Origin of the sequence: Rhizobium sp. BR 314 (assembly GCF_047445805.1) — a bacterium.
Lineage (GTDB): Bacteria > Pseudomonadota > Alphaproteobacteria > Rhizobiales > Rhizobiaceae > Rhizobium > Rhizobium lusitanum_B.
Genome location: NZ_JARWLA010000003.1, coordinates 115,344 through 173,014, shown reverse-complemented (window position 1 = coordinate 173,014; position 57,671 = coordinate 115,344). Strand labels below are relative to the sequence as shown.

The 57,671-nt window shown below is 60.8% G+C and carries 47 protein-coding genes (1 of these 47 only partly in view); 23 read left to right on the top strand and 24 right to left on the bottom strand.

All coding sequences use genetic code 11. The features are described 5' to 3' along the window. From QD461_RS05690 to QD461_RS05675, 4 genes are all read left to right on the top strand, one after another. Positions 1-1,072: the 3' portion of a lipopolysaccharide biosynthesis protein gene (locus QD461_RS05690; protein WP_414086840.1), read on the top strand. 443 nt of this gene lie to the left of the window's left edge; 1,072 of the gene's 1,515 nt are visible here — the last part of the coding sequence; the start codon falls outside the window, past its left edge; the stop codon is at positions 1,070-1,072. A 10-nt stretch (positions 1,073-1,082) separates the two neighbouring features. Beyond that, on the top strand, positions 1,083-2,873 hold the full coding sequence (locus QD461_RS05685) for an alpha/beta fold hydrolase (protein WP_414086839.1): 1,791 nt from the start codon (positions 1,083-1,085) through the stop codon (positions 2,871-2,873). A gap of 63 nt (positions 2,874-2,936) precedes the next feature. After that, positions 2,937-3,605, top strand: coding sequence for a response regulator (locus QD461_RS05680; protein WP_184704475.1), 669 nt, complete (start codon positions 2,937-2,939; stop codon positions 3,603-3,605). Beyond that, positions 3,595-5,010 carry a sensor histidine kinase gene (locus QD461_RS05675; protein WP_414086838.1) on the top strand — a complete coding sequence of 472 codons (1,416 nt, stop codon included), beginning with the start codon at positions 3,595-3,597 and terminating at the stop codon, positions 5,008-5,010. The genes QD461_RS05680 and QD461_RS05675 overlap by 11 nt, the downstream gene beginning before the upstream one ends. 136 nt (positions 5,011-5,146) lie before the next feature. On the opposite strand, the gene QD461_RS05670 is transcribed toward QD461_RS05675, so the two are convergent. The 4 genes from QD461_RS05670 to QD461_RS05655 form a co-directional block, all read right to left on the bottom strand. Further along, complete coding sequence (locus QD461_RS05670) at positions 5,147-6,028, bottom strand: ABC transporter permease (protein ID WP_414086837.1); 882 nt, start codon at positions 6,026-6,028, stop codon at positions 5,147-5,149. Between the two features lie 13 nt (positions 6,029-6,041). After that, positions 6,042-6,860 (bottom strand): ABC transporter ATP-binding protein, encoded by an 819-nt coding sequence (locus tag QD461_RS05665; protein ID WP_113359050.1) that lies wholly within the window; start codon positions 6,858-6,860, stop codon positions 6,042-6,044. Positions 6,861-6,969: 109 nt separating this feature from the next. Continuing rightward, complete coding sequence (locus QD461_RS05660) at positions 6,970-7,983, bottom strand: ABC transporter substrate-binding protein (protein WP_414086836.1); 1,014 nt, start codon at positions 7,981-7,983, stop codon at positions 6,970-6,972. A gap of 247 nt (positions 7,984-8,230) precedes the next feature. Further along, positions 8,231-9,244, bottom strand: a complete 1,014-nt coding sequence (locus QD461_RS05655; RefSeq protein ID WP_414086835.1) for an ABC transporter substrate-binding protein — start codon at positions 9,242-9,244, stop codon at positions 8,231-8,233. A 290-nt stretch (positions 9,245-9,534) separates the two neighbouring features. Here QD461_RS05655 and QD461_RS05650 point away from each other — a divergent pair, with 290 nt between their 5' ends. The 3 genes from QD461_RS05650 to QD461_RS05640 all read left to right on the top strand — a co-directional run bounded on the left by QD461_RS05650 (position 9,535) and on the right by QD461_RS05640 (position 11,037). Then, the gene (locus tag QD461_RS05650; RefSeq protein WP_414086833.1) at positions 9,535-9,843 is read left to right on the top strand and encodes a hypothetical protein; all 309 of its coding nucleotides are present in this window, start codon (positions 9,535-9,537) and stop codon (positions 9,841-9,843) included. A gap of 192 nt (positions 9,844-10,035) precedes the next feature. Then, a complete protein-coding gene (locus QD461_RS05645; RefSeq protein ID WP_184704489.1) occupies positions 10,036-10,494 on the top strand; it encodes a helix-turn-helix domain-containing protein in 459 nt (152 codons plus the stop codon). A gap of 300 nt (positions 10,495-10,794) precedes the next feature. After that, positions 10,795-11,037, top strand: a complete 243-nt coding sequence (locus QD461_RS05640) for a hypothetical protein (protein WP_414086832.1) — start codon at positions 10,795-10,797, stop codon at positions 11,035-11,037. A 215-nt stretch (positions 11,038-11,252) separates the two neighbouring features. On the opposite strand, the gene QD461_RS05635 is transcribed toward QD461_RS05640, so the two are convergent. Further along, positions 11,253-11,936 carry a TetR/AcrR family transcriptional regulator gene (locus QD461_RS05635; protein ID WP_414086831.1) on the bottom strand — a complete coding sequence of 228 codons (684 nt, stop codon included), beginning with the start codon at positions 11,934-11,936 and terminating at the stop codon, positions 11,253-11,255. Positions 11,937-12,032: 96 nt separating this feature from the next. On the opposite strand from QD461_RS05635, the gene QD461_RS05630 reads away from it, so the two are divergent. Together QD461_RS05630 and QD461_RS05625 are read left to right on the top strand one after the other, a co-directional pair. Continuing rightward, positions 12,033-13,337 carry an efflux RND transporter periplasmic adaptor subunit gene (locus QD461_RS05630; RefSeq protein ID WP_414086830.1) on the top strand — a complete coding sequence of 435 codons (1,305 nt, stop codon included), beginning with the start codon at positions 12,033-12,035 and terminating at the stop codon, positions 13,335-13,337. Between the two features lie 9 nt (positions 13,338-13,346). Continuing rightward, positions 13,347-16,499, top strand: a complete 3,153-nt coding sequence (locus QD461_RS05625; RefSeq protein WP_414086829.1) for an efflux RND transporter permease subunit — start codon at positions 13,347-13,349, stop codon at positions 16,497-16,499. 242 nt (positions 16,500-16,741) lie between these two features. Here the strand turns inward: QD461_RS05625 and QD461_RS05620 are convergent, their stop codons facing one another. The 4 genes from QD461_RS05620 to QD461_RS05605 all read right to left on the bottom strand — a co-directional run bounded on the left by QD461_RS05620 (position 16,742) and on the right by QD461_RS05605 (position 25,802). After that, on the bottom strand, positions 16,742-19,855 hold the full coding sequence (locus QD461_RS05620; RefSeq protein WP_414086828.1) for an efflux RND transporter permease subunit: 3,114 nt from the start codon (positions 19,853-19,855) through the stop codon (positions 16,742-16,744). Then, a complete protein-coding gene (locus QD461_RS05615) occupies positions 19,852-22,971 on the bottom strand; it encodes a multidrug efflux RND transporter permease subunit (protein WP_414086827.1) in 3,120 nt (1,039 codons plus the stop codon). Before QD461_RS05615 ends, QD461_RS05620 begins: the two co-directional genes overlap by 4 nt. Continuing rightward, positions 22,968-24,479 carry an efflux RND transporter periplasmic adaptor subunit gene (locus QD461_RS05610; RefSeq protein ID WP_414086826.1) on the bottom strand — a complete coding sequence of 504 codons (1,512 nt, stop codon included), beginning with the start codon at positions 24,477-24,479 and terminating at the stop codon, positions 22,968-22,970. Before QD461_RS05610 ends, QD461_RS05615 begins: the two co-directional genes overlap by 4 nt. A 216-nt stretch (positions 24,480-24,695) precedes the next feature. Then, positions 24,696-25,802, bottom strand: a complete 1,107-nt coding sequence (locus tag QD461_RS05605) for an RHE_PE00001 family protein (RefSeq protein ID WP_414086825.1) — start codon at positions 25,800-25,802, stop codon at positions 24,696-24,698. Between the two features lie 174 nt (positions 25,803-25,976). Between QD461_RS05605 and QD461_RS05600 the strand changes: the two genes are divergently transcribed. The 4 genes from QD461_RS05600 to QD461_RS05585 all read left to right on the top strand — a co-directional run bounded on the left by QD461_RS05600 (position 25,977) and on the right by QD461_RS05585 (position 29,771). After that, on the top strand, positions 25,977-28,484 hold the full coding sequence (locus tag QD461_RS05600) for a heavy metal translocating P-type ATPase (RefSeq protein WP_414086824.1): 2,508 nt from the start codon (positions 25,977-25,979) through the stop codon (positions 28,482-28,484). Positions 28,485-28,589: 105 nt separating this feature from the next. Continuing rightward, positions 28,590-28,976: a Cu(I)-responsive transcriptional regulator gene (gene cueR, locus QD461_RS05595; protein ID WP_414086823.1), complete on the top strand. Its 387-nt coding sequence runs from the start codon at positions 28,590-28,592 to the stop codon at positions 28,974-28,976. Between the two features lie 172 nt (positions 28,977-29,148). Continuing rightward, positions 29,149-29,376, top strand: a complete 228-nt coding sequence (locus tag QD461_RS05590; RefSeq protein ID WP_414086822.1) for a type II toxin-antitoxin system VapB family antitoxin — start codon at positions 29,149-29,151, stop codon at positions 29,374-29,376. Beyond that, positions 29,376-29,771: a type II toxin-antitoxin system VapC family toxin gene (locus QD461_RS05585; protein WP_414086821.1), complete on the top strand. Its 396-nt coding sequence runs from the start codon at positions 29,376-29,378 to the stop codon at positions 29,769-29,771. The genes QD461_RS05590 and QD461_RS05585 overlap by 1 nt, the downstream gene beginning before the upstream one ends. A gap of 22 nt (positions 29,772-29,793) precedes the next feature. Here QD461_RS05585 and QD461_RS05580 read toward each other — a convergent pair whose 3' ends face one another. The 3 genes from QD461_RS05580 to QD461_RS05570 form a co-directional block, all read right to left on the bottom strand. Beyond that, positions 29,794-30,096 (bottom strand): hypothetical protein, encoded by a 303-nt coding sequence (locus QD461_RS05580; RefSeq protein ID WP_184704512.1) that lies wholly within the window; start codon positions 30,094-30,096, stop codon positions 29,794-29,796. Between the two features lie 91 nt (positions 30,097-30,187). Next, positions 30,188-31,639 (bottom strand): MFS transporter, encoded by a 1,452-nt coding sequence (locus QD461_RS05575; protein WP_414086819.1) that lies wholly within the window; start codon positions 31,637-31,639, stop codon positions 30,188-30,190. Between the two features lie 191 nt (positions 31,640-31,830). After that, a complete protein-coding gene (locus QD461_RS05570) occupies positions 31,831-32,493 on the bottom strand; it encodes a sulfite oxidase-like oxidoreductase (RefSeq protein WP_414086818.1) in 663 nt (220 codons plus the stop codon). A gap of 139 nt (positions 32,494-32,632) precedes the next feature. Here QD461_RS05570 and QD461_RS05565 point away from each other — a divergent pair, with 139 nt between their 5' ends. Beyond that, positions 32,633-33,187: a hypothetical protein gene (locus QD461_RS05565; protein WP_414086817.1), complete on the top strand. Its 555-nt coding sequence runs from the start codon at positions 32,633-32,635 to the stop codon at positions 33,185-33,187. Here QD461_RS05565 and QD461_RS05560 read toward each other — a convergent pair. Genes QD461_RS05560 through hutI form a run of 4 tightly spaced genes read right to left on the bottom strand, consistent with a single transcriptional unit; the run spans position 33,184 to position 38,251 of the window. Next, positions 33,184-33,762, bottom strand: coding sequence for a HutD family protein (locus tag QD461_RS05560; RefSeq protein WP_414086816.1), 579 nt, complete (start codon positions 33,760-33,762; stop codon positions 33,184-33,186). The two genes, QD461_RS05565 and QD461_RS05560, sit on opposite strands and share 4 nt — an antisense overlap. A 1-nt stretch (position 33,763) precedes the next feature. Further along, on the bottom strand, positions 33,764-35,449 hold the full coding sequence (gene hutU, locus QD461_RS05555) for a urocanate hydratase (protein ID WP_414086815.1): 1,686 nt from the start codon (positions 35,447-35,449) through the stop codon (positions 33,764-33,766). 1 nt (position 35,450) lies between these two features. After that, positions 35,451-36,986, bottom strand: a complete 1,536-nt coding sequence (gene hutH, locus QD461_RS05550) for a histidine ammonia-lyase (RefSeq protein ID WP_414086814.1) — start codon at positions 36,984-36,986, stop codon at positions 35,451-35,453. After that, positions 36,983-38,251 (bottom strand): imidazolonepropionase, encoded by a 1,269-nt coding sequence (gene hutI, locus QD461_RS05545; protein WP_414086813.1) that lies wholly within the window; start codon positions 38,249-38,251, stop codon positions 36,983-36,985. Before hutI ends, hutH begins: the two co-directional genes overlap by 4 nt. Positions 38,252-38,352: 101 nt before the next feature. Here hutI and QD461_RS05540 point away from each other — a divergent pair, with 101 nt between their 5' ends. Both QD461_RS05540 and hutC read left to right on the top strand, forming a co-directional pair. Then, positions 38,353-39,696 (top strand): formimidoylglutamate deiminase, encoded by a 1,344-nt coding sequence (locus QD461_RS05540; RefSeq protein WP_414086812.1) that lies wholly within the window; start codon positions 38,353-38,355, stop codon positions 39,694-39,696. A 79-nt stretch (positions 39,697-39,775) separates the two neighbouring features. Next, positions 39,776-40,495, top strand: coding sequence for a histidine utilization repressor (gene hutC / locus QD461_RS05535; protein WP_414087073.1), 720 nt, complete (start codon positions 39,776-39,778; stop codon positions 40,493-40,495). 130 nt (positions 40,496-40,625) lie between these two features. Here the strand turns inward: hutC and QD461_RS05530 are convergent, their stop codons facing one another. Next, the gene (locus QD461_RS05530) at positions 40,626-40,781 is read right to left on the bottom strand and encodes a hypothetical protein (RefSeq protein ID WP_199095684.1); all 156 of its coding nucleotides are present in this window, start codon (positions 40,779-40,781) and stop codon (positions 40,626-40,628) included. A gap of 319 nt (positions 40,782-41,100) precedes the next feature. On the opposite strand from QD461_RS05530, the gene QD461_RS05525 reads away from it, so the two are divergent. After that, a complete protein-coding gene (locus QD461_RS05525) occupies positions 41,101-41,718 on the top strand; it encodes a hypothetical protein (protein ID WP_414086811.1) in 618 nt (205 codons plus the stop codon). 115 nt (positions 41,719-41,833) lie between these two features. Here QD461_RS05525 and QD461_RS05520 read toward each other — a convergent pair whose 3' ends face one another. Together QD461_RS05520 and QD461_RS05515 are read right to left on the bottom strand one after the other, a co-directional pair. Continuing rightward, complete coding sequence (locus tag QD461_RS05520) at positions 41,834-44,992, bottom strand: efflux RND transporter permease subunit (protein ID WP_414086810.1); 3,159 nt, start codon at positions 44,990-44,992, stop codon at positions 41,834-41,836. Further along, positions 44,992-46,161, bottom strand: coding sequence for an efflux RND transporter periplasmic adaptor subunit (locus tag QD461_RS05515; protein ID WP_414086809.1), 1,170 nt, complete (start codon positions 46,159-46,161; stop codon positions 44,992-44,994). Before QD461_RS05515 ends, QD461_RS05520 begins: the two co-directional genes overlap by 1 nt. Before the next feature lie 197 nt (positions 46,162-46,358). Between QD461_RS05515 and QD461_RS05510 the strand changes: the two genes are divergently transcribed. Further along, positions 46,359-46,985 carry a TetR family transcriptional regulator gene (locus QD461_RS05510; protein WP_414086808.1) on the top strand — a complete coding sequence of 209 codons (627 nt, stop codon included), beginning with the start codon at positions 46,359-46,361 and terminating at the stop codon, positions 46,983-46,985. Here QD461_RS05510 and QD461_RS05505 read toward each other — a convergent pair. Further along, positions 46,982-47,452: an Lrp/AsnC family transcriptional regulator gene (locus QD461_RS05505; RefSeq protein ID WP_414086807.1), complete on the bottom strand. Its 471-nt coding sequence runs from the start codon at positions 47,450-47,452 to the stop codon at positions 46,982-46,984. The genes QD461_RS05510 and QD461_RS05505 overlap by 4 nt on opposite strands. 148 nt (positions 47,453-47,600) lie before the next feature. Here QD461_RS05505 and QD461_RS05500 point away from each other — a divergent pair, with 148 nt between their 5' ends. The 5 genes from QD461_RS05500 to QD461_RS05480 all read left to right on the top strand — a co-directional run bounded on the left by QD461_RS05500 (position 47,601) and on the right by QD461_RS05480 (position 53,393). Continuing rightward, positions 47,601-48,350, top strand: a complete 750-nt coding sequence (locus QD461_RS05500) for a tryptophan 2,3-dioxygenase family protein (RefSeq protein ID WP_414086806.1) — start codon at positions 47,601-47,603, stop codon at positions 48,348-48,350. A gap of 439 nt (positions 48,351-48,789) precedes the next feature. Beyond that, positions 48,790-50,139 (top strand): Nramp family divalent metal transporter, encoded by a 1,350-nt coding sequence (locus tag QD461_RS05495; RefSeq protein ID WP_414087072.1) that lies wholly within the window; start codon positions 48,790-48,792, stop codon positions 50,137-50,139. Between the two features lie 132 nt (positions 50,140-50,271). Continuing rightward, a complete protein-coding gene (locus tag QD461_RS05490; protein ID WP_414086805.1) occupies positions 50,272-52,107 on the top strand; it encodes a M23 family metallopeptidase in 1,836 nt (611 codons plus the stop codon). A 174-nt stretch (positions 52,108-52,281) separates the two neighbouring features. Then, on the top strand, positions 52,282-52,905 hold the full coding sequence (locus QD461_RS05485; protein WP_414086804.1) for a TetR/AcrR family transcriptional regulator: 624 nt from the start codon (positions 52,282-52,284) through the stop codon (positions 52,903-52,905). Positions 52,906-53,015: 110 nt separating this feature from the next. After that, positions 53,016-53,393, top strand: coding sequence for a DUF427 domain-containing protein (locus QD461_RS05480; RefSeq protein ID WP_414087071.1), 378 nt, complete (start codon positions 53,016-53,018; stop codon positions 53,391-53,393). On the opposite strand, the gene QD461_RS05475 is transcribed toward QD461_RS05480, so the two are convergent. The 4 genes from QD461_RS05475 to QD461_RS05460 all read right to left on the bottom strand — a co-directional run bounded on the left by QD461_RS05475 (position 53,390) and on the right by QD461_RS05460 (position 57,635). Then, on the bottom strand, positions 53,390-54,460 hold the full coding sequence (locus tag QD461_RS05475) for an ABC transporter ATP-binding protein (protein ID WP_414086803.1): 1,071 nt from the start codon (positions 54,458-54,460) through the stop codon (positions 53,390-53,392). The two genes, QD461_RS05480 and QD461_RS05475, sit on opposite strands and share 4 nt — an antisense overlap. A 21-nt stretch (positions 54,461-54,481) precedes the next feature. After that, entirely contained in the window at positions 54,482-55,330 is an 849-nt protein-coding gene (locus tag QD461_RS05470; RefSeq protein WP_414086802.1) for a carbohydrate ABC transporter permease, read from the bottom strand. Beyond that, positions 55,323-56,261 (bottom strand): carbohydrate ABC transporter permease, encoded by a 939-nt coding sequence (locus QD461_RS05465; RefSeq protein ID WP_414086801.1) that lies wholly within the window; start codon positions 56,259-56,261, stop codon positions 55,323-55,325. The genes QD461_RS05470 and QD461_RS05465 overlap by 8 nt, the downstream gene beginning before the upstream one ends. Before the next feature lie 72 nt (positions 56,262-56,333). Then, entirely contained in the window at positions 56,334-57,635 is a 1,302-nt protein-coding gene (locus QD461_RS05460; RefSeq protein ID WP_414086800.1) for an ABC transporter substrate-binding protein, read from the bottom strand. Positions 57,636-57,671 lie beyond the last annotated feature (36 nt).

The following is a 57,671-nucleotide window of genomic DNA, read 5'->3' as shown; positions in this document are numbered from 1 at the left end:
GCTCGGCGCGTTTCTGCGCCTCACCCTGATGAGCTCGGGCTTGCAGTTGGTGACCGTACTGATCGGCGCGATCTTCTATGGCGTCAGCGGTGCTCTTGCCGGCTATGCGATCGGCCAGCTGCCGATGTTCTTTGCGACCCTAAGGATCGCCATCGCCCGCAAAAACAGCTGCGGCGTCGGCCTCGCCTCTCTCGTCAGCTCCTCGCTCGTTCTTTCCGTGGAGCTCGTCAACAGCTCGATCTTCCTCAACCGCATCGAACTGCTGTTCCTGCAGCACTACTGGGGCATCGAAGCGGTCGGCTTCTATGCCGTGGGCCTGTCGCTCGCCAATCTGGCGCTGCAGCTGCCGGTGCAGTTGAGCGGCAGCCTGCTGCCCTATTATTCCGAGCAGATGCATGCACGCGCCTCCGACAAGCTGCCAGTGCACGTCTTTGCCGGCGTGGCGCGCAGTCTGGCCTACATCACGCTGCCGATGAGCTTCGGCCTTGCGGCCATAGCACCCGAGCTGGTGGTGACGATCTTCGGCAAGCCCTTCGAGCCGAGCGGCGGCATGGTGGCACTTCTGTCCCTGACCGCGGCGCCCTACGTCGTCATGCAGATCTGCACGCAATATCTCTACTCGCTCGATCGCGTACGCGAGCGCACCATCATCGGCCTCATCGGAAGCGTCGTCATGGTCGTCGGCTGTTTCATCGCCGTACCCTTCTATGGTGGCGAAGGCGCTGCACTCGTCCGCTTCCTCGCCTTTACCGCCATCTGCCTGCTGATGGTGCGGCGCATGGAATTCGAAGGTTCGACGCGCGGCATGATGCTCAACCTCGCCAAGGTGACGATGGCAGCCATTCTCTGCGCCGCTACCGCCTACAGCTTCGTTCAAGCCTTGGCCGGTATTGCAGGGCTGGTGGGCGCCATCATTGCGGGTGCTCTCGCCTATGGTATCGCCCTCAGGCTGTTGAAGGCGGTGCCGGCCGAGGACATCGACGTCCTGCAGAGAGTTGCGGCGCGGCTGCCTGCCCGCACGCATCCGATTGCTGTTCACGCTCTGGCGTTATTGGCGCCGCGTCGAATGTAAGGAGAAAATAATGGCTGGTTGGGGAGCCGCCGAAGATCAACACGAAACGAAAGACATAAGATCGGCTGCAATGCCAGTGACCTTCGCCGGCACGGTCGGGCTGTTTATGGCCGCCGCCAAGCCATCGGCAGGCACGGCGGTATTGTTTCTCAGCCCCTGGGGCTTCGAGGAAATGTGCCTCCGAAAATTCTGGCGGATCCTGGCGGAAGATCTTTCCGATGTCGGTATAGCCAGCCTGCGTTTCGACTATACCGGCACCGGTGACGCACTCGACTTTGCCGACGACGGCGAAGGTCTGACGTCTTGGGAAAAGACGGCACTTGCCGCCGCGGCAAAGTTGAAATCACTTTCCAGCTGCGATCGTCTAATCCTTATCGGCCAGGGCCTTGGCAGCGTCATCGCCAGCCGGCTGGCGGAGCGCACTACCGAAATCGACGGCATCGCCTTTCTCGCACCCGTCACCTCCGGCCGCGCGCATCTGCGCGAACTGACCGTCTGGTCGAAGATGATCGACGAGAGCATGGGTCTTTCGGAAGCGCAGCGCCAGACGGAAGGCGTCACCGTCGCCAGCCTGCGCATGCCCGACACGGTTGCCGACGCCGTCAAGAAGCTCAATTTGATGAACCTTGCCGGGCTCGCAACTCCAAACTGCCTGGTGCTTGCAAGACCCAACCGCCCGGGCGATGCGGACTTTGCCCGCCATGTCGAGACATTGGTCCCGCATGTCGAGCAAGCAATATATGAGGGCTACGACGATCTGGTGTCCAACCCCACCATTGCCGTCATGCCTGCAATCGCTGGCCACAAGGTCGTGAAGTGGGCAAAGTCCATTGCCGGCCAATCCGGCGTCTCTGCGCCGAACGATCCCGAGGTAGCGAGTGCCGCATCGCTCGTCGGCGAAGGCTTTGTCGAAACGCCGCTGCGCTTCGGCAAAGGAAAGCGCCTCTACGGCATTCTCTGCGAGCCTGAGGGCAAACGTAAAGGCGCGACAGCGCTACTCTTGACCACCGCCTATGACAGGCATGCCGGCTGGGGACGGATGTCGGTCACTATGGCGCGGGCACTTGCCCGCGACGGCATTGCCTCGCTGCGCTTCGACACCGCCAATGTCGGCGACAGCCCTCCACTCCCCGATGCACCGGAACAAGTGCTCTATTCAAAGGAGCAGCAACGCGACGTCGCCGAAGCGCTCGACCTCCTGGAAGCACGCAGGCTTCTGCCGGCCTTTGCCATCGGCCGCTGCAGCGGCGGCTATCTCGCCTTCCAGGCAGCGGTGCGCGATACCAGATGCCAAGGCCTCGTGACAGCCAACCCCTACAGTTTCTCCTGGGACGAAAGCCGGTCGGTCGACGAGGCCCTGCGTTTCGCCCCGCGATCGCTTGAAACCTACGGACGGAAATTCCTGCAGCTGGAAACGCTGAAGCGGCTTTTGGGCGGACAGATCGATGCAAAAAGCGCGTTGCGCAACCTTGCGACCGTGCTCAGCCGCCGCGCCATGCGCTCAGGGCGCCGATTGCTCGGCGTCTTGCCTTTCCTTGCCGGCGCTCAAGGCCCGGTCATCAACGGCTTCCGCGCGCTCTCCAAGCGCCGGGTCGACATATCGCTGATCTATAGCGCCCACGACATCGGCCTCGATCATCTCCGCGAGCAGTTCGGCCAGGATGCGGCTGGCCTGAAGCAGTTCCCCGAGATCCGTCTTACTCTCATTGCCGAGGCGGACCACAATCTGACCCCTCCCGATGCACGCAGGATTTATCTGCAGGAGGTGAAGGAGATGGGATTGAGGCTTGGAAAGGCTTGAATCTCGACTGCAATCATCGACCGCAATACTCGCCATCTCAGGCGGTTGCTGTATAGTTGCTCCATGAGGCTCCTGATCGTCGAAGACAATCGCGAACTGGCGTCCTGGCTCAGCAAGGCGCTGCGTCAGGCGCAATATGTCGTCGATATCGCCTATGACGGCGAAGATGCCGAACATATGTTGAAGGTGGCGGCCTATGCCGTCGTCATTCTGGACCTGTCGCTGCCTAAAATGGACGGATTGACGCTGCTGAAGCGCCTGCGCCAGAGCGGCAACAAGGTGCCGGTCATCATCCTGACGGCCAATGCCAGCCTGGACGGCCGGGTCGCCGGCCTCGACAGCGGCGCCGACGACTACCTGGCCAAACCCTTCGAGATTGCCGAGCTCGAGGCGCGCATCCGCGCCGCCGTTCGCCGCGGCCACGATCGCGCCGCACCCGAAATCGCCGTCGGCGACCTGCTGTTCGATGGCGGCACCCGGCAATTCTATCTTGCCGGCGAAGCCCTGTCGCTGACCCCACGTGAACATGCCGTGCTCGAACATCTCGTCATGAAGGCCGGAACGACCGTGACCAAGGCGACGCTCTCGGAAAGCGTCTTTGGCTTTGACGATCTCGCCGATACCAGCGCCATCGAAATCTACGTCCACCGCGTCCGCAAGAAGCTTGAAGGCAGCACCGTGCAGATAGCGACGCTTCGCGGACTGGGCTACCTCCTCCGTCATGCGCAGTGAGGAAACTCCCCCGACGAAAGGCCGCCTGCGCCGAACCATCCGGGCACTGAAGAATAGCCTGCGCGTCCAATTGTTCGCCTGGGTGGTGTTGACGCTGATCGGCGCGATCTGCGTCAACCTCTACCTCAGCTTCCGGACCGCCGATGCGACCGCCAAGCTCGTCACCGATCGCACCCTACTCGCTTCGGCTCGGGTAATCGCAGAGGCCGTACGTGTCGATGCTAGCGGCACCGTGCAGAGCGACATCCCACCCGCCGCATTGGAGATGTTCGATACGGGCTATGGCGACCGCGTCTTCTACCAGGTCGTGACGGCATGGGGGAATCTTGTCGCCGGCTTTCCCGATATGTCGCGGCCAAAGCGCGACATGATCGGCGAGGACAGGACCTTTCGAAGCGACGGCGTCCGCATGCTGATGCTGAGCCATCCTGTGGTCGGCCTCGGTCAGGACGGCACGATTTCCGTCGCCGTTGCCGTGACCCACAACAGCCAATATGCCATGCGCCGCAGATTGTGGCTGTCGGATTTCACAAAGCAGCTCGCGCTTGTGCTGATCGCCGGCCTCGTCACCATTCTCGGCCTGCAGCGCGGCTTGTCGCCGGTGCTGCGGCTGCGGGACGCAGTGCGCGAGCGCGGCCGCCAGCGGCTGGACCCGCTCGAGCCGGACATGGTGCAGAGCGAACTGCGCCCATTGGTGCACGCCCTCAATGACCACATGGAGCGCGTACAGAACCAAATGGCGGCGCAACGTCGCTTCGTTTCCAATGCTGCCCACCAGCTACGCACACCGCTTGCGCTCATCTCGACGCAGGCAAGCGTTGCCGCGCGAGAAACCGACGACCGCAACCGCGACGAGGCGCTGGCCGCATTGCGCTCCAGCACGCGGCATGTCACGCGGCTTGCAAGCCAGCTTCTCACGCTCTCACGCGCCGAGCCAGGCAGCCGCCGGCCGCGAAACGACACTATCGATCTCGCAGACACGGCCCGGCAAGTGTTGCAAACCCTGGCGGAAGAGGCATTGCGCCGGAATATCGATCTGGGGCTGGAAGCCGACGAAACGCCCGTTCGCGTCGAGGGCGACGGCACCATGCTGCGCGAAATGCTGGTCAATCTTGTCGACAACGCCTTGCGCTACACGCAGCCTGACGGCCGAGTCACGGTCGGTGTCGGACGGGAAGACGATACGGCACTGCTATGGGTGGAGGATAATGGACCGGGCATTCCTGAAGCCGAGCGCGGCCAGGTGTTCGAACGCTTCTATCGCATCATGGGCACGGAGCCGGAAGGCAGCGGCCTGGGGCTCGCAATCGTCCGCGAAGTCGTCGATGGCGCCGGCGGATCTGTGACACTCGCCGATGCCGGCGGCGGCGGCTTGTTGGTCAGCGTACGCCTGCCGGCCGTGTGAGAGTGCAGGCCGCGGTGCCGGTGGGATGGTCTCGTCTCCTCGCTTGCGGGGGAAGGAGGCCCCTGTGCCCGCACAGGCAAAAAAGGCCGGGCAAAATGCCCGGCCACTGGCCTTGGGAGGCACCAGAAAGCAGTGCTTAGTGCGTATCGAGGCTCTGCTGCGGACGCCAGCGGGTGATGCGGTTCTCGATGACCGTCATCACATATTCGGCACCGAGCGTGACGACCATCACGAGGATGATCGCGGCATAGAGGCCGGCTGCGTCATAGGTGCCCTTGGCGATCGAGATCAGGTAGCCGATACCGGCCAGCGATCCGACGAATTCGCCGACGATGGCGCCGATGATGGCGAAGGAGAAGGAGATGTGCAGGCTCGCAAAAATCCAGCTCATTGCCGACGGCAGAATGACGTTGCGGGTCACCTGCCAGTTTGAAGCACCAAGAATGCGCGCATTGGCGATCATGTTGCGGTCGGCTTCGCGAACGCCCTGGAAGGCATTGGCGAACACGACGAAGAACACCATGATGAAGGCGAGCGCCACTTTGGACGGCAGGCCGAGACCCATGATCATCACGAAGATCGGCGCGAGAACGACGCGCGGGATCGAGTTGATCGCCTTGATATAGATCGACAGGATATCGGAGGCGAGCTTGTTGCGGCCAAGGGCGACGCCGACGAGAACGCCTGTGACCGAGCCGATGATGAAGCCGATCAGCGCTTCTTCCATGGTGACGCCGAGATGGTACCAGAGCGAGCCGCTTTCGGTGCCTTCGCTGATCCAGTCCCAGAGGCGCAACGCAATACCGTATGGGCTAGAATAGAAGAACGGATCGATCCAGTGCAGGTCGGAAGCGACCTGCCAGAGACCGAGGATGGCGAGCAGAATGCCGATCTGCCAGGCCATGACGACATACTTGCGACGAGCGAGCGCCTTCAGCGCTGCGGCTTCGATTTCCGCGTCCGAAGTACCGGCGCGGAAGATCGGAGCATTGCCTGCTTCGAGAGCTGTGTTTGCCATGATCAATCCTCCCTTATGCCGCTTCCGCGGCACGGCGATAGCTGGTTTCGACTTCTTCGCGCAGGTCGTCCCAGATCGTCTTGCAATAATCGATGAAGTTTTGCTCGTAGCGGATCTCCGAGACGACGCGCGGGCGTGGCAGGTCGATGGTGTAGACCGACTTGACCGTCGCGGGGCCAGCCGTCAGCACATAGACCTTGTCGGCGAGCGCCACCGCTTCTTCGAGATCGTGCGTCACGAAAACAACCGACGCCTGGCGTTCGGCCCAGAGCTTCAGAAGCTCCTCATGCATGACCGTACGGGTCTGCACGTCGAGCGCCGAGAAGGGCTCGTCCATCAGCAGAATTTCCGGCTCGTTGATGAAGGTCTGCGCCAGCGAGACGCGCTTGCGCATGCCGCCCGAGAGCTGATGCGGATAGTGATGCAGGAACTTCGAAAGGCCGACGCGGGCGAGCCAGTCCTTGGCCATCTTCTCGGCCTCGGCCTTCGACTTGCCGCGGAAAAGCGGGCCGGCCATGACGTTTTCGATGACATTCTTCCAAGGGAAGAGCGCATCCGTCTGGAAGGCGAAGCCGACGCGCGGGTCGATGCCATTCACCGGGCCGCCCATCAGGCGAACTTCGCCGGCGCTCGGCTTGGCAAGTCCGGTGACGAGATTGAGCGTCGTCGACTTGCCGCAGCCCGTTGGTCCGACAACGGCGACGAATTCGCCGCGCTCGACGGTCATGTTGAAATCGCGCAGTGCGGTCAACGATTTGCCGGTCGGCGATACGAAACGGCGACTGACATTGATGAGCTCGATCGCCGGGGTGCGGCGTTCATCCTGTTGCATGGTGCTGATCCTGACGCGTGCCTTCAGGGCGTGCACGCAAAGCCCAGTGAACTGCGAAGTCTCTTGAACTGCCGCTTCCAGAACCCGCCGGAAGCGGCGTTATGACTGCTTACTTGACGTTCTTGACGAATTCCGTCGTGTACGTCTTCGACAGATCGATCGTCTTGCCCTTGACGTTCTTGGAGAACTGCGAGAGCACGGCGAGAACGGTCTTCGGACCATCTTCCGGCATCACGCCGTCGGCCGTGAACATTTCCTTGCCGGCGTCGAGAGCCTTGATGTAGCCGTCCTTATCGCCGACATAGAAGTCCTTCGGCATCTTGTCGGCAATTTCGGCTGCCGAATGCGTATGGATAAAGCGCAGCGTCTTCACGAAGGCGTTCGCCAGCTTCTGCACTTCTTCCTTATGCGCGTCGACCCATGCCGCATCCATATAAAGCGAAGCGGCCGGATAGGTACCGCCGAGCGCTTTCTCGGTTCCCTTCAGCGTGCGCAGATCGACGAGGATCTTGGCTTCGCCCGTCTTCAGGAGGCGGGAAATCGTCGGCTCGGTGGTCATGCCTACCTGGATGGCGTCCTGCTGCATGGCGGCGATGAAGGTCTGGCCGGCACCGACCGGAACCGGCGTAACATCGGCAGGGGAGAGACCAGCCTTCGACGCCATGTAGAGCGTCAGGAAGTTGGTGGACGAGCCGAGGCCGGTGACGCCGGCGCGCTTACCCTTCAGATCGGCGAAGGACTTGATATCTGGATACTTGGCCGAAACCAGCTCGACTTCGCCGGGCGCCTGGCTGAACTGCACGACAGACTTGATGAACTTACCTTTGGCCTGCAGGTCGACACAGTGATCGTAGAAGCCGACGACGCCCTGAACGGCGCCAGCCAGCAGCTGGTTTTCGGCGTCGACGCCGGCGGATTCGTTGAGAAGCTCAACCTCGAGGCCTTCGTCCTTGAAGTAGCCGAGGGATTCGGCGAGCTTGGCCGGCAGATAGATCTGCTTTTCGTAACCGCCCACCATGATGGAGATCTTATCGGCAGCATTGGCAGCCGTCGCAGCAAGCGAAGCAGCAGTCATGACGAGGGAAAGGGCTACGGTATGAAAAAAGGTGCGCGATGAACGCATCAATGTCTCCTCCTGTTTAAATCATTGCGCCATGCGACGCTGCAGAAAAGGTGCTTCCTCCACGAAGCTTAGCCAAGCTAACCCAGACTACCTTTCAGCTAGCTTTCAGCTTTCTCCCCCTTCGATGCGACATTACAATTTTATTAACGTGAACGCCGGCGGCACAGTATGTGCCGCCGGCGTTCGTCTTTCACTTCGCGATTTGACGGAAACTCAGCCCCTTCAGGGACTGGAACGGTGCTCCAAACTATTTGGCGTTCTTGACGAATTCCGTCGTGTAGGTCCTCTTCAAGTCGATCGACTTGCCCTGGACGTTCTTGGAAAACTCGGAAAGAACAGCCAGAACGGTTTTCGGACCGTCTTCGGGCATGACGCCATCCGGCGTGAACATTGCCTTGCCGTTTTCGAGCGCCTTCACATAGCCTTCCTTGTCACCGACATAGAAGTCCTTCGGCATTTTATCGGCGATCTCGGCGGCCGAATGGGTGTTGATGAAATGCAGCGTCTTAACGAACGCGTTCGCAAGCTTCTGCGTTTCCTCCTTGTGATCCTTAACCCAAGACTCCTGCATATAAAGAGACGCGGCCGGATAGGTTCCGCCCAGGGCAGCTCGCGTTCCGTCCATCGTCCGCATGTCAATGAGAATTTTGGCCTCGCCTGTCTTCAGGAGACGCGAGACCGTCGGCTCGGTCGTCATGCCGGCCTGGATGGCATCCTGCTGCATGGCGGCGATGAAGGTCTGGCCGGCACCGACCGGAACGGAGGTGAACTCCCCGAGCTTCAGGCCTGCCTTGACGGCCAGATACTGCGTCAGAAAGTTGGTTGAGGAACCGAGGCCGGTCACGCCGAGGTTCTTGCCCTTGAAATCGGCGGCGGCCTTGATCTCCGGATGTTTGGCCGAGACCAGCTCGACTTCGCCGGGCGCTTGGCTGAACTGCACGACCGATTCGACGAACTTGCCCTTGCCTTGAAGGTCGATGCAGTGATCATAGAAGCCAACGACGCCCTGGACGGCACCTGCCAGCATTTCGTTTTCCGCATCGACGCCTGCAGGCTCGTTGAGAAGCTCGACGTTCAGACCTTCATCCTTGAAGTAGCCGAGGCCTTCGGCAAGTTTGGCCGGCAGATAGATCTGCTTCTCGTAGCCACCCACCATGATCGAGATCTTATCGGCGGCATGTGCCGCTGGGGCTGCAAAGGAAGCAGCGGTCATGACGAGGGATAGGGCTACAGTGTTAAAAAGAGTGCGTGATGCACGCATTAATGTCTCCTCCGGTTTGAACGCTCGCGCCATGCGACGCTGCGAAACATGCTTCCTCCACGAAGCTGAGCGAGCTTAAGACAGGCAACCTTTCAGTCGGCTTTCAGTGCGCGATCCCAAGGGACGAGATTGCAGGTTTATTTCCTTGGTTTTGGCGGTGCAAATTTGACCGCTCTCAGCATCGGAGCACCAGAGAGTCGGATCGCTTTACAATGAGAAGCGCTGCCCGATCTTGGCAACTGCTGCGGCGCGACTATCTAAGATCCATGCTTTCGCCGAGGGGCCAATCCATGAGAAGCGCAGCCTTAGCCGTTACTCTATCCGCACTCATGGTCGCCGGGCCGGCATCGGCGATCTCCCGCTATGAGTCGCTGAGCAAAACTTGCGCTGCCATTCAGCAGCTCATCGCCAGCGAACGCGCCGTCATATTGCGCTATCCCGCGAAGGGAGCCTCTCTTGTCCTCTACGATCGCTTTGTCTCCGGCAACGGGCAATGCAGCGTATCCGATTACGCTGCACGCACCTCCGTCCCGACCAGGGACAACCCGCTATGCCCGGTCTACAACTGCAGGGCATCATCCGCCTTCAATCCGCATTGACGCGAATCGGCTTTTCTGCCGTTTATTCGCCTGTCTTGACACAAGGCCTGACTGAAAAAGACTTTTAGTTGAACTCTACCCATATTTAACACACATTTTGCGGGCAGGTTGCTAACATGCCGCTTACTCTACTGTGTCGTAGGTGAGGTGGCGTCCACTGGGGCCCCCTATACTGATCAAGGAGATTGCGCAGTGAGTGCAAAAGTACCGAATCCGATCGATGCCTATGTCGGCTCCCGTGTGCGCACGCGGCGGCTAATGCTTGGCATGAGCCAGGAGCGGCTTGCCGAGCAAATCGGCGTTACCTTTCAACAAGTGCAGAAATACGAGAAGGGCACCAACCGCATCGGTGCCAGCCGGTTGCAGGCGATTGCGGGTGTCCTCGCCATCCCGGTTGCGTTTTTCTTCCAGCAGGATAGCAGCCAGCCACTGAACACGGACGGCCTGGGTACGATCAATGGTCTCGAAGATCTCTCGGAGTTTCTGACGTCCAAGGAGGGCCTGAACCTCAACAAGGCCTTCATGAAGATCACCGATCCAGGTATCCGCCAATCCGTGCTAACGCTGGTCAAGTCGCTGGCGAATGCCTCCGAACCACAGAGCGGTCATGTAGGACGGGCAAGCGATACATCGATCAGCCTTCACAGCTGAAGCTCGGACGACCGAACAGAGTAGAACAAAGGCGCGCATCGGCACCGATGCGCGCCTTTGTTCTTTCAGCTTCGGCGTTCATCCACCATCGTCAATCGCGAAAGGGGTATTTTACTGCCGACCTGGCATCGAACCCTTGCTTTCGCATCTTGCAGATTGCGATCTCTACTTCATCGACAACCAAAAATGGTGTCACGCTTTATGTCACGCGCCAAGTCGTGAAACACTCGTTATGATTTGCTCATATTCTGGATCGGATACGTTCATCCGCCCGGAATTGGGGGCAATAGAGGGTGTAGCATGACAGCAGTATTTCCGATCGGAGCAACGAACCAGGATCCGGAGTCTCTCAAGGAACTGGCATCGATCGCTCGACTTATCACTTACGCGCGTCAGAGCGCGAAAAACCTAAATGCGGAGTTTCCGGTCTGGTGCCTGGATCTGGCGCTCGGGGCAGTGCTGCAGGAAATGTACGCAAATGGCCTGCAGACATCCTTGTTCGAAGAGGGCGCGGACACGGCGAATCTGGCCACGGCGCATTGATTGAGCCACATCAGGCTTTGAGGGAGCATATAGAATGCCGGTATGGTTGGCGCACCCTATCGGCATCTTCCTTGAGGCAAGGGAAATGCATCGGGACCAAAAGACTGAGCATTTCCACGAAAAGTGCTGAGCATTTTTCCGTCCGGAATGTATAAAGAAGCAAAAGAATGAGCGTTCTCGCTGTTCGATGAGGGGTGGAAGTGCTCCGGGACTGCCTACCGGCCATTCGTTCGCGGCTGCACGCCCGCAACGAAAATTGCGATGCACTGACGCAAGTGCCGCAGGCGCGTTTCCCGATCCGGCCAATCGTTGGGGTGGCCGGGTTTGGAAACCATCGCGCCGAAGATCATCGTCATCAGCATACGCGCGCCGCTTAGGACATCGGCAATCTCGATCAAACCGCGCTGGCATTGCTGGTCTAGCCAGTCGGCAAGCATCTGCTGCGACTGTTTTGCCCCATAGGTGTGCAGCAACGTCGCAATCTCCGGATATTGCCGAGACTCGGCTATGGCGAGATGCACGAAAGCTTCCCTCTCGCGCTCCTTGGCTTCGTCGATATCGATCATGAAAATCTGCTCGAGCGCTTCGCCGAGCGGCAGGTTCTCGTCCGGGTCACGCGGCAAGGCCAGCATCGAAGCGCGATGCTCGGCGATGATCGCCATGAAGAGATCCGTCTTGCCGGGAAACAGGCGATAAAGGGTCTGTTTCGAGATCTTGCAGCGCGCAGCGACGAGATCCATCGTCGTACCACCGTAACCAAGTTCATAGAATGTAGCCCGCGCCGCTTTGACGATTTCGGCTCGCCGCGCGTCATCGCTCACCGTTTTGGGACGGCCGCGCGGGCGGCGTGTCGCAGCCTGATCCGCCTTGCCTCCCCGCTGTTTTGTCAGCGCCTCCATCTTAACCCCGACGACTGAATGCGATTGACATTTCAACCAATACAAATATTTTCCGTACGAACTCGTACTGTAAATAAGGCAACAGGAAATAGCAACGTGCGAAAGCTTGCCTCTTCCACCTCTGCATCCGCATCTCCCACGGTATCCGCTCGCCTTCTGTCCACCCGTACGGCGCTGGTCGCCGCAGGGGTTGCAGCCATGACGCTTCTGGCCGGCTGCAACGAACAGAAGGCCGCCCAGAACAACGCACCGGTCGTAAAGATCGACGTCAGCGCTATGGCGCTGCATCCGCAATCCGTCGCCATCACCGCCGAACTGCCCGGCCGCACCAGCGCCTACCTCGTCGCGGAAGTGCGGCCGCAGGTCGGCGGCATCATCCGCAACCGTAATTTCAAGGAGGGCAGCGAGGTCAAGGAGGGCGACGTCCTCTACGAAATAGATCCGGCCTCCTACCAGGCATCCTATGATAGCGCCGCCGCTGCCCTGCAGAAGGCGCAGGGCGCGGTGCCGAGCGCGCAGTCGAAAGTGGACCGTTACAAGAGCCTCACGCAGCAGGACGCAGTCAGCAAGCAGAACTTGGACGATGCCGTTTCGGCTCTGGCTCAGGCAAATGCCGACGTGGCTTCCGCAAAAGCGGCCCTTGAAACGGCACGCATCAATCTCGACTACACCAAGATGCGCGCGCCGATCGGCGGTCGCGTCGATGCCTCCACCGTCACCGTCGGAGCTCTCGTGACCGCCGCCCAGACGACGGCGCTGACCACGATCCGCAAGCTTGATCCGATCAATGTCGACGTCACGCAGTCGAGCACCAATCTGCTTGAGTTCCGCCGCGCGGTTGCCGAAGGCCGGCTGAAAACCAGCGGCGACAACGTCTCGGTGCATCTGACGCTCGAAGACGGCAGCCAGTACAAGGAAACCGGCACGCTCGAATTTGCCGAATCCTCCGTTGCCGAAACGGTCGGCACGATCACCGTGCGCGCCACCTTCCCCAATCCCGATCGCATCCTGCTGCCGGGCATGTACGTGCGCGCCACCATTCAGGAAGGCATTGCCGAAAACAGCTTCCTCGTGCCGCAGCGTGCAGTTTTCCGCAACACCAAGGGTGAGCCGACCGCCATGTTCGTGACCGCAGAAAACAAGGTTCAACAGCGCGTCATCAAGGTGCAGCGCAGCATCGGCAACAGCTGGCTCGTCAACCAGGGCATCAAGGAAGGCGACCGCGTCATCGTCGAAGGCAGCCAGCGCGTCCGCGACGGACAGGAAGTCACCGTCTCTCCCGTCACCATCGACGACGCAACCGGCGAAGTGAAGCAGGCAGCCGCCACGGAAACCAAATCCACGGAGCAGGCCGAATTGGAAAAGACCGATACCAAGGCCGCCTCCGGCGCCCAGAAGTGAGGTTAGACGATGTCTCGTTTTTTCATCGACCGGCCGATCTTTGCCTGGGTCATCGCCATCGTCATCATGCTGGCGGGTGCGCTGTCGATCCTGACGCTGTCGATCTCTCAATATCCGCAGATCGCGCCGACCACGGTCAGCATTAGCGCCACCTACCCGGGCGCTGATGCCGCAACCGTCGAAAACTCGGTGACCAAGGTCATCGAACAGGGCATGACCGGTATCGACAATCTCGATTACATGACGTCGACGTCGACCTCGACGGGTCAGGCCTCGATTTCGGTGACCTTCACCAACAAGGCCGATCCCGACGTCGCGCAGATGCAGGTGCAGAACAAGCTGCAGCTCGTCACAGCGCAGCTGCCGCAGACTGTGCAATCGACGGGTATCGTCGTTTCAAAGTCGACGTCGAACTTCCTCATGGTCGTCGGCTTCGTCTCCACCGACAACAAGCTGAACTCGAACGACCTCGCCGACTATGTTTCCAGCACGCTCAACGATACGCTGAAGCGCATCGACGGCGTCGGCAACACCCAGATCTTCGGTGCGGGCTACGCCATGCGCATCTGGGTGAACCCGGACAAGCTGGCCAAATACCAATTGATGGTGAGCGACGTCACCGCCGCGATCCAGGCGCAGAACTCGCAGGTTTCGGCCGGACAGCTCGGCGCACTACCACAGCGCAAGGGCCAGCAGCTCAACGCAACGGTAACGGCCAAGAGCCGCCTGCAGACGCCGGAACAGTTCGAAAACATCATCCTGAAGAGCCAGCCCGATGGCTCGCTGGTGCGCATGAACGATGTCGCAACCGTCGAGCTCGGGGCCTCGTCCTACACGACGTCGACCACCTACAACGGCCATCCGTCCGCCGGTCTGGCCGTCATGCTTGCCTCGGGCGCCAACGCCATCAGCACAGCCGAGGCGGTCAGATCGACCATTACGAACCTGAGCCAGACCCTGCCACCGAATGTCGAGATCGTCTATCCCTACGATACGACGCCCTTCGTGAAGCTGTCGATCGAGGACGTGGTCAAGACGCTGTTCGAAGCGATCGTGCTCGTCTTCATCGTCATGTTCGTCTTCCTACAGAACATCCGCGCCACGCTGATCCCGACGCTCGCTGTTCCGGTCGTTTTGCTCGGCACTTTCGGCGTGCTTTCGCTCTTCGGATACTCGATCAATACATTGACGATGTTCGGCATGGTGCTAGCCATCGGCCTCCTCGTCGACGACGCCATCGTCGTGGTCGAGAATGTCGAGCGCGTGATGGAGGAAGAGGGATTGTCGCCGCGCGAGGCGACGATCAAGTCGATGCAGGAAATCACCGGTGCGCTAATCGGTATCGCCACGGTCCTTTCGGCCGTGTTCATCCCGATGGCCTTCTTCTCCGGCTCGGTCGGCATCATCTATCGCCAGTTCTCTGTGACGATCGTCTCGGCGATGGTACTGTCCGTGATCGTCGCGTTGATCCTGACCCCTGCGCTTTGCGCCACGCTTCTGAAGAAGCCGAAGCACGGCGCCAAGGAAAGGGGTGTCTTCGGCTGGTTCAACCGCAACTTCGAGCGGGGAACACGAGGCTATCAGCGCACCGTTCACGGCATGATCCGCCTCAGCATCGTCTTCCTGCTTGTGTTCGTACTGATAGGCGGCGCCGTCGCCTATCTGTTCAATCGTCTGCCGAGCTCGTTCCTGCCGGATGAAGACCAGGGTATCCTGCTGACGGCGATCCAACTGCCGCCGGGTGCTACGGAATCGCGGACCTGGGCCGTACTCGATCAGGTGAGAGACTACTACCTCAAGAACGAAAAGGACTATGTCGAAGGCGCATTCGCCGTGGCGGGCTTCGGCTTCAGCGGCCAAGGCCAGAACGTCGGCATCGTCTTCGTCAGATTGAAGGATTTTGATCAGCGCAAGGCGCCGCAGTCGAAGGCGCAGGCCATCGCCGGTCGCGCGATGGGGGCTTTCTCCAAGATCAAAGACGGCAGCGTCTTTGCACTGGCACCACCGGCAATCCCGGGCTTCGGCAGCTCGAGCGGCTTCGATTTCTTCATCAAGGACATCAACGGCGCGGGCCACGCGGCATTGATTGCCGCCCGCAACCAGCTGCTGGGTGCGGCCGCCAAGAATCCAAAGCTCTTCGGCACCCGTCCGAACGGCCAGGAAGATACGCCGCAATATTCGGTCAATATCGACCAGGAAAAAGCGAGCGCGCTGAATATCACCCTATCGAATATCGACTCGACTTTGTCGACCGCCTGGGGTGGTACCTACGTCAACGACTTCATCGACCGCGGCCGCGTCAAGCCCGTCTACGTGCAGGCTGACAAGGACTTCCGCATGCAGCCAGAGGATTTCGGTCGCTGGTATGTGCGCAACACCAGTGGCGACATGGTGCCGTTCTCGGCATTTGCGAGCGGCAACTGGACCTACGGTTCGCCGCGTCTGGAACGCTATAACGGCTCGTCTGCCGTCGAAATCCAGGGCGCTGCGGCTCCGGGTGTTTCGTCGGGCGATGCCATGAACGAGATCGACAAAATCATGGCCAGCCTGCCGCCAGGCTTCAGCCATGAATGGACCAGCCTGTCGGCGCAGGAAAAGCTTTCCGGCAATCAGGCTAGCCAGCTCTATGCCATCTCGATCCTGGTCGTCTTCCTGGCGCTCGCCGCCCTCTACGAAAGCTGGTCGATCCCGCTCGCCGTCATGCTGTCGGTTCCGATCGGCATCTTCGGCGCGCTGCTGGCCGCAACCCTGTTCGGGCAATCGAACGACGTCTACTTCAAGGTCGGTCTGTTGACGACCATCGGTCTGGCGGCCAAGAACGCCATCCTGATCGTCGAATTCGCCATCGAGCAGCAGAACCAGGGTAAGAGCCTAATCGATGCGACCCTGGAAGCGTCCAGACAGCGTCTGCGACCGATTCTGATGACCTCGCTCGCCTTCATCCTCGGTGTTCTGCCGCTGGCGATCGCCAATGGCGCAGGTTCGGGCAGCCAGAACTCGATCGGTATCGGCGTCATGGGCGGCATGATCTCGGCGACGGTGCTCGGCGTGTTCTTCATCCCGCTGCTCTTCGTCTCGGTGCGCCGCATCTTCAAGGGCGGAGTGAAATCGACGGCAACGACACCGCCTGGCGACGCACCAGCCACGGATACCGCACACTAGCGGACGGCCTGCCCGCCTCCCGGCATCGGGAAGCGGGCTTCGATCTCGCCACCGTTCAAGCAAAGGGCTCCTGCGACATCGCAGGAGCCCTTTTCATATCGTGCTGGCCCCGGAGAAAGCAGCTTGCCGCAACATTGTCCGTGCGCCATTCGTGCCACGGCACAGATCTCGGCGTCGGGGCTCCGGAGCATTGTCTTCATCAGCGAACGGGAAAGGCTCGCCGACCTCTCAACAAACCAAGATCAGGTGCTGGAAGGTAAAACGGCTCGCTCTGCGGGCTGCTGCGACTTCGGCGACCATTTTGCGTGAAGTTTAGCGAGCATCAGATAGATGATCGGCGTGGTATAGAGCGTCAATATCTGCGAGACGACCAAGCCGCCGACGATGGTGATACCCAACGGACGGCGCAACTCGGAGCCGGGGCCGGTTGCCACGATGAGAGGAATGGCGCCCATCAACGCCGCCAGCGTCGTCATCAGGATCGGACGGAAGCGCTTCAGACACGCCTGGAAGATCGCCTCCTCGGGCGGCAGGCCAAGCGTTCGCTCGCCCTGCAGAGCGAAGTCCACCATCATGATACCGTTCTTCTTGACGATGCCAATCAGCAGAATGATGCCGATGAAGGCGATGATGGTCAGCTCCGTACCGCTGATGGCAAGCGCCAGCAGCGCGCCGAGGCCGGCGGACGGCAGCGTCGAGATGATCGTCAGCGGATGCGCCAGGCTCTCGTAGAGAATGCCGAGAACAATATAGACCGTCAGCAGCGCTGCCAGAAGCAGGAGCGGCTGGCTGCCTGACGACTGTGTAACGCTCGCAGAATCGCCGGCAAAATCCGCATGTAGCGTGTCCGGCAGATGCATGTCGAGCACCGCCTTCTGGATGGCGTCATTCGCGACCTGCAGCGGCGTGTTGAGCGCCAGATTGTAAGAGATGGTGACGGAGGGGTATTGCCCCTGGTGATTGACCACAAGCGGAGCAAGCGTGCGGTCGATCGAGGCAACGGCGCTGAGGGGCACCTGCTTGCCGCCAGCCGCCGGTACGTAAAGCTTGGAGATATCATGCGGGTCGAGCGCATAGGTCGGATCGGCTTCCAGCACGACGCGGTACTGGTTGCGCTGCGTATAGATTGTCGAGATCTGCCGCTGCGCAAAGGCATTGTTCAGCGCGGCGTCGATGGATTTAATACTCACGCCCAGCTGGGAAGCCATGGTCCGATCGATATTGACGGTCGCCTGCAAGCCATTGGGCTGCCTGTCGGTCGCAACATCGGTCAGGCCCGGAACGCCCTGCAGCCGCTCCATCACCTTCGGGGCCCATTCGACCAGCTCGTCGTAATTGGCACCCCAGACCGTGAACTGATACTGCGACTGCGACTGACGTGCGCCGGCGCGGATGTCGCTCGGCGAGAACAGGAACGTGCTCACCCCCGGCACGGCCATGAGCTGCTTGCGAAGCCGGTCGATGATTTCAGCCGTCGGAGCCCGCTCCGATTCCGGCTTGAGCGAGATGTAGAGCTGCCCGCGGTTGACGGAGCTGGAAAAGCCGCCGCCGCCCACCGATGAGCCAAGGCCGGAGACCGCCGGGTCCTGGGCGACGATATCGGCCGCCTGTTGCTGCAGCTTGACCATAGCCGGATAGGAGATATCTGTCGCAGCCTGGGTTCCGCCCTGAATGAAGCCGGTATCATCTTGCGGGATGAAACCCTTCGGCACCTTGACGTAAAGATAGGCCGACATCACGACGCAGGCGATGATGACAAGCACGGACAGCAGGCGATGATGCAGCACCGCTTTCAGAGTGCGCCCGTAAAAATCGATGATCGCGCCTAACGTGCCCTCGACGAGGCGGCTGAACCGGCCGGGCTTGGCGTCGACATCGTGCGGGCGGAGCCGATGGCCGCAAATCATCGGCGTGAGCGTTAGCGACACCAGCGTCGAGACGAAAATGGTGAAGCCGAGCGTCAACGAGAAAGTCTGGAAAAACCGGCCGACGATTCCCCCCATGAAGAACAGAGGGATGAAGGCGGCAAGCAAGGACAGGCTGATGGAGATCACAGTAAAGCCGATCTGCCGTGCGCCTTCGAGCGCCGCCCGCATCGGCTTCATGCCGGTTTCCAGATTGGCGTAAATATTCTCAATCATGACGATGGCATCGTCGACGACGAAGCCCACCGAAACGGCGAGCGCCATGAGGGAGAGATTGTCGATGGACAATCCGAAAAGCCACATCGCGGCAAGCGTCCCGGCCAGCGACAGCGGCACCGTGACGCCGGCTGCGAAGGTCGGGGTTGCGCGCCGCAGGAAGACGAAGACCACCGCCATGACGAGGCAGATAGTGGCAAGCAACGTCCACTGCATGTCGGTCACGCTGGCGTGGATCGTCGTGGTGCGGTCGGACAGGACAGCGATCTTGACGCCGGCGGGGATGAGCCGCTGCAACTCGGGGATCAGTTGCTTGACGCCGTCGACCGTTGCGATGACGTTCGCATCCGCCTCCTTGGTGATGTTGAGCAGCACCGCTGGCTTGCCATCGAACCAGGCGTCTGAGCGGCTGTTGCGAACGCCGGGCTCGACAGTGGCGATATCGGAAAGCCGGACGGCCGTACCGTCACCACTCTGTATGACGATCCTGCCGTAGGCTTCCGGCGTCCGCAATTGCCCGTTCACGGCAATGGAGAAAGCCCCTCCGTCACCGTCAAGCGAACCGACGGGACCGAGCACGCTGGCGTTGACGATCGCAGTGCGGACGGCATCGAGCGATAGGCCCATGGCCGACAGACGGTCAGGATTGAGCCTTACACGGATAGCGGGCTGATCGGCACCGCTGACCGTAACGCCACCGACGCCATCCACCTGCGATATGCGTTGCACGACGACGGTATCTGCAGCGTCGTAGATGGCACTCGGCGCCACATTGTCCGATGTCAGGGCCAGGATCAGCACGGGAGCTGCGGCCGGGTTGATCTTGCGGAAGGCCGGCAATGTCGGCAGATCGCCCGGCAGGTCCGTCGCTGAGGCGTTCAGTGCCGCCTGCACATCCTGCGCCGCGCCATCGACGCTGCGCGAAAGATCGAATTGCACGATGATGGTGCTCGAGCCGAGGGAGCTGACCGAGGTCAGCTGCGTGACGCCGGCGATGGTTCCGAGATGCCGCTCGAGCGGAGCCGCAACGCTCGCCGCCATGCTGGCCGGATCGGCGCCGGGGCGGCTCGCTGAAACGACGATCGTCGGCAGATCCACGGTCGGCAGGCTGGCCACCGGCAGGAAGCGATAGGCGACGATACCGAGAATCATCAATCCGATCGCCAGAAGCGTCGTCCCGACCGGGCGTTTGACGAACGGCTCGGAGATGTTCATGTCCCGCCACCCGCCATTTCATTCATCTCGGGGCTGGGCATGCCGCTCGTGCGGCCGACGACACGGGCGCGCAGGCGCTCGAAGGCCAGATAGATGACCGGCGTCGTATAGAGTGTCAAAAGCTGCGACAACACGAGACCGCCGATGATGGTGATGCCGAGCGGGATGCGCAGCTCCGCACCCGTACCCTGTGCCAACGCGAGCGGCAGGGCGCCGAAGAGCGCGGCCAGCGTCGTCATCATGATCGGCCGGAAACGGAGGATCGAGGCCTTCAGAATGGCTTCGCGCGGCTCCAGCCCTTCCTTGCGCTCCGCCTCTAGCGCGAAGTCGATCATCATGATCGCATTTTTCTTGACGATACCCATCAGGAGCACGATGCCGATCAGGGCGATGATCGACAGATCCTGCCCGAACAGCATCAGCGCCAGCAGCGCCCCGACCCCGGCCGAAGGCAGCGTCGAAAGGATCGTCACCGGATGCACGGCGCTTTCGTAAAGCAGGCCGAGCACGATATAGATCGTCACTACCGCAGCCAGGATCAGCCAGGGCTCTCCGGCAAGCGACGAGGCAAATTCTTCCGCATCGCCCGAATATTTGCGCTGGATGTTATCGGGCATGCCGATGTCCTGTTCGGCCGCCTTGATTTCCGCGACAGCATCGCTCAGCGACGCGCCCTTGGCGATATCGAAGCTGATCGTCACGGCCGGAAACTGTTCGTCATGGCTGATGACCAGCGGCGCGGTCGTAAACGTCGCGGTCGTGAAGGCATTGAGCGGGACCTGCGTGTCGTTGGCGCCAGCCACGTAGAGCTTGTCGAGCGATTTCGGATCCGATTGGTATTGTGGCGCGGCTTCCAGAATGACGCGATACTGATTGGCCTGTCCGTAAATGGTCGCGATCTGGCGCTGGCCGAAAGCGTCGTTCAGCGTGTCGTTGACGGCCTGCATAGAAACGCCGAGCCGGGAAGCCGTCTCGCGATCGACATCGACGAAAATGCGTCCGCCGCCCATCTCAACCTCGGAGGCGACATCCATGAACTTGGGGCTCTCCTGCAGCCGCTGGGCAAGCTTCTGCGACCAGTCGACCACCGTGTTCGTGTCGGTACCCGTCAGCGTATATTGATAGGGCGCGCGGCTGGCCCTGGTGCTGATCGAGATATCGCGCACGCTCTGGAAGGTGACATGAATACCGGGCATGCCGGCGACCTCGCCGCGCATCCGCTCGATGATCTGATCGGCGGAAACGTTGCGCTGGTCGCGAGGCTTCAGCACCAAGCTGAGATTGCCCGTGTTGAGCGTCAGGTTGCTCGCGCTGGCGCCGATGACGGCAACCACGCCGGTGACATCCGGATCCTTGTGCAGCCGGTCCGTCACCGATGCCTGGATCTGCTTCATGGTCTCGAAGGAGGTTGTCGGCTCCGCCTCGATCACGGCGGTGATCAGGCCGGTATCCTGCGCGGGCAGGAAGCCCTTCGGAATGGCCACGTAGAGCGCTATCGTCGCAGCTAGCGTCACGGCCGTTACTAGCAGCATGAGGGCGCTGCGATCCACGGCCCAGATGAGACTGCGCCGATAGCCTTCGATCATCCAGTCCGTGAAGCGGTCTGCGCCGGCCAGAAGACCGCCCTGCCGCTCCTTGGGCTTGCGCAGAATGCGGGCGCACATCATCGGCGTCAGCGTCAGCGAAACGATGGCCGACACGACCACCGCAATAGTCAGAGTCAGCGCGAATTCGCGGAACATGCGGCCGACGATGCCGGTCATGAACAACAGCGGAATGAACACCGCGACCAGCGAGACAGTCAGCGAAATGATCGTAAACCCGATCTCGCCGGCACCCTTCAACGCCGCCTGCATCGGATTTTCGCCCTCTTCGATATGGCGGGCGATGTTCTCGATCATGACGATGGCGTCGTCGACGACGAAACCAGTGCCGATGGTCAGCGCCATCAGCGAGAGATTGTCGAGGCTGAAACCAACGAACCACATCACGCCGAAGGTCGCGATCAGCGACAGCGGCAGGGCGACGCCGGCAATGAAGGTCGCCGTCATCGTCCGCAGGAAGAGCAGCACCACGAGGATGACGAGGCCGATGCTGATGACCAGCGTCCATTGCACGTCATGGATTGAGGCCCGGATAGTCTCGGTGCGGTCGTTGACGATATCGAGGGAAACGCCGGCCGGCATGGCCTGCTTCAGCTTCGGAATCTGCTTCAGGACATTCTCGACGGTCTGGATGACGTTGGCGCCCGGCTGGCGCATGATATCGAGAATGACGGCCGGCTTTCCCTGATACCAGGCACCAACACGGTTATTCTCGAGCCCTTCCACCACGGTCGCGACATCCTTCAGCTGCACCGGGGCGCCATTGCGATAGGAAATGATGACGGACTTGTAGACGTTCGGGTCGACGATCTGGTCGTTGGCCGCAAGCGTGAAACTCTGCTGCGTGCCGTCGAGCGCGCCCTTGGCGCCGGCGACACTGGCATTGGTGATGGCCGAGCGAATATCCTCCAACGCCAGGCCATAGGAGGCAAGGCGCGGCAGATCGACCTGAATGCGGATGGCGGGCTTGACGCCGCCCTGGATGCTCACATTGCCGACGCCGGAAACCTCGCTCAGGCGCTGCGCCATCATCGTATCGGCAAAGTCGCTGAGTTCGCGGATCGAATAGCTGTCCGAGTGCAGGGCCAGCGTCACGATCGGCGTGTCGGCCGGGTTCACCTTCGAATAAGTCGGCGGATAGGGAAGCGTGCGCGGCAGTGTCGAGCCGGCAGCATTGATGGCCGCCTGCACGTCCTGCGCGGCTCCGTCAATATCGCGCCCGAGATCGAATTGCAGCGTGATCTGGCTAATCCCGAAAGCGCTCGACGACGTCATGGAGGCCAACGACGGAATCTGGCCGAGCGGACGCTCGAGAGGCGCCGTCACCAGGGCCGCCATCGTATCGGGATCAGCTCCCGGAAGCTGCGTCGTCACCTGGATCGTCGGAAAATCCACCTGCGGCAGCGGCGCCACCGGCAGGAAGAGGAAGCCGAGAATGCCGCCCAGGAGAACCGCGACCCCGAGAAGCGAGGTGGCGATGGGCCGGGAGATGAAGAGCGACGAGACGTTCATTGTTGCTGTGTCGAAGATGCGGACGAATTGCCCGGCGCTGAGCTGGCGCTGGCATCCGTTGCCTGGTTGCCGCCGGCCGCAGGCTGAGCATTCCCATCCTGACCATCGCGGCTGGCATTGCCGCCCTTACCGCTATGACCGTTCTTCCCGCCCTGGCCGTTGTGGCGATGATGCTGTTGTTGCTCGCCGCCATTGGCGTTGCCGCCATTGCCCTGACTGCCCTGCGCATCGTTTTCGGCGACAGGCTGACCCTGGTCGCCGGCTGCCGGCGCATTCGGCGCCGTCTGATCCCCACTTGCCGAGATCTGGACTTTAGCTCCGTCTTGAAGTCGCGCGAAACCGGTCGTCACCACCTTGTCGCCCGCAGATACGCCATCGGCGATAACGGCGAGCGTGTCATCCTGCTGCCGCACCTTGACCGACTTCATGGCAACGGTCTGACCGTCCTTGACGATATAGACGAAGGTGCCGTTCGGCCCACGCTGAACGGCACCGCTTGGAATGACGGTAACGCCCTTCAGTGTCTCCACCAGCAGGCGGGCATTGACGAAGGCGCCGGGCCACAGCGCCAACTTCTCATTCGGAAAATTCGCCTTCAGCTTGATCGTGCCTGTCGTGGGATCGACCTGGTTGTCGACGACCGCCAGCGTACCGTTATCGATTATCGTCGTTCCGTCATTGCCCATGGCCTGGACCGCGAGCGTGCCGGCCGCACTTGCCGCGTTGACGCGGGCAAGCTGCTGCTGCGGAATGGAAAACAGCACGGAAATCGGCCTGATCTGCGACAGCGTCACGATCCCTGTCGAATCCGACGAGCTGACGAGGTTACCGACATCGACATTGCGGATACCGGTGCGCCCGTCGATCGGCGCCTTGATCGTCGTATAGTCGAGCGTCGCCTGTGCGCTTTCAATGGCCGCCGCATCAGCCTTTACCTGCGCCGTGTACTGCGCCACCAGCGAGGTTTGCGTGTCGACCTGCTGCTGCGTACCCGAAGCGGTCTTCACCATCAGCTGATAGCGGTTCAGATCGCGCTGGGCTCCCGCAAGCAGAGCCTCATCCTGCGCCTTCTTGGCAAGCGCCTGATCGAGCTGCGCCTTATAGACGGAATCGTCGATACGAGCGATGACATCGCCCTTCTTGATATCCTGGCCTTCGCCAAAATCGATTTCGACGAGTCTGCCGCTGACCTGCGCACGCACCGTTACCGTATTCAGGGCCTTCACCGAGCCGACGCCATTGATATAGACGGGAACGTCGGCTGTTGTGGCATTGGAGGCCAGTACCGGAGCCGGGCCGCTGAATTGTCCCGCGCCGCGCCGTCTGCCGCCGCCTTGTCCCTGACCGCTGCGGCGTTCGCTCTGCGCCTGCTGAGCGGGTGCGGAGGCGTCCTGATAACCCAGCATCCGTTCCACGTTGGCAAGCCAGAGATCACGGGTCGCATAGGCGCCGTATCCCACCGCGCCAATCACCGCCAACGACATTACGACCCGAAATGCACGAGGCATTAGTCCACCTTCCTTCAAAGCGCTCGGCGACCCGCGATCCGCCGCTATTCTATGGCGCGACTCTAGCTTGCATCGTGCCGCTTAGGAATTTGGTATTGCCATTAAATTTTGTCCATTTTTGCGGCGACTTAGCGAAATAAATTGTCACATTACATAAAACCAGGGTTGTAGCCGCAAACGCAGGCTGCCGATGCAAGTTGCTGTTGCCGTTGGGCGTCAGAGCACACCCCAGCCGCGATAACGTCCGCGGCCCGTCATCTCGCGCAGGCCAAGCTCGTTGACCAGATTAAGCGCTCCTCTGGGTGTCACGCCCACATGCCGGGCGATCATCTTTGCCGAAACGATCGGCCGCGACAGCACGATATCGATCACCTCGGGCAGGCTGCTGTTCGATCGCCGGTCCTTGAGGCGCAACTCCATCTGCAGCTTGGCAAGCGAAAGGCGGTCCAGCTCCTTGAGGCCGGAGTCCGCCGTGTGAGCCATCGCTTCCAGAAATGCCGTCAGGCGTGTGATACGATCCGACGCGCGTCGACGATCATGCCGAACGGCCTTCAGACCGACATTTAGGCAGAAAAGATGCGAAGTGACCTTGCCGCGGCTGCGCAAATAGGCGCTGACCAGCAAACCGCCGAGCCAATGTTGCCGCCGTAGCGGCTCGATCCGCTCCCAAGCGTCGAAGAGCACCGCCGCGCCGAGAACGGGCGGCAGGAGATCGGCATCGCGAATGACCGCGCACCAGCTTTCCAGTCGCTCGTCCTCGTCCCAATCCTCGTCATGCACGAGAGCGAGCGGGTCATCGATCGTCTCCGGTCTGGCCTCGGGTGTGCCGCCGCTCAGGATCTTTTCCGATCGGGCAAGGATGGCGTCGATCTCGGCAAAATCGACGCCGAAATCCTCCTCTTCGTCCTGTTCCTGCATGTCGTCCTCGGTAGTCTCCGACAATACCGGACGCCGCGTGACAACATCCTCGACGTCTCCGACATCGCCGCGCAGAACGGCAAGGCCGGCAGCATCCAGCCCCCAGGCGGGATCGGCGTTCCAAAGGCGGCGCCTGACCCGCAGCACCGCATGGGCGATGGTCAATTCATGCGTCGGCGCACGCGCATCCATGCGTGCATCGTGCAGCACGAGATCCTCCACATGCACCAGCTCGCCACCGATCCAAAGCGCCCCGGCCGCGTCGAAGAAATGCCCGCGCTCACGAAAACCTTCCCCGACGACATGCCGCAACACGCGCTCATCCAATCGCGCCAGCATGTCTTCCGCCTTGACTATAGCAGGCAGAAGCGTTGGCAACGAAAGCGCGGTCAGATCGTATCGCATTGGAATCGCATCATTGAATCGGTCTTACGGAACCTATCATCGCCGCACGCTGCAAGATAGAACGAGGCATCTGTGAATTGTGGACGACAATTCCTATTTTAGGCCTTGACCTTCCAGTAACGGGAAGGTTCATAACCTCATCCAACGCTCCCTTTCGGGGCAATGGAGTTTGATATGGCATTGCATGACGAACACGATCATAGCCATCACGGCCACGGTCGCCATCACGAACACGGCGGCCAGCCGCAGGAGATCATAACGCGCGATCCCGTTTGCGGCATGACGGTCGATCCGAATGCCGGCAAGCCGTCGCTGGATTACCAGGGCCGCACCTTTCATTTCTGCTGCAATGGTTGCCGCACGAAGTTCGAAGCGGCGCCTGAGAGCTACCTCACCGCCAAGGATCCGACCTGCGGCATGACGGTCGACCGCGCCACCGCGCGCCATTTCCTGAAACACGAGGGCGAGAAATTCTACTTCTGCTCGGCCGGCTGCAAGACCAAATTCGAGGCCGATCCGTCAGCCTATCTCAACGGCAAAAGGCCAGCGCCGAAAGCCGTGCCGAAGGGCACGCTCTATACCTGCCCCATGCATCCCGAGGTCGTCAGCGACCATCCGGGCGATTGTCCGAAATGCGGGATGGCGCTTGAGCCCATGGGCGTGCCCGCCGCCGACGAAGGGCCGAACCCGGAACTGGTCGACTTCACGCGCCGGCTCTGGATCAGTGCTGCCTTGTCGCTGCCCTTGCTTGTCATCAGCATGGGTCCGATGGTCGGTCTCCCCGTGCGCGAGTGGATCGGCGAACCTATCGCCACCTGGCTCGAGCTCGTGCTGGCGACCCCGGTCGTGCTATGGGCTGCCCTGCCTTTCTTCCGCCGCGCCTGGAACTCGATCGTCAATCGCAGCCCCAACATGTGGACGTTGATCGGCCTCGGCGTTGGCACCGCCTACCTCTATAGCATCGTCGCCACTTTGGCGCCTGGCCTGTTCCCGATGAGCTTCCGCGGGCACGGCGAAAGCGTGCCGGTGTACTTCGAGGCGGCCTCGGTCATCATTGCGCTCGTTTTCGTCGGACAGGTGCTGGAGTTGAAGGCCCGGGAACGCACGGGTTCCGCCATTCGCGCCCTCCTCGATCTGGCGCCGAAGACGGCACGCCGCATCGGCGATGATGGTAGCGAAAACGACGTGCCCGTCGACGAGATCCAGGTTGGAGATCGGCTGCGCGTCCGTCCCGGCGAACGTGTTCCGGTGGACGGTTCCGTCATCGAGGGGCAGTCCACCATCGATGAATCGATGATCACGGGCGAACCCCTGCCGGTCGAAAAGGTAAAGGGCGATGCCGTGACCGGCGGCACGATAAACAAGAACGGCGCACTCATCATGCAGGCGGAGAAGGTCGGCGCCGAAACGACGCTGTCGCGCATCGTCGAACTCGTCGCCAAGGCACAGCGCTCTCGTGCGCCGATCCAGACCATGGTCGATCGCGTCTCCGCCGTTTTCGTGCCTGCCGTCGTCGCGGCTGCGATCGTCGCCTTCGCCGTCTGGGCCTTCGTCGGGCCGGAGCCGCGGCTTGCGCATGCGCTGCTCGCCGCCGTCGCGGTGTTGATCATTGCCTGCCCCTGTGCGCTTGGGCTGGCAACGCCCATGTCCATCATGATCGCCACTGGCCGTGGCGCGCAGGAAGGCGTGCTGGTGCGCGATGCCGAGGCGCTGGAACGCTTCGCCAAGGTCGACACGCTGATCGTCGACAAGACGGGCACGCTCACCGAAGGCAAGCCTAATCTGACCGACACCGCCACCGTCAATGGTGTCGAGCAAGGGCGCCTGCTGTCGCTCGCCGCCAGCCTCGAACGGGGTTCGGAACATCCGCTCGCGGAGGCCATCGTTGCCGGTGCCGAAGAGCGCGGAGCGCATTTCGTCGAAATCTCCAGCTTCTCGGCGGTAACCGGCAAGGGTGTAAGAGGCAATGCCGGCAGTACAGCGATCGCGCTCGGCAACGCCGCGATGATGACTGACCTTGGCGTTTCCACGGATGCGCTGAAGGCCGAGACGGAACGCCTGCGTGGTGAAGGCAAGACCGTGATGTTCGTTGCCATCGACAACAAGCTCGCCGGCCTTGTCGCCGTCGCGGATCGGATCAAGCCGACCACGGCGGCCGCGATCAAGGCACTGCACGAGAGCGGCCTGAAGATCGTTATGGCAACTGGCGACAACGGCAAGACTGCCGCCGCCGTCGCCAAGCAGCTCGGCATTGACGAGGTGCGGGCAGACATGTTGCCGGAAGGCAAGAAGGCGCTGATCGACGAATTGCGGGCCAAGGGTCACATCGTTGCCATGGCCGGCGACGGCGTCAACGACGCTCCCGCACTCGCCTCTGCCGATGTTGGCATAGCCATGGGCACGGGCGCCGACGTCGCCATGGAAAGCGCCGGTATCACGCTGGTGAAGGGTGATCTCAACGGCATCGTCCGGGCACGCCGCCTGTCGGAAGCGACCATTCGCAACATCAGGCAGAACCTCGCCTTCGCCTTCGGCTACAATGCCCTCGGCGTGCCCTTGGCGGCCGGCGTGCTCTACCCCGTCTTCGGCCTGCTTCTGTCGCCGATGATCGCAGCCGCCGCTATGAGCCTGTCCTCGGTGTCGGTCATCGCCAATGCGCTGAGACTACGGTTGGCCAAATAAGAATAGTCCCGGGAGGATCGCAGCGCGGTTCTCCCGGGACTATATGGAAACAAGCACAGGGCACGGCGATTCCTTGAAACGCCGGGCCGCTTGAAGGAGAAGCAGATGAATATCGGTGAAGCATCCGGCCGTTCGGGCCTGCCGGCCAAGACGATCCGCTACTATGAAGATATCGGCCTCATCCGCCCCGATCGCAGCGACAACGGCTATCGCGATTATGGCGCCGACGACGTGCACAAGCTGCGCTTCCTGCATCGCTCGCGCAGCCTCGGCTTCTCGGTGGAGGAATGCCGGCAGCTGCTGGCGCTCTATGAGGACAAGAGCCGTGCCAGCGCCGACGTCAAGGATATGGCAAGCACCAAGCTTGTCGAGATCGACCGCAAGATCCGCGAACTGACGGAGCTGCGACGCACACTGGAGCACCTCGTTCACGCCTGCCACGGCAATGAACGGCCCGACTGTCCGATCCTGGAGGAATTGTCGGAGAGGTGAAGTTGAGCTGTAGAGCTGTTCCGCTATACCCGACTTCCCAGCCGCCCGGGCCAGCCGGGGGCGGGCTAGGACGAGAAGCCCTTATGAAAAGCTCCGGAGTAGACCGCCGCCACAGATTGCCGTTGCGGACAACATGGCCTAAGGATATCGCAACATTGAAAACGGATATCCCATGCCTCTCTACATCAAAGATGATGCCATCGACCGCCTGGCGCGACGCTACCAGGCATTGACGAAAAGCCCGACCAAGACTGAAGCCGTGAGGCTTGCCTTGCAGAAGGCCCTGGATGAAGAGCTGACCAAGCCCGCCCTTGCCGAGGTCGCCGTCGCCTTCTGCCGCAATCTCCGACGGAAGGCCGATGCGAAAAGCGGAAACGACAGTGCAGAGGTGAGCGCCTGATGTTTATCGACGCCTCGGTCCTGTCGGCCATGATGACGAATGAGGATGATGCCCGTGGCTTTGCCAATCGCATGCAATTGGCAACGGCGAGAATGACATCGCCGGCAGAAGCAATGCATGCGGCAATCGGGATCTCAGCAACGCTTGCACTTTCACCCGCGGAGGCGGGAGAAGCCGTACGCACCTTCCTGCAACTCATGAATATTCAGCTGCTTGCCGTACCGCCTCGCGCGGCCTTTATAGCGGCGGAGACATATGAGCGTTACGGCCAAAGCGACCACCCGGCCCGCCTCAGCCTCGATGATTGCATGACTTACGCCTGCGCTCGTTACTATCGCCAGCCGCTATTGTCGAAAAGCGGCCGGTTCGATCAGACCGATATCGAGCTGGCTTGAAGCCGCTCGATCCGGCAAGCCGTTACGGGCAAAGGGACGACGGGCCTGCCGCATATGTCGAGCGCACGCCGACTGCATTCGGAGCAGCAGCGCATTGCAGACGGGACATGGAGTCGCCGGCGCGGATCGGGCCGGTCACCGACGGATCGGTATTGATGCGGCCGTCCGGAAGGATCGCATCCTTCGAATGGTCGACATTGCCGACATCGGTCTGAATTGTCTCAACCTTGAGGTTCTTGTGACGATGCTTGTGCACCTGCTCGGCCATGGCGGCGCTGGACATGCCGATGACGAGAGCGGAGATAGCGAGAGTTTTGAGCAGCATAAGACTGGCTCCTGTAGGAGTTGAGGCCCCACACATATGGGAACTGACAAGTGAATTTACAGCGGCTTGCCTGTCAATATCGTTAAGACTTTTAAGGTTTTGATGACGCTTTCATCTTGTGCCGCGACACCTCGGCGCCAGCATCGTGGGGTAGGCTGACAAAGCGCAACGCGGAGATGGCACCGATAAGGCCAATCACGAGGAAAGCCCAGCGGAAATCGGCCAGCGAAAGCGTTTCCCCACCATGAATCGTGCGCGAGAGATTGAGCACGGCTGCAGCAACCGCAACGCCGAGCAGCAACGATACCTGTTGCAACATGCTTGAGAGGGTGGAGGCAGAACTGCGTTGCGCGGCATGAATATCGGCAAAGCCGAGCGTGTTCAGCGCCGTGAAATTCATCGACCGCGACAGGCCGGCAATAAATAGCAGGCAATATATCAGCAGATCCGGTGTCGACGGCGACAGGAGTCCACAAGCACCGATGCTCGCTGACGAAATCAGGCCGTTGACGACGAGCACGTTGCGGAAGCCGAAAATCCTCAACATCTGCGTCGTGATCGCCTTCATGCCCAGATTGCCGGCGAAATAGAACAGCAGATAGGTACCAGCATCGATCGCCGTGCGGCCGAAACCAACCTGGAAGAGCAGCGGGATCAGGAAGGGCGTGGCGTTGATCGCGACGCGGCTCGCCGAGCCGGCCGAAAGCGTCGACATGGCGAAGGTCTGCACCTTGAAGGCGGAGAGATCGAGCAAGGGCGCATCGACCTTCATGAAGTGCCTTGTGGCGATGGCGGAGAAGACCACGCCGGCGGCAATGAGACCGATGCTCGGTGCCAATCCGGTCGTTCCCTGAACCACGAATTCCAGGCCGGCGAGCAGGAAGGTCAGCCCCACCGCCGATTGCAGGAAGCCTACGAAATCGAGCCGCGCGACCTTCTCCTCGCGCTGATCCGGCACGAAGCGCAGGACGAGGCCGAGACCGATGATGCCGATCGGGATATTGATCAGAAAGTTCCAGTGCCAGCTGAAATAGGTGGTGATGAAGCTGCCGAGCACCGGGCCGATGACTGGCGCCGTCAACGCCGGCCAGGTGATCATCGACATCGCATGGACGAGATCGGATTTGCGCGCGCTTTTCAATACGATGATACGGCCGACAGGCGTCATCAGCGCGCTGCCGACACCTTGGACTGCGCGGGCAATGATGAACTCCGCGAGATTGCCCGAGAGACCGCAAAACAGCGAGGCCACGGTGAAGATCGTGATCGACGCCAGAAACACGCGCCGCGCGCCGTAGCGATCGCCCGCCCAACCGGCCAGCGGCACAAAAGCGGCCATGGTCAGCAGATAGACGGTGATGCCGATGCTCATCGACACCGGCTCGACGCCGAAGGTTTTCGCCATCTGCGGCAGCGATGTGGTGACGATGGTACCGTCCAGGATCTGCATGAAGAAGGAAACGGCAACCACGAAAGCGATGATGCGGGACTGCCGGCCGAAACTTGCTTCGGAAGGCTCTTCTGTGGTCCGGGCAACGGTCATGACATGAAATTTCGGAAAATAGCGTTCAAAGGGCGCCGGTTCGACCGGCAACAATCATAGGATCATTGAATACGCCCATCGCACGGCCTTGCAAAGCCGCAAACCCACGCCAGCGTCGTCAAAATTGACACGGTGACATAAGAGCCGCGATTTTCGGAAAGCTTGCCTCTGTCCGTCATATCCCGTGGATGTCAATCGTCCGAGTAGCGCTGCTCGCGCCATGGGTCGCCATACATATGATAGCCGTTCTTCTCCCAAAAGCCGGCGCGGTCGGCGCCGATGAGCTCGATGCGGCTCAGCCATTTCGCGCTCTTCCAGAAATAAAGATGCGGCACGACGAGCCGCATCGGTCCGCCATGCTCGCGCGTCAGCGGTTGACCCTCCCAAGCGGTGGCGAGAATGGCATCTTCAGCCGCGAAATCCGCAAGCGGCAGGTTGGTGGTATAACCGTCATAACTCGTCAGCAGCACATGCTGCGCCTCGGCCGTCGGCATGACGAGATCGAGGAGATCGCGCGTCGAAACCCCTTCCCAGCGATTGTCGTAGCGCGACCATGTCGTCACGCAATGAATGTCGCTGACATAAGTGCTTTGCTCGAGCGCCTGGAAAGCCGACCAATCGAGACTGAGCCGCTTTTCCACGAAACCAAACACATCGAGCCGCCAGCTGGAGAGGGAAGTCTGTGGCTGCTCGCCAAGATCGAGCACCGGCCAGTTCTTGACGAGATGCTGCCCCGGCGGCAGCCGCTCGGTCTCAGCCCGGCTGATACGCCCGGTAAGAAACTTGCCCTCCGCCGCCCAGCGGCGCTTGGAAGTGGTGAGTTTACTATCGGCGGGGATCTGGTCGTCGCTCATGCGGCTATCCTCTTTGCGGCGGAGAGATAGGATAGCGGAGCCGAGTGGGTGTCAAGTCGATGAGAACACCGGTCCATCGGTCGATGGCATCTCAGCGAGCACAATGTTATGGCTCGGCACACATGCCGAGGGGGCAAACTTGAATAACGATATTACAGCCGTTCGCGAAATCAGATACTCGAAATCCAGCTTCAGAATCGTACTGGTGATCTATTGCTTCCTTGCAGCAGGGCTCGCAGCCATGCTGATTAAGGAAGGCCCGGTGCGCTTCCTTGCAATGATCCTGCTGCCGATGCTGATTTTCTTCATCGCCTTTGCCGTGTACGAATATTTTCGCCGCGACTTTACGACTCCGGTGATAACAATCGGTCCCCAAGGCATCCAGGACATACGGATTGCCATCGGCTTTATTCCTTGGGAGCATATGGATGGCGTAATCTTCGCCACCATGGACCCAAGAACGGCAAAAGCCGCTACGATATTCATCAACGCCGAGAGCAAGAGCAGACTGAGCGACGGCCTGGTCGCAAGAATCTGGAAGAGATCAAAGCGTCCGCGGCCGGTTTTGATACGCCGCGGCCAGTTTGATACGCAGTTCAAGAACATTGCCGTTGCGGTCGATCTCTATTATCGCGCCTACAAACCGAGGGCGAAGAATGCGGAAAACAGTTCCCACCAGCCCATTCCGGCCTAGATGGCCGTGATTTCGATCAGGAAAAATCGCGCCGGTCCAGAAAGCCTTATGCGCCTTCCGCCTGGACCATTCATTACGACGCAATCCTGAGCGGACAGCACGAGACTTTGGTCTCCATCGTCGATGCGAAGATCCTTCTCACCATCACAAAGGAGCAGCGTGCTGCCTTCGGTCAGTTGCAGTTCCATGTGGTCGCTGACAACATTTCGCGTGACCCTGTTCTCACGACGGCCTCGCCGCGTCATGACATTGAGATCTGTAATCGTGCCATCGATCAAAGTCGCCGATGTCGGCGCATCGGCCGCAAAAGACAGCGGCTCGCTCGCCTGCGTCAGGCGTTCGGGGGCGCGCCCCTCGATGAAGAGGGTCATCCCCTCGCCATCGAGAATGGATAGCGTGCGATCGATGCCCGGAAAGACCGAGAACGGCCCATCGGTGGCAACGGTCGCCATGCTGACGCGCCAGTCGAAGTCGGCAAGCCCGGCGCCGTCGGGCGAAACGGCGATTTCCACCGTCTCCCCACCGCCGTTTTTCCAGGGCATGCGCTTGTGATCGCTGGCGCGTAGCAGCTTCATCTCAGTTCCCCAGGATAGCCGGCAGGCGCAGACCCTGCTGCTTGGCCCAATCGAGGGCGATGTCGTAGCCGGCGTCGGCGTGGCGCATGACGCCAGTTGCCGGGTCGTTCCAGAGAACGCGCTCCAGACGGCGGGCCGCATCATCCGTGCCGTCAGCGCAGATGACCATGCCGGAATGCTGGCTGAAGCCCATACCGACGCCGCCGCCGTGATGCAGCGACACCCAGGTGGCGCCGGAGGCGGTGTTGAGCAGTGCGTTCAGCAGCGGCCAGTCGGAAACGGCATCCGAGCCATCCTTCATGGCTTCCGTTTCGCGGTTCGGCGAAGCGACCGAGCCGGAGTCGAGATGGTCGCGGCCGATGACGACAGGAGCCTTCAGCTCGCCGTTCTTGACCATTTCGTTGAAGGCTAGGCCGAGGCGATGACGATCACCGAGACCGACCCAGCAAATGCGTGCCGGCAGGCCCTGGAAGGCGATGCGCTCGCGCGCCATGTCCAGCCAGTTGTGCAGGTGGGTATTGCCGGGGGTGAGCTCCTTCACCTTGGCGTCGGTCTTGTAGATATCTTCCGGATCGCCCGAGAGGGCGGCCCAACGGAAGGGACCGATGCCGCGGCAGAACAGCGGACGGATATAGGCCGGCACGAAGCCCGGGAAAGCGAAGGCATTTTCGAAACCTTCGTCCTTGGCGACCTGGCGGATGTTGTTGCCGTAGTCGAGGGTCGGCACACCGGCGTTCCAGAAGTCGACCATGGCTTCGACATGCACCTTCATCGAGGCACGGGCGGCGGCTTCTACGGCCTTCGGATCGCTTTCGCGCTTGGCCCTGTGCTCGGCCACCGTCCAACCGGCCGGCAGATAGCCGTTCAGAGGATCATGGGCAGACGTCTGATCGGTAACGATATCCGGGCGCGGACCGCCAGCCTTCATGCGCTTTACCAGTTCGGGGAAGATTTCGGCGGCATTGCCGAGCAGGCCCACGGACTTGGCTTCGCCGGCCTTCGTCCATTTGTCGATCAAAGCGAGCGCTTCGTCGAGCGTCTTTGCCTTCTCGTCGACGTAGCGGGTGCGCAGACGGAAATCGATGCGGGTTTCGTCGCTCTCGACGGCGAGGCAGCAGGCGCCGGCCATGACGGCCGCCAACGGCTGTGCGCCGCCCATGCCGCCGAGACCGCCTGTCAGGATCCACTTGCCCTTGAGGTTGCCATTGTAATGCTGGCGCCCGGCTTCGACGAAGGTCTCATAGGTGCCCTGCACGATGCCCTGCGTGCCGATATAGATCCACGAGCCGGCCGTCATCTGGCCGTACATGGCAAGACCCTTCTTATCCAGCTCGTTGAAGTGATCCCAGGTTGCCCAGTGCGGCACGAGGTTGGAGTTGGCGATGAGAACTCGCGGCGCATCCTTATGGGTGCGGAACACGGCGACCGGCTTGCCGGACTGTACCAGCAGCGTCTCGTCTTCGTTGAGTGTCTTCAGCGTCGCGGCGATGCGGTCGAAGTCGTCCCAGGTGCGGGCAGCGCGGCCGATGCCGCCGTACACGACCAGTTCGTTCGGGTTTTCCGCGACATCCGGATCGAGATTGTTCATCAGCATGCGCAGCGGCGCTTCGGTCAGCCAGCTCTTGGCGTTGAGTTCCGGACCGCGAGGCGCGCGGATTTCGCGGATATTATGGCGTGGATTGGTCATTTCACATCTCCAAGGAAGGCAGGATGTCGGTTGAAATCGAGGCATTGAGGGCGCCGGAGCCGACGAGATCGCTGGCGGCCTTGAGGTCGTTTGCCATGTAGCGGTCTACCTCCAGCGAAGGGACGGCGGCGCGGATGGCGGCAATGGCAAGCTTCAGTTCCGGGCTGGTAACCAGCGGCGCGCGCAGTTCCACACCCTGGGCGGCAGTCAGCGCTTCGATGCCGATGATACCGAAGAGATTGTCGGTCATCTGCAGCAGGCGACGCGCACCATGGCAGGCCATGGAGACATGGTCTTCCTGGTTGGCCGAGGTTGGGGTCGAGTCGACGGAGGCCGGATGCGACATCTGCTTGTTCTCGGACATCAGCGCCGCCGAGGTCACTTCGGCAATCATCAGGCCGGAGTTCAGGCCGGGCTTCTTCGCCAGGAATGCCGGCAGGCCGTAGCTGAGCGCCGGGTCGACCAGCAGCGCGATGCGGCGCTGCGCGATCGCGCCGATTTCGCAAACCGCAATCGCGATCTGGTCGGCGGCAAAGGCGACCGGCTCGGCATGGAAGTTGCCGCCGGAAACGACGGAATTGTCCGAAAGCACGAGCGGGTTGTCGGTGACGGCGTTGGCTTCGATTTCGAGCGTGCGGCCGACTGAGCGCAGCAGATCGAGGCAAGCGCCATCCACCTGCGGCTGGCAGCGGATGCAATAGGGATCCTGCACGCGCTCGTCGCCTTCGATATGGCTTTCGCGGATGACGGAACCGGCCAGCAGGCCGCGAAGGGCAGCAGCTGTATCGATCTGGCCCTTATGGCCGCGCAACGTATGAATATCGGGATGGAACGGGGCCGAAGAGCCCATGGCCGCATCCGTCGACATGGCGCCGGTGATGAGAGCTGCCTGCGCCGCACGATGCGCGCGGAAGAGGCCGGCGAGCGCAAGACCGGTCGAAACCTGCGTGCCGTTGATCAGCGCAAGCCCTTCCTTGGCAGCCAATACGACCGGCTTCAGGCCGGCCTTTTCGAGCGCCGCTGCGCCGGAAAGCTGTTCACCGGCATAAAAGGCTTCGCCATGGCCCATCATGACGGCGGTCATATGGGCGAGCGGTGCGAGATCGCCCGAGGCGCCGACCGAACCCTTTTCGGGAATGAGGGGTACGACACCCTTTTCAAGCATGCCTTCGATCAACCGCACCAGCTCCAGCCGCACGCCGGACGCGCCGCGGCCGAGCGAAACCAGCTTCAGCGCCATGATCAGGCGAACGACGTTCTCCGGCAGCGGCTGGCCGATGCCGCAGCAATGCGAGAGGATGAGATTGCGCTGAAGCGTGGCGACGTCGGCGCTGTCAATCTTGATCGACGCCAGTTTGCCGAAGCCAGTGTTGATGCCGTAAACCGGCGCATTGCCGGCGGCGATTTCAGCGATGCGGGCGGCCGCCTTGGCAATGCCGGCATCGAAGGAAACATCGAGCCTCGCCGGCTCGCCGGTCCAGTAGATCGTCGCCAACTGCTGCAGCGATACGGAACCGGGATGGAGAACGATAGTCATCGGTTGAACCTTTTTCCCTTGAAAACATGGGCATGAAGAGGATTGAAGCCGATGCGGTAGACAAGCTCCGCCAGGCTTTCGACATTCCAGATGGCGAAATCGGCCGACTTTCCGGCCTCAAGTGTACCTGTCTTGGACAGCAGGCCAAGGGCGCGCGCGCCTTCACGGGTGGCGCCGGCGATGCATTCTTCGACCGTCAGGCGGAAGAGCGTTGCCGCCATGTTCATGGTCAGCAGCATCGAAGTCAATGGCGACGTGCCGGGATTGCAATCGGTGGCAATGGCAATTGAAACACCCGCCTCGCGGAGCGCCTTGACCGGCGGCTTCTGCTTCTCGTTGATGGCATAGAAGGCGCCTGGCAGCAGTACGGCGACAGTGCCTGCCGCAGCCATTGCCTTGACGCCGTCCTCATCGAGATATTCGATGTGATCGGCTGAAAGCGCGCCATAAGAGGCCGCAAGCTTGGCGCCGCCGAGATTGGAAAGCTGTTCCGCATGCAGTTTCACGGGAATGCCGAGCGATTTGGCAAGATCGAAGACCCGGGCGATTTCGGCCGTCGAGAAGGCAATCCCTTCGCAGAAGCCGTCGACGGCATCGACGAGGCCTTCCGCGTGCGCCTGGCTCAGGCCGGGTAGTACGACATCACTTATATAGTCGCCGTTTCGACCCTTGTATTCGGCCGGCGTGGCATGGGCACCGAGATAGGACGTGACGACACGGACGGGACGGACCGTCTCCAGCTTGCGCGCCGCCTGCAGCATCTTCAATTCGGATGGGATATTCAGGCCGTAGCCCGACTTCACCTCAATGGTGGTGACACCTTCGGAAAGCAGCGTATCGAGGCGCGGCAATGCAACGGCAACCAGTTCATCTACCGAAAGCGCACGCGTCGCATTGACCGAAGAAACGATACCGCCGCCAGCGCGAGCAACCTCTTCATAGCTCGCCCCCTCCAGCCGCATTTCGAATTCGCGGGCGCGATTGCCGCCATAGACGATATGGGTATGGCAATCGACGAGGCCGGGGGTCACCCAGCGGCCTTCAAGATCGACGCTTTCGGCACCGGCAACGTCAGGCAGATCCGCTTCCGGACCGGCAAAGACGATGCCGCCGTCTTTGGTCAGGATCGCACCCTTCTCGATCGTGCCGAGCCGGGCCTCGCCCTCTTTCAAGGTCGCAAGGCGGGCATTGCGCCACACGCGGCTTGCCGCGCCGTTTTCCCTACCGTCGTTGGGGCCATCTTTGGAAAAATTGTTCCCACCCATAAGCTTTACGCCTTTCCTCGTTGGCTCATAATGTATATACATATTAAAAAGGCTGACAAGAGGGATTTTGGACTCTGTGTTCGAAAGGAAAGGGTGAGACCATGACGATACTTCATGCACGCTCGGCACTGCTTGGCGACGGATGGCACGAAAATGTGCGAATTGCCCTCGAAAGCGGTCGCATCACCGACATCGCGACGGGAGTCGCCCCAGAGGCCGGCGACGACAGGCAGGGTATTCTCGTGTCGGCGATGCCGAATCTGCATAGCCACGCCTTCCAGCGCGCCATGGCCGGCCTTGCCGAAGTCCGCGGGCCTGCAAACGACAGCTTCTGGAGCTGGCGCACCGTCATGTATAAGTTCGCGTTGTCGATGACACCGGATCATGTCGAGGCGGTCGCCGCGCAGCTCTATATGGAAATGCTGGAAGCCGGTTTCTCCCGCGTCGGCGAGTTCCACTACCTGCATCATGACAAGGACGGCAGCCACTATGCCAATATCGCCGAACTGGCCGAGCGCATCGGTGCTGCCAGCGCCGAAACCGGCATTGCGTTGACGCTGCTGCCCGTCTTCTACGCCCATTCCGGCTTCGGGGGCGCAGCACCCATCGAAGGCCAGCGCCGTTTCATCAACTCGCTCGAAAGCTTCGAAGCACTGATGGCCGGCTGCCGCACGGTGACGGGCCGCCTGCCCGGCGCCGAACTCGGCATTGCGCCGCATAGCCTAAGGGCAGTGACACCCGAAGAGCTGACAAAGCTCATTCCTATGGCCGGCGACGGGCCGATCCATATCCACGTCGCCGAGCAGGTGAAGGAAGTGGAAGACTGCATTGCCTGGTCTGGCGCGCGGCCGGTGCAATGGCTGCTCGACAGCGCCCCCGTCAACGACCGCTGGTGCCTGATCCACGCGACCCATATGACTGAGGATGAGACCCGGCGCATGGCAAAGAGCGGCGCAATCGCCGGTCTCTGCCCGATCACCGAAGCCAATCTCGGGGACGGCGTCTTCGCAGGGCCTCTCTTCCTCGAGGAAGGCGGCCGTTACGGCATCGGGTCCGATTCCAATATCCTGATCTCCGTCCCGGAAGAGCTGCGGCAGTTGGAATATTCGCAGCGCTTGGCGTTGCGCGCTCGCAACGTCATCGCCACGACAGGCGGTTCGACAGCCCGCAAGCTGTTCGACAGTGCTGTGGTCGGCGGCGGTGCCGCACTGAAAGCGCCGGCCGGCCTTGCCGTCGGCAATTACGCTGACATCGTCTCCCTCGACGCCAACGCCGTGCCCTATCTTTCCGAAGACCGCGTTCTCGATCATTGGACTTTTGCCGGCGGCTTCAAGGTCGATGGCGTATGGGCTTTGGGCAAAAAGCAGGTCGAAGGCGGTCGGCATATCAGAAGAGAGGCAATTTCCGCGCGCTTCCGTCAGGCAATGGCCGAGCTGATCGGTTAAGAAACTGCTTTTCCTGCCGCCGATTGGTCCTTAAATAACTCGCGGAAACCCGATGTCTTACACGGAAAACATGAGCGGCATGGCCACAAGCAAAGAGGCGACCCTGCATCAGCGCATCCTGAGCGATATCGAGGGCCAGATCGTCTCTGGCGCTTGGCCGCCGGGTCATCGCATTCCGTTCGAAATGGCGCTGGCCGAGCAGTATGATTGCTCGCGGATGACGGTGAACAAGGTCCTGACCCAGCTCGCCCGCGCGGGGCTGATCGAGCGGCGCAAGCGCTCGGGCAGCTTCGTTACGCATCCGCACGCACAATCGGCCGTACTGGAGATCCATGACATCAAGTCGGAAATCCAGTCGCTCAACCTGCCCTATTCACACCGATTGGTGAAACTCGCCGAGCGACGCGGCCGCGCGGAGGATGCCCGCCGGCTGCAATTTGCCGGCCCGGTCAACGTGCTGGAGATCAGTTGCATTCACTATGCCGGCGCGCGGCCCTTCTGCCTGGAGGATCGCGTCATCAATCTCGATGCCGTGCCAGACGCCGCCAAGGCCGACTTCGCGACCCTGCCGCCCGGCCCATGGCTGCTCAATCAGGTGCCCTGGAGCACGGCCGAACACCAGATCCGCGCTATCTCGGCAGAGGGCGACGCGGCGGCAAGTCTCGATGTCGCCAAGGGTACGGCCTGTCTGGTGGTCGAACGACGCACCTGGAGTTCAGCAGGTCCGATCACCCATGTTCGCCTCACCTATCCCGGTGATCGCCACAGCCTGGTAGCCCGCTTTACGCCCTCAAGCTGATTGCTTTCAAACTGGCGGCGACATCGCCTAACGCATGCCGAGCAAAAGTGCGCCGCGGTTTTGCGACAACGACAAGCGTGAGATCAGAGACTCGAAGCGGAGGAGCGAAGCCGAAAGATTGCGGCACGCTTTAAGGCCGCTGCTGTCCCGGTTCGGTGTGTATCGGGATGAGGCTTTCGGATTGACGAAGAGGCTGCGCGGGATCGACCAGCAAAATGCTGAGCGCAATCAACACCAATGTCAGAATCAGAATAATCCCAATCAACAGCGGACGAATTGCGATCATTTCGTTCTCCAATCTCCCCAGCCCTGCACCATGGCGCGATAAGGGAATTCGAGACAATCTTCACATACTAACACGAAACATTAACGAGTGTTTTATGTTGTTGAACTTTTCTGCCCAGTCCGAATGTTTTGGGTTCCGAGAATAGGATAGCCGCCTCACGCTTGTTTGAATGGCGCGCCGCGATGGGGACGAATAGGTTTAGACCGCTGGCGACACCAATCGCGCGACTTCGACCGGAAATCCCGCCGGCAAGCTCGATCATCGCAGCCGCCACACCTGAACAATGGCTTGACCCACAATTCATAGAGAGGCAATGCCTATGCATCGCAAACGTCTGATTACGGGCGCGCTGACGCTCACCATCGCAACACTTGCCGCCCTGCAAGGCGCCATTGCCGCGACCGAGCGCGTAAAGGTTCGCGGCACAGTGGAAAGCCTCGACGGCGACACACTCAAGGTCAAATCCAGAGACGGTAAGGACGTCACCGTCGCACTGAAGGCAGGGTGGAGCGTCGGCGGTATCGTTCAGGCCGCCGTCAGCGATGTCAAGCCCGGCGATTTCGTCGGCATCGCCTCGCAGCCGACCGATAGCGGCATCAATGGCGCCATCGAAGTCGTAATCTTTCCGGCCGCGATGAAGGGAATCGGCGAAGGCGACCGTCCCTGGGATTCGAAGCCCAACAGTTCCATGACCAACGCTACCGTCGCCAATGCCGTCACTTCGGTCAACGGTCCGACATTGACGCTCACCTACAAGGGCGGCGAGCGGAAGATCAACATTCCGAACGGCACACCCGTCGTGACGCTGACATCCGCCACGAAAGCTGACCTGAAACCCGGCGCCGGGGTCTTCATCATCGGGGAGCGAACCGACGATTCCAAAGTCTCCGCCGAACGCGTCGCCGTCGGCCTCAACGGCACCACGCCGCCGATGTGATTGGGCTTCCCGGTTCGACAACCTGATCGGCATTCAAATGAAAACAGGCGGACCGCAATGCTGCGATCCGCCTGTTTTTTCTTCATTACTGGACTGGCGAATGTTCAGAACGCCATCACTCCGCCGCCTGCACGTGCGGGCGATGATCGACCACTTCGTCCTCGTCATCCTCTTCCGGCTTTGGCTGTTTCCAGGCAATCAGGCGGTAGAACATTGGGATGAAGAAGGTGGCGATGAAGGTTGCGGCAAGCATCCCGCCGATGACGCCGGTGCCGATGGCATGACGGCTCGCCGAACCCGCGCCGCTGCTGATGGCGAGCGGCACGACGCCGAGAATGAAAGCGAGCGAGGTCATCACGATCGGGCGGAAGCGCAGCCGCGCCGCCTCGAGCGCCGCCTCGGCCGCACCCATGCCTTCCTTGCGTTTCAGCACTGCGAACTCGACGATCAGGATGGCGTTCTTTGCCGCTAGGCCGATCAGCGTCACCATGCCGATCTGGAAGTAGACGTCGTTGGTCAGCCCGCGCAGATAGGTGGCAAGCAGCGCACCGAACAGCGCGAAGGGGATCGCGGTGATGACGGCGAGCGGCAGGCTCCACTTTTCATACTGGGCAGCCAGGATCAGGAACACCATGATGATGCCGAAGACCATCGCCTGCGTTCCCGCGCCGCTGGTCTCCAGTTCCTGATAGGCCGAGCCCGTCCAGGCGATCTGGAATCCTTCCGGCAGGCTTTCGGCCGCCACCTGCTGCATGGCCTTGATCGCATCGCCGGACGTATAGCCCGGCGCCGGGTTGCCCGTGATCTTGGCGGCATTGAAGGCGTTGTAACGCTCGAGCTGGTCCGGCCCGATGACGCGCGACACCTTGATGAGCGTGTCGAGCGGGATCATCTTGCCGCTATCAGACCGCACGAAGACCTGGCGCAGATCCTCCGGCGATTCGCGGAACGGTGCCTCCGACTGCAGGTTCACCTGGTAGTTGCGGCCGTACAGCGTGAAGTCGTTCACGTAGAGACTGCCGAAGGTTGCCTGCATGGCGTCGAAGACCGAGTTGATCGGCACGCCGAGCGCCTTGGCCTTCTCGCGGTCGAGATCGGCACGGAACTGCGGAACGTTGGTGTCGAGCGTCGTGCGCACACCTGCAAGCTCCGGCCGCTTGGAGGCTGCCGCCACCAACTTCTGCGCCTGATCCGAAAGACCCGCAACGCCCTTGCCGCTACGATCCTGAAGATAGACTTCGAAGCCGCCCGTGGTCGAAAGGCCCATGATCGGCGGCGGGTTGAAGGCGAGCACCATGGCATCCTTGATGCCCATGTTGGCGCCGATGATCGGGCCTGCGAGATTGCGGGCATCGAGTTCCGGCGTCTTGCGCTCGCTCCAGTCCTTCAGCGTCACGAAGGCGACGCCAGCGCTGCTTTTCAAGCCACCCGACAGAAGGTCGAAGCCGGAGACCGCAAAGACATTTTCCACGCCTGGCAGCTTCTTGGTGTTGACCAGAGCCTCGTCCATCACGGCCTGCGTGCGCGTCAGCGAAGCAGCCGGCGGCAGGATGGCGATCTGGAACAATGCGCCTTGGTCTTCATCCGGCACCAGCGATCCCGGAAGCGTGTAGAAGAGATAGCCGGTGACGCCAAGCAGGCCGGCAACCAGCACGCAGCCGACGATGACGCGCTTCAGGAAGAAGGCGACACCAGCCGCATAGCCCGCAGTCAACCGGTCGAAAGCTCGGTTGAAGATACGGAACGGCAGGATCGGCTCATGATGACCGGGCTTCAGGATCAGCGCGCAGAGTGCCGGCGTCAGCGTCAGCGCCACGATACCGGACAGGGTCACCGAGATCGCGATGGTGACGGCGAACTGTTTGTACATCTGACCCGCCAGCCCGCCCATGAAGGAGACCGGGATGAACACGGCGCAGAGCACCAGCACGATGGCAATGACCGGGCCAGTGACTTCGCCCATCGCCTTGATTGCCGCCTTTTTCGGCGACAGCTTCTCCGTCGCCATCAGGCGCTCGACGTTTTCGAGCACGACGATGGCGTCATCCACCACGATACCGATCGCCAGCACCAGACCGAACAGCGTCAGGAGGTTGATCGAAAAGCCGAGCAGATACATGCCGGCAAAGGTGCCGACGATGGAGATCGGCACGGCGATGATCGGGATCAGCGTCGCCCGCCAGTTCTGCAGGAAGACGAAGACGACGATGACCACCAGAAGGATCGCCTCGATGAAGGTATGCACCACCTCTTCGATCGACACCTGAATGAACTTCGTCGTGTCGTAGGGAACCTCATAGGCAACGCCATGCGGGAACGACTTTTGCAGCTCGTCGAGGCGCGACTTGAGCGCCGCCATCGTATTCAAGGCGTTGGCGCCCGGCTGCAGGTAGACAGCGATCGGCACTGCGGGTGTGCCGTTGAGGCTGCTCTGTACCGAATAGCTCTTGGTGCCGAGCTCGATGCGCGCCACATCCTTTAGCCTGAGCGTTGCGGCATTGGCTGTCGAGCGAAGGATGATTTCGCCGAAAGCGCCGACGTCGGGCAGGCGCCCTTGCGTCGTCACGGTGTAGGTGAAGGCCTGCGGATTGTTGCTGGGCTGATCGCCGAAACGGCCGGCCGCAAACTGGGAGTTCTGCTCCCGGATTGCGGTCGCGACGTCACTCGGCGTCAGATTGTATTGCGCCAGCTTGTCCGGCCGCAGCCAGATACGCATCGAGTAGTCGACATCGCCGAGAAGGTTGACGTCGCCAATGCCGGGAATGCGCTTGAGGTCGTCGATGACATTCAGAAGCGCATAATTGCCGACATAGGTGCGGTCGTAGCGGCTATCGGTGGAATACATAGCCACGAAGCCGAGGATCGACGTCGAACGCTTTGTGACTACGACGCCCAATCGCGTTACGTCCTGCGGCAGCGTCGAGACTGCACGCTGAACGCGGTTGTTGACGTTGATCGCCGCCTGGTCCGGATCCGTGCCGAGCGCGAAGGTCACAGTGATCTGCATCGCGCCGCTGTTGGAGTTCGTTGACTGCATGTAGAGCATGTTTTCGACGCCGTTGATCTGCTGCTCCAGCGGAGCGGCAACGGTCTGCGCGACCGTCTCGGCGCTGGCGCCGGGATAGGTGGCGGTGACCACCACCTGCGGCGGCGTCAACTCGGGATATTGCGCGATCGGCAGGATCCTCAGGCAGACAGCGCCCGCAAGCAGGATGACGATCGAGATCACCGCCGCGAAAACGGGGCGGTCGATAAAGAATCGGTTGCCTAGCATCAGTTCTGCACCACCTTTTTCGCGTCCTTGGGCGTAGCGTCCGCTGTCGCCTGCACCGGTGCGCCGGGGCGTACCTTGATGATGCCCTCGGTGATCAGCTTGTCGCCAGCCTTGAGGCCTGACAGCACCAGCCAGCTGTTGCCGATTTTCTGGCCGAGCGTTACCGGGTTGATGTGAGCTTTGCCCTCCTGGTCAATCGTATAGACGAACTGGCCTTGCGGGCTCTGCATCAGCGCCACTTCGGGGATGGTGATGGCGTTGTCGAGCGAAACGCCGGTCACCCGCGCACGAACGAACTGGCCGGGCAACAGCCGGCGGCTGGAATTGTCGACCACGGCGCGCGCCTGCAACGTCCCCGTCGACACGTCGATGGTGGAGGAAGTGAAGTCGACGGCGCCGTCATGATCGTAGGTCGTGCCGTCACCGAAAGAAATCTTGACGCCCAGGTTGGGCGCCTCTCCCTTGGCCTTCTTCATGTCGATCAGGCGGCGTACTTCCGCAGCTTCTGAATCCGAGAAGGAGAAGTTGACGTAGACGGGATCGAGCTGCGTGATGCTGGTGAGCAGGCCGCTATCGCCGGTCGTGCCGATCAGGCTGCCTTCGGAAACCTGCTCCAGGCTGGTAATACCGCCAACGGGCGCCGTGACCTTGGTATAGTCGAGATTGAGCTGCGCCGTCTGAACCTGCGCCTGCGCTGCCGCAACCGCGGCTTCCGCCAGCTGACGCGTCGAAATCGCGTCGTCGCGAGCCTTCTGCGTGGCGGCATTCTGTCCGAAGAGATTGATGTTGCGCTTTTCCTCGCGCTGCGCCTGCTCAAGCTGTGCCTGCGCCTGCTGGAGCTGCGCCTTGGTCTGAGCAAGCGTGGCCTGATAGGACGCCGGGTCGATCAGGAACAGCACGTCGCCTGCCTTCACCTCGGCGCCTTCGACAAAGTTCCTTTTCAACAGGATACCGCCGACACGAGCGCGCACATCGACTTGCCTAAAGGCAGAGATGCGGGCAGCATATTCATAGGAGAGCGCCACGGCCTGGGGCTTGACCTCGATAGCCGTCACCTGCGGCGGCGGCATCTGACCGGCTTGCTGCGCGAGGGAGGAAGTTGCGCAGAAAAAGAGCAGTCCGGCGGCAACGAGACCGTTACGCAGAAGGGAGGATTTATACGTCGTCATGGAAAATTCACCGTGAGATTCGACATTTTTATTGCAGCGCAATATACAAACATTCATGAATGATTGTAAATATCAAATCGGCGCCGCTTTTATGGCTCATATCCGGACCCCCTGTGGTTTCGGATATTGAGATGTAAAATCAGACATATGAGTGAGACGATATGCCCCACCGTCTCACAGAAACTTCGAGGAGGAGCATGCGAAGAACAAAAGAAGATGCTGCCAAGACCCGAGAGGAGGTCTTGGCGGCCGCCGCCGACATTTTCTATGAAAACGGCGTCAGCGGCTCCAGCCTCGAAAAGATCGCGCAACGCGCCGGCGTAACCCGCGGTGCGATCTATTGGCATTTCAAGGACAAGGCCGAGGTCCTGACGGCGCTGCACAGCGAAATCCGTCTGCCGCAGGAAACCATCGTCGACTATGCAATCGAGCATGGTCACGACGATCCGCTCGGGCTGATCGAGCAGGGCACGGTCCAGGTTCTGGAGAATCTCGCCAAGGACGAACATCTGCAGCAGGTATTCGCCATCATGATTCTCGGGTGCGAATTCACCAAACATCGCTCCGACGCCGCTCAGAGAATCGTCACTGCCAATCAGCAAATGTTCGGCAAGCTGGAGCGACTGATCGAGATGGCCGACCAAAAAAAGACGCTAGCACCGCTATGGACGCCCGATGCCGCCGCCCGCGCTATTCAGTGTTCCATGAACGGTCTGCTTGCCGAATGGCTTAGGTCGAACAAATCCTTCCCTTTGGTCGATATAGGTGAGCGGCTGATCCGCAGCTTGGTCGGCTCCATGCGGCTGAAAGGCCATAGCAGCTAGCTGCCAGCATGCCGCCTGGCTTCGGCCAGCGAGATGTCCGACTTGATCTCCCGCGTCGACATTGACGTTACGGTGTGCCGTACGCCGGGAAGTCTGTTGAGTTCCTGCCGCAGCAGTCGATCGAGCGCTGCCATGTCGGTAGCCAGGATATGCAGGAGATAGTCAGCCTCGCCCGTCGTCGCGTGGCAGCGCCAGATCAGCGGATGGCGACGCACGGCGGCCTCGAAGACATCGAAGCGCTCGACATCGATCGAGACTTGCACGAAGGCCTCGAGGCCGAAGCCGAGCCGCGACGGATCGAGAAGCGCCCTGTACCCCCGAATTACGCCCGCCTCCTCCAACGCCTTCACCCGCTTCCAGCACGGCGTCTTGCTGAGCCCCACGAGATCGGCAAGCGCCGCAAACGAGATGCGGGCATCGGCCTCCAGCGCGGCAATGATCTTGTGATCGAGCGCATCCAGCTCCATCGTTCTCTCCATTCGCCATAGGGGAGTCAATCGTACTCCCATTCCGCAATTATGAATTACAAATAGGAACAATGTTCAAGGCAAATTGCTTATCCTTGAGAAAAGCAAACATGCTTGTCGGCCAAAGGCCGGAACAAAGGGAACGAAGATGCAGAAGCAAGACTACTACGCCCGCATCGAGGCGCCTGACATGCTCGACTACGGCGTCTATCTGCAATGCGACAAACTCCTCGCCTGTCAGAAGCCGTTGAACGGCATGGTCAACGGCGACGAACTGCAATTCCAGATCGTTCATCAGGTGGAAGAACTCTGGATGAAGCTAATGGCCTATTCGCTGGTCGATGTCATCGGCTTCATGGAAGAGCGCAACACCCATCGCGTCGTGACCCTGATGGGCCGCGTGCACAAGATCATGCGCATGATGACGGCCCAACTCGATCTTCTGGAAACCATGTCGCCGAAGGAATATCAGCAGATCCGCCTGCAGCTCGGAAACGGCAGCGGCCAGGAATCGCCGGGCTTCAAGTTCCTGCTGCGCATGCCGCCCGATCTCTGGAACGCCTTCAAGGCAAATTACCTCGATGCGCCCGGCCTGACGATAACAGATATCTATGATGGCAAGTACGATCATGGCGACAGCTACGTGGTTGCCGAAGCGCTGGTGGAATATGACGAGCTGTTTCAAAAATTCCGCGCCAACCACATGTATCTGATCCAGCGTTCCATCGGGCTCGGTTCGAAATCCCTAAAGGGACGCCCGGTCGAGCTGTTGCAGGCAGGCGCCCGCCACCGCTTTTTCCCCGAGCTCTGGGATATTCGCCACGAAATGACCGATAGTTGGGGCAACCAATACGGCGTGGTGCGCGATTCCATTTCGAAGCACGACGCCGCCGAATAGGTACTGACCGAATATCGCCTTCCGTTGTCTTGCTCGAGATAACGGAAGGCTTCTGTTATATGGCGGCAGCCCCGCCAGCGGCGTCCGCACTATTGGCGTGATGACGTCCTCAGGTGGTACTAGCTCCTGCCAGCCGAGCTTATCGCCGCTCTCAGGCCACCCACTCCTCCCACCCATTCCAACAGTATTCTCCCCTGATCGCAGTCGCGCATCGGGACGTTCACGTGCTCCCATTCACCTCCGGTATCGCCCGACACAATCGAATGCGGAGATCCACGGAGCGCCATCATTCTCATCGGCAGGAAATGCGGCCGGCCCGGTGATTTTTCATCCAAAAAAAGCAAGAACAAAATAATATAGCATATTGCATGACTTTATTATCCTGCGTAACTCTTTAGCCAGTTCACACCTCAATTCTCCCGGAGACGTCATGACACCAATGCAGGAAGCCGCCGCGCAGGAACGCGCATGGAAATTCGCCGATGCCGGGGACAGCGTTCGCCCCAGCCTTCCTGAGGTCAACGCCACGATTAGAGTGCCGCATGGCGGCAGCTGGATACGGCGTCTGCTCGCCTTCATCGGACCGGGCTACATGATCTCCGTCGGCTATATGGATCCCGGCAATTGGGCGACGGACCTCGCGGGCGGCGCGCAGTTCGGCTACACACTTCTTGCCGTCATTATGCTGTCCAACCTGATGGCGATCCTGCTGCAGGCGCTGTCGGCAAGGCTCGGCATCGTCACCGGCCGCGATCTCGCCCAGGCTTGCCGCGATCATTATCCGCGACCGGTCAATCTGGCTCTCTGGTTTGTCTGCGAACTCGCGATCATCGCCTGCGACCTTGCCGAGGTCATCGGCACGGCGATCGCCCTACAACTGCTTTTCGGAATTCCGCTGATCGCCGGCGCGCTCATCACGGCGCTCGACACGTTCCTGCTGCTGCTTTTGATGAACAAGGGCTTTCGCTATCTCGAAGCCTTCGTGATTGCGCTGCTGATCGTCATCGCCAGCTGCTTTGCCGTGCAGATCGCCGCGGCCGCACCGCCGGTCGCCGCCATTCTCGACGGCTTCATCCCTTCTCCTGAGATCGTCGCCAATCCCGCGATGCTCTACATCGCCATGGGCATCATCGGCGCGACCGTCATGCCGCATAACCTCTACCTGCATTCCTCGATCGTGCAGACCCGCGCCTACAAGCGCGACGACGAAGGCCGCCGCGACGCCATCAAATGGGCGACGATCGACAGCACTGTGGCGCTAATGCTGGCGCTGTTCGTCAATGCCGCGATCCTGATCGTTGCGGCCGCAGCCTTCCACAATAGTGGTCACTCTGATGTCGCCGAAATCGACCAGGCCTACGAGCTGCTTTCGCCGCTACTCGGCCTCGGCATCGCCTCCACCCTCTTTGCGATCGCGCTACTCGCATCCGGCCTCAATTCGACCGTAACTGCGACGCTTGCGGGCCAGATTGTGATGGAAGGCTTCCTCCGCCTGCGCATTCCGCACTGGGCAAGACGACTTTTAACGCGCGGTCTTGCAATTATTCCGGTTGTATTTGTGACTGCAATTTATGGTGAAAAAGGCACGGCGAATCTACTCGTTCTCAGCCAGGTCATCTTATCCATGCAACTGCCCTTCGCAGTCATTCCGCTCGTCCAGTTCGTGACGAATCGCGAAAAAATGGGCAGTTTCGTCGCCTCCAGGAGCGTTGCAGTCCTCTCCTGGCTGGTTGCGGCAATCATCCTTGCGCTGAACTTCAAGCTGCTCTACGACACCATCTTCAGTTGACGAATCACTAGGAACGCGCGAATCTGGACCTGTGGACGATCACGGCAATTAACAGACTCGTAATATTTGCCTAGATTTTGCCATCATTTGCCCTAGTTTGGGCCCACCGCAATCTGCAGGGTTCCTCACTTCATGGCCGAAAGTCCATTGCGCGTTCAATTTCCTGCAGAAGCTGCAATTCAGGCGCGGCCTCATCACGATTTTCATATTCCTTTTCTGCCTCGTTCCGCGCATCTGCGCCATCTGATCGCCATCGGTTTGGCGGGCACCGCGTCCTGCGGCCTGCTCGCCACCGTGCTCTATCCGCTCTTGGCGCGTCATGGCATCGAACAGGCGGTGCCCGTGCGCACTGCCCAGCTGGTGCAGTCTCAACCCGCAATGCACAAAAGCACCCGCCTCGCCGCCAAGCAGCGTTTCGATGGCGCGCGCTTCGCGCAGGTGGCGGAGAAGGTCTCGAGCGGCGAAACCCGCATCTTCACCTATCACCGCACGACCCTGGTGTTTAAGTCCGACGACTCCACAAACGCTCGCGCCAGCGCCGGCCCCATTAATGCTTCCTACAGCCAGGAGCGCCCTCGGGAGATTGCCTTCGCTCCGACCACGCTGTCGGATATGCGCCACGGCATCTATCCACAAGCCACGCATTACGACGCGGTGCGCCGCTCACGTTTCCCGGTTCGCGGCGTGCCGCTGAACGTCAGCGTTTCGCGGGCAACGACCGGAGAGCCAGGCCGCGAATTCCGCCGGCTCGTCTCCATGCCGAAGGACAAGCAGGACCTTCAGGATATTCTGGCATCTGCCGGTTTGGGTAGCGATGCCGGCGACGAGCTGCAGCGCGCACTGGAAACCGATGCGATTTCCCCCGGCGACAGCCTGGAACTGCTGCTGGAAAAGAAGAGCCCCGGCGCTCGACCCAAGCTGGTCATGGCTCGCCTGAGCGGCGACAAGACGCCGGAACGGGTCGTTGCCCGCGACGACGCGGACAGCTTCGTTCCGATGGCCAATGACCGGCTGTTTTCGACGCTCTATAGCGAAAGCCAGGCCGACGCGCCGGCATCTTCGGAAATCGCCGCCGTCGATCTCAAGAATATCGACGATAGCGATGAGGCAACGGTCGCCGCGAAGCTCGAGAGAGCGGGGCTGACCAAGGAATGCGCTTCGCAGCTCGTCAAGCTCGCCAAAGCCAAGGGCATTTCCCTTACCAGCATCGAAGACGCGCCTGACAGCGTCGACTTGCTCTTCCGCAAGGCGGAGGATGGCAAGAGCGAATTGATGTTCATCGAATTCCATGCCGATGGCGATACGCATCGCTTCTATCTGCATAAGAACGGTGGCGAAGGCCCGTCGGAATTTTATGACGAAGGCGGCCATTCGATCGCCAAATCGCTGGTGCATCGCCCCGTGCCGAACGGTACGCTCGGCGACGGCTTTGCCTGGCGCGTCCACCCCATTCTCGGCGTGAAGAAATTCCACAACGGCGTAGACTTCCGCGCGCCGATGGGCAGCCCGATCCAGGCCGCTGGCGACGGCATCGTCGAAAAGATCTCCTGGGAAACCGGCTACGGCAAATATGTCCGCATTCGCCACGATGGCGGCTACGAGACCACCTATGCCCATATTTCGGCAACGCCGTCGGATCTGCGCGTCGGTCAGCGCGTCAGCCAGGGCCAGGTCATCGCCTATGTCGGCTCGACAGGCTATTCGACAGGCCCACACCTTTACTACGAACTGCGCGTCAACGGCCGCTATGAAAACCCGCTGACGGCGCAACTGCCGGCCGGCACCAATCTGACCGGCAAGTCGCTCGACAGCCTGCGCTCGCAGGTCAGCCACGTCGAAAACATCATGAGCTATCTCGATGTTCCGGCAGCGCGTAGCGCTCCGTCGCAGCCCTTTGTCAGCTTCGGACAAGGGGCAAGCCTGGGCCCGAGTTTCGGACCGAACCACTTCGGCGCCCCGTCGCGGTAAGGCTGCTTAGAACCTCCATCCATATATGCGCATCCCTCACCCGTGCAGGCGGCAATGGCGCCTTGATACCGAATGCGGTAACACTCCTCCGGTAGGGACAGAGAGAAGGTGCCGTCGCCTGCCATGTGGCGGGTTGCCGGGTGTATTCATGCGGGAGCCCGCAAGGAGCAGAGATTGGCGCGCAAGCCATTGCCGGAACACAAGGATACGGCACCGAACCACAGCCGGCGCCCTCGTGCCGATGCGCGCCGCAACCATGACCGGTTGATCGAGGTTGCCGCTCAGGCCTTTGCTAGCCACGGCACTGCCGCCTCGCTTGAGGATATCGCCCGGCAAGCCGATGTCGGGATCGGGACGCTCTACCGCCATTTCCCCAGCCGGGAACATCTGGTCGAAGCCGTCTATCGTCACGAAGTCGAAGCGCTCTGCGATGCCGCGGAAGAGCTCGCGTCCCGGCTCGCGCCCGATCATGCGCTAGAAGAATGGATGCATCGCTTCGTCGGATACATCGCCACGAAACGCGGCATGGCCGACAGCCTTCGCATCCTCCTCAACAGCAATTCCAAGCTCTTTGCCGATAGCTACGGCAAAGTGCCGGTGGCACTTTCCGGCCTGATTGAGCGGGCCGTGGATGCAGGCTCGATCCGCACCGATGTCGACAGCACCGATGTGCTGCACGCACTCTCGGGCACCTATTCCATGCCCAACTCGCCGGAATGGCACGATCGCGCCCGCCGGCTCGTAGGGCTGTTGATGGACGGGTTGCGCTGGCGGGCGCCGAAGACGGATTCGCACTAGAGCCCTGATAATCGCCGCCAGGCTTCCTATATCCCTTTTCGAACGCAGATTGTTAGGCACCGATGCGGCGTCATCTGCATTTGTCTGACCCTTCACCCAAGAGGCTCATGATGTCGGAAAAGCCCGTCAAGATTCCCGGTCCGGATCATCCCATCACCATCGACCGGAAAGATGCGCATGTCACCGTTTCCGTCGCCGGCAAGGTGATCGCCGATACGCGCAACGCATTATCGCTCAAGGAAGCGTCCTATCCCGCAGTGATCTACATTCCCCGAGAGGATGTCGACCTGACATCGCTGCAGAAGACCAGCCACGAGACCTACTGCCCCTACAAGGGCGAATGCTCTTATTACAGCATCCCGGCCGGCGGCGAGCGCTCGGTGAACGCCATCTGGAGCTATGAAAATCCCTATGCCTCCGTCAGCCAGATCAAGGAATACATGGCCTTCTATCCGGATCGAGTCGACGCCATCGACATCGTTACCTAAAGAGCTAGGCCACTTGAGGCGTCGAAGACGTAAACCTGCTCGGGGCTGACTGAAACATTCAGCGGTTGGCCATAGCGCACCGGCGCTTCGCCATCGACAACGGCCGTCACCTGCTCGCCGGCAAGGTCGAACAACACATGCGTCTGCGCGCCGGTCGGCTCCACAAGCAGCGTCTGGCCGCTGAGCGGCGAACCGCCATTGGCAAGGCTCAGATGCTCGGGCCTCAGACCGATCTTCACGCTCTGGCCCGCCTTTACCTTGCGCTCGTCGGCAATCCGCACCGGCGTACTGTCCTTCAGCCGCACGGTAGGTGCGCCTTCGACGCCTTCCACCACGCCATCGAGGAAATTCATGGCCGGTGAACCGATGAAGCCGGCGACGAAGAGATTGGCCGGCTTGCGGTAGAGCTCGATCGGCGTGCCCTCCTGCTCGATCCGCCCCTGGTTCAGCACGACAATACGGTCGGCAAGCGTCATGGCCTCGATCTGGTCGTGGGTCACATAGATCGAAGTGGTCTGTACCTTCTGATGCAGCGCCTTGATTTCGGAGCGCATCTGCACGCGCAGCTTCGCATCGAGATTGGAGAGCGGCTCGTCGAACAGGAAGACGGCAGGATTGCGCACGATGGCGCGGCCCATGGCGACGCGCTGGCGCTGACCGCCGGAAAGCTGCGCCGGCTTGCGGTCGAGCAGCTTGGTGAGATCGAGCATGCGTGCGGCTTCATTGACCCGCTGCTCGATTGCCTGCTTCGTCTCGCCGGAGAGCTTCAGGTTGAAGCCCATATTCTCCGCGACCGTCATGTGCGGATAGAGCGCGTAGGACTGAAAGACCATGGCGATGTTCCGCTCGCGTGGCGTCATGGCGTTGACCACCTGTCCGCCGATCGACACGTCGCCATCGGTGATTTCCTCCAATCCTGCGATCATGCGCAGCAGCGTGGACTTGCCGCAGCCGGAAGGGCCGACGAGCGCGATGAACTCGCCATCCTCGATCGAAAGCGAGATATCGTGGATGACGGTGAGCGCCCCATAGGCCTTATGGATGTTGTGCAGTTCGACGGATGCCATGCTCTTTTGCTCCAGTAAGGCTCAGGATTTCACGGCGCCGGCGGTGAGGCCGGCAATGATGTGCTTCTGCGCCAGGAAGAAGACGATGATGGTGGGCAGGATGGTGAGCGTGATAAAAGCGAGCACCAACTCCCATTCCGTGCCGAATTCGCCGCTATAGACCATCATGCCGAGCGGCCAGGGATAGATCGAATCCGAATTCAGCATGATCAGCGGCAGAATGTAGCTGTTCCAACTGCCGACGAAGGAGATGATGCTGACGGTCGCGATGATCGGCCGCGAAAGCGGCAACGAGATATGCCAGAAGAAGCGGATATAGCCGCAGCCATCGACAAAGGCGGCCTGGAACAATTCTTCCGGAAGGTTTCGAAAATAATTTCGGAAGAGCAGGATACTCATACCGAGACCGAAAGCCACCTGCGGCAGCACCACGCCCCAATAGGTATTGAGCAAGCCGAGATCGCGGATGCGGATGAAGAGCGGCAGGATGGCGGTGGCCGCCGGAAACATCAGACCGATCAGGAAGTAGTTCAGCAGGAAGTTCGAGCCGAAGAATTTCACATGCGCGAAGGCGAAGGCTGCCATGGCCGAGACCGACAGCGTTAGAAACACGGTGAGTACGGCGATGATCAACGAATTCATCATCTGCCGCCAATAGCGGTCGCCAAAGAGAATGCTGGTGTAATTCTCGAAATGCCACTCGGCCGGCAGGCCGAAGGGATTGGTGCGGAGATCACCGAGCGTCTTGAAGCCACCGAGCGCGGTCGTCAAAAGCGGGATCAGCACGATGGCGGCAATGATGGTCAGCGACACATAGAGATAGATCTTCGTGCCGGTGGTCAGTCGAACGGATGAGGCCATATCAGTCATTGCGCATAAAGATCCGTTTGTAGCCGAAGGCGAGGGTGACGCAGATCACGAACAGCACGACGCCGACGGCGCTGCCGAGGCCGACCTGCATGCGGGTGACGCCGAAATTGTAGAGGAAGGTCACCATCGTCTGGGTTGAGTTGAACGGGCCACCGCCCGTGAGCGGCATGATCATGTCGAAGAGCTGCAGCGATCCGACAACCGCGAAGAAAACGGAGAGACGCAGCGTCGAACCGAGCAGCGGCAGCGTCACGTAGCGGAATTTTTGCCAGCCGGTGGCGCCGTCAATCTCGGCCGCCTCCAGCACGCTCTTGTCCAGCGACTGCATGCCAGCGATGAACAGCATCATGTGAAAGCCGAAATATTTCCAGACGATCACGCCGAGCACGGCGTACATCGCCAGATCCTTGTCGGCGAGCACGTAAGGGGTAGGGGTGCCGAGGAAATGCGCGAGCGCAGCAAACAGGCCATAATCGCCATCATAGACGAAGCGCCAGATGAGGCCTGCCGCCACTTCGGCCAGCACGTAAGGCAGGAAGAAAATCAGCCGGAAAAGCACGACGCCGCGAATACGGTTTGCCAGCATGGTCGCCAGCCAGATGGCAAGCGGCACCTGGATGGCGATCGACACCAGAATGATCAGCGCATTGTTCTTTAGCGACGTCAGGAAGGCATCGTTCTTGAAGAGAACCTGGAAATTGCGCAGGCCTACAAACTCCGTCGGCAGGCCGTAGCCGTTCCAGCGATAAAGGCTGTACCAGGCGGCTTCCCCCATCGGTAGGATGACGAAGATGGTGAAAAGCAGAACGGCCGGCGGTAGGAACAGCAGGATAACCGGCATACGGCCGCGCGCGGCCGGCGATTTTCGCTTTGCAGCGGGCCTTGCTCTTGCGACGGAGGGGATAGCGGTCGTAGCGCTGACATCGGTCATGGGCGGTCTCGACGATTGCAGTTCAAAGAAAAACCGGCGCCGGCACAAGGGAGTGGCCGGCGCCGGATGCCGCTAGAGCTGGTCCTGTTCGAAGGCGTCCTGGACCTGCTGTGCGCCATCCTTCGGCGTGATCTGGCCGGAGGCGATACCGACGGAAATGTCGTTGACGACGCGGCCAACCGACGGACCGAGATCCTGGTCGAAGAAGTTCTGATGCCAGGTCGAATGCGCCAGCTGATCGGCGGCTCCACGCATCAGCGGCGACTTGATGCCATCCTGCGCGCCATCAGCGACAGGAATGATCAAACCGGCCTGTGCGATGGTGCGCTCATTCTCGGAATTCGTCAGATAGGCAAGGAAATCGAGGGTCTCAGGCGGGGCCTTCTTGGTAACGGCCCAACCGTTCAGACCGCCGAGCGTATCTGTAGGAGCGCCGGCGCCGCCTGTTACGGCCGGGAAGGCGAAGCGGCCGATATTGTCGTCCGAGAGGCCCTTGCCATCGCCGGAATTGACGCGCTGCGTAGCTACGGTCGTCTCGAAGCTGAGGATCATTGCAGCCTTGCCATCGCCGAAGACACCAAGCGTCTGCGGCCATGTGGCGCCGAGATAGCCGGGCTGGAACGGATCGAGTTTACCGAGTTCGGCCAGCTGCTCGCCGGCCTTGATGATGGCCGGATCGTTGAAGCCTTTGCCCTTGCCGTTCTTGGCATCGTTGAACACCTGCTGGCCGCCGTCGCGCATGACGAGGTAGCTCCAGTAGAAGTGGATCGGCCACTTCTCGCCGCCGCCGCCCGCGATCGGCACGATGCCGGCTGCCTTGATCTTTTTGACCGCGTTCAGATAGTCGTCCCAGGTCTTGATGGCGTCGGCATCGACACCGGCCTTGGCGAAGAGGGCCTTGTTATAGAAGAAGGAAACGGTGCCCATCTGATAGGGCACGGCGCTGATCTTGCCATCGAAGGTCAGGCCCTTGATCGCGGCCTGATTGTAGCTCTTCTTCCAGGCGCCGTCTTTGGCATCCATGGCTGAGGTCAGGTCGAGCAGTGTGCCGGTCTGCTGCTGCTGCTTCAGCACGCCGCCGCCCCAGCTGTAGAACAGATCCGGAGCGTCCTTCGATTGCAGAAGCGTCGGCAGCTTGGCCTTGAAGGCCTCGTTGGCCAGGAACTGCATCTCGATCTTCGTGCCGGGATGCTTGGCCTGATATTCGTCGGCGATCTTGCGCCAGATGGCGACGTAAGCCGGATTGGCCTCAAGATGCAGCCACTTCACGGTGGTCTCGGCGGCAGCGCTCGTGACGCCGGCCAGAATCGCCAGCCCGCTCGTCGCGGCAATAGCGGCAATGCGAAGGGCTTTCGCCCCACGTAGATGGATCATGATTTTCTCCTCCCAAGGGAACCAAGAACCTCAATA

Bases quoted from the DNA above. Each gene is read 5' to 3' on its own strand.
- QD461_RS05685 (WP_414086839.1), top strand. From the start codon at position 1,083: ATGGCTGGTTGGGGAGCCGCCGAAGATCAACACGAAACGAAAGACATA.
- QD461_RS05680 (WP_184704475.1), top strand. From the start codon at position 2,937: ATGAGGCTCCTGATCGTCGAAGACAATCGCGAACTGGCGTCCTGGCTC.
- QD461_RS05675 (WP_414086838.1), top strand. From the start codon at position 3,595: ATGCGCAGTGAGGAAACTCCCCCGACGAAAGGCCGCCTGCGCCGAACC.
- QD461_RS05670 (WP_414086837.1), bottom strand. From the start codon at position 6,028: ATGGCAAACACAGCTCTCGAAGCAGGCAATGCTCCGATCTTCCGCGCC.
- QD461_RS05665 (WP_113359050.1), bottom strand. From the start codon at position 6,860: ATGCAACAGGATGAACGCCGCACCCCGGCGATCGAGCTCATCAATGTC.
- QD461_RS05660 (WP_414086836.1), bottom strand. From the start codon at position 7,983: ATGCGTTCATCGCGCACCTTTTTTCATACCGTAGCCCTTTCCCTCGTC.
- QD461_RS05655 (WP_414086835.1), bottom strand. From the start codon at position 9,244: ATGCGTGCATCACGCACTCTTTTTAACACTGTAGCCCTATCCCTCGTC.
- QD461_RS05650 (WP_414086833.1), top strand. From the start codon at position 9,535: ATGAGAAGCGCAGCCTTAGCCGTTACTCTATCCGCACTCATGGTCGCC.
- QD461_RS05640 (WP_414086832.1), top strand. From the start codon at position 10,795: ATGACAGCAGTATTTCCGATCGGAGCAACGAACCAGGATCCGGAGTCT.
- QD461_RS05635 (WP_414086831.1), bottom strand. From the start codon at position 11,936: ATGGAGGCGCTGACAAAACAGCGGGGAGGCAAGGCGGATCAGGCTGCG.
- QD461_RS05625 (WP_414086829.1), top strand. From the start codon at position 13,347: ATGTCTCGTTTTTTCATCGACCGGCCGATCTTTGCCTGGGTCATCGCC.
- QD461_RS05620 (WP_414086828.1), bottom strand. From the start codon at position 19,855: ATGAACATCTCCGAGCCGTTCGTCAAACGCCCGGTCGGGACGACGCTT.
- QD461_RS05615 (WP_414086827.1), bottom strand. From the start codon at position 22,971: ATGAACGTCTCGTCGCTCTTCATCTCCCGGCCCATCGCCACCTCGCTT.
- QD461_RS05610 (WP_414086826.1), bottom strand. From the start codon at position 24,479: ATGCCTCGTGCATTTCGGGTCGTAATGTCGTTGGCGGTGATTGGCGCG.
- QD461_RS05605 (WP_414086825.1), bottom strand. From the start codon at position 25,802: ATGCGATACGATCTGACCGCGCTTTCGTTGCCAACGCTTCTGCCTGCT.
- QD461_RS05600 (WP_414086824.1), top strand. From the start codon at position 25,977: ATGGCATTGCATGACGAACACGATCATAGCCATCACGGCCACGGTCGC.
- cueR (WP_414086823.1), top strand. From the start codon at position 28,590: ATGAATATCGGTGAAGCATCCGGCCGTTCGGGCCTGCCGGCCAAGACG.
- QD461_RS05590 (WP_414086822.1), top strand. From the start codon at position 29,149: ATGCCTCTCTACATCAAAGATGATGCCATCGACCGCCTGGCGCGACGC.
- QD461_RS05585 (WP_414086821.1), top strand. From the start codon at position 29,376: ATGTTTATCGACGCCTCGGTCCTGTCGGCCATGATGACGAATGAGGAT.
- QD461_RS05580 (WP_184704512.1), bottom strand. From the start codon at position 30,096: ATGCTGCTCAAAACTCTCGCTATCTCCGCTCTCGTCATCGGCATGTCC.
- QD461_RS05575 (WP_414086819.1), bottom strand. From the start codon at position 31,639: ATGACCGTTGCCCGGACCACAGAAGAGCCTTCCGAAGCAAGTTTCGGC.
- QD461_RS05570 (WP_414086818.1), bottom strand. From the start codon at position 32,493: ATGAGCGACGACCAGATCCCCGCCGATAGTAAACTCACCACTTCCAAG.
- QD461_RS05560 (WP_414086816.1), bottom strand. From the start codon at position 33,762: ATGAAGCTGCTACGCGCCAGCGATCACAAGCGCATGCCCTGGAAAAAC.
- hutU (WP_414086815.1), bottom strand. From the start codon at position 35,449: ATGACCAATCCACGCCATAATATCCGCGAAATCCGCGCGCCTCGCGGT.
- hutH (WP_414086814.1), bottom strand. From the start codon at position 36,986: ATGACTATCGTTCTCCATCCCGGTTCCGTATCGCTGCAGCAGTTGGCG.
- hutI (WP_414086813.1), bottom strand. From the start codon at position 38,251: ATGGGTGGGAACAATTTTTCCAAAGATGGCCCCAACGACGGTAGGGAA.
- QD461_RS05540 (WP_414086812.1), top strand. From the start codon at position 38,353: ATGACGATACTTCATGCACGCTCGGCACTGCTTGGCGACGGATGGCAC.
- hutC (WP_414087073.1), top strand. From the start codon at position 39,776: ATGGCCACAAGCAAAGAGGCGACCCTGCATCAGCGCATCCTGAGCGAT.
- QD461_RS05530 (WP_199095684.1), bottom strand. From the start codon at position 40,781: ATGATCGCAATTCGTCCGCTGTTGATTGGGATTATTCTGATTCTGACA.
- QD461_RS05525 (WP_414086811.1), top strand. From the start codon at position 41,101: ATGCATCGCAAACGTCTGATTACGGGCGCGCTGACGCTCACCATCGCA.
- QD461_RS05520 (WP_414086810.1), bottom strand. From the start codon at position 44,992: ATGCTAGGCAACCGATTCTTTATCGACCGCCCCGTTTTCGCGGCGGTG.
- QD461_RS05515 (WP_414086809.1), bottom strand. From the start codon at position 46,161: ATGACGACGTATAAATCCTCCCTTCTGCGTAACGGTCTCGTTGCCGCC.
- QD461_RS05510 (WP_414086808.1), top strand. From the start codon at position 46,359: ATGCGAAGAACAAAAGAAGATGCTGCCAAGACCCGAGAGGAGGTCTTG.
- QD461_RS05505 (WP_414086807.1), bottom strand. From the start codon at position 47,452: ATGGAGCTGGATGCGCTCGATCACAAGATCATTGCCGCGCTGGAGGCC.
- QD461_RS05500 (WP_414086806.1), top strand. From the start codon at position 47,601: ATGCAGAAGCAAGACTACTACGCCCGCATCGAGGCGCCTGACATGCTC.
- QD461_RS05495 (WP_414087072.1), top strand. From the start codon at position 48,790: ATGCAGGAAGCCGCCGCGCAGGAACGCGCATGGAAATTCGCCGATGCC.
- QD461_RS05490 (WP_414086805.1), top strand. From the start codon at position 50,272: ATGGCCGAAAGTCCATTGCGCGTTCAATTTCCTGCAGAAGCTGCAATT.
- QD461_RS05480 (WP_414087071.1), top strand. From the start codon at position 53,016: ATGTCGGAAAAGCCCGTCAAGATTCCCGGTCCGGATCATCCCATCACC.
- QD461_RS05475 (WP_414086803.1), bottom strand. From the start codon at position 54,460: ATGGCATCCGTCGAACTGCACAACATCCATAAGGCCTATGGGGCGCTC.
- QD461_RS05470 (WP_414086802.1), bottom strand. From the start codon at position 55,330: ATGACTGATATGGCCTCATCCGTTCGACTGACCACCGGCACGAAGATC.
- QD461_RS05465 (WP_414086801.1), bottom strand. From the start codon at position 56,261: ATGACCGATGTCAGCGCTACGACCGCTATCCCCTCCGTCGCAAGAGCA.
- QD461_RS05460 (WP_414086800.1), bottom strand. From the start codon at position 57,635: ATGATCCATCTACGTGGGGCGAAAGCCCTTCGCATTGCCGCTATTGCC.